We start from the raw sequence: 53,859 nt of genomic DNA on the forward strand, positions 1-53,859 counted from the left end.
CCAGCGCGTGCACGGCCCGGCCGTCGCGCCGCCCTCGGCCGATCAATGGCCAAGGGTGAATGCGGCCGATGATGCGTATCGGCGCGTGCGCGTGACCGGCACCTTTCTCAACGATCGCGAAACCCTCGTCCAGGCCACCACCGAACTCGGCGCCGGCTATTGGGTATTGACGCCGCTGCGCACGGCCGACGGCAGCATCGTGCTGGTCAACCGCGGCTTCGTGCCACCCGAAGCACGGGAACGCGCGATGCGCCGCGCCACCGAGACAGAAGGCGAGTCGACCGTGACCGGGCTGTTGCGGGTCACGGAGCCTGGCGGCAGTTTCCTGCGCCGCAATGATCCGGTCGCGGACCGCTGGTACGCGCGCGATGTCCAGGCGATTGCGACGGCTCGCGGGCTCAGCGAGGTCGCCCCGTACTTCGTGGATGCCGAAGCCGCCCCACAGCGCCCCGACGCGGCCAAGGCCAACGCGCCTCGCGCGTGGCCGGCGGGCGGCCTGACGGTCATCAGCTTTCCGAACAACCATCTGGTGTACGCCTTCACCTGGTTCGCGCTCGCGCTGATGGTCGCCGCGGCCGCCGGCTATGTGGCGCGCGACGAGCGACGTCAACGCCAAGGGCGCATGGACGAAGATAGCGCGCATGACTGAAGTCACCGCGATCGCTCCGGTCCCCCGTTCCGATCTGGCCGGCGTCGCGAGCCAGGGCGACGCGACCGGCCTCAAGAACATGCAGCAGCTGATCCAGCTGCGCTGGATCGCCGTGGTCGGGCAGATCGCGACGATCCTCGTCGTGCATTTCGGCTTCGGGATCCGGCTGCCTCTCGATCAGATGCTCGCCGTGCTGGCATGTCTCGCCGCCTTCAACGCCGCCAGCCAGCTCCGCTGGCGTATCCACCGCGACGTGTCCAATGCCGAGCTGTTCGTCGCGCTGCTGGTGGACGTGGGCATGCTCACCGCGCAGCTCTATCTCAGCGGCGGCGCGACGAACCCGTTCGTGTTCCTCTACCTGCTGCAGGTCATCCTGGCGGCAGTGCTGTTGGAAGCCTGGTCGACGTGGACGATGGTGGGCGTGACCACGGCCTGCTTCGCCGGGCTGGCCCTTTTCTCCGGGCCGCTCGCGATTCCGCTCAACCACGACCACGGCCTGCTCAGCCCCTACATCCTCGGCGTGCTGATCTGCTTCGCGCTCATCGCGGCACTGCTGGTGGTCTTCATCACGCGGATCAGCCGCAACCTGCGCGGGCGCGATGCGCGATTGGCGGCCCTTCGCCAGCGCGCCGCCGAGGAGGAACACCTCGTCCGCATGGGCCTGCTGGCCTCCGGCGCCGCGCACGAACTGGGCACGCCGCTCGCGACGCTGGCGGTGATCCTCGGCGACTGGCAGCACCTGCCTCACTTCACCTCCGACCCGGAGCTGCTCGCCGAGGTCAGCGAAATGGAGGCGCAGGTGCAGCGCTGCAAGAGCATCCTGAGCGGCATCTTGCTGTCGGCCGGCGAAGCGCGCGGCGAAAACTCGGTGGAAACGACCGTCAGCACCTTTCTCGACGACCTGGTCGAAGAGTGGCGCGCCACGCGCCCGGCGATTTCCTTCACCTACGAGAACCGCTTCGGCCACGACTTGCCCATGGTTTCGGATTCGGCGCTGAAGCAGATGATCTGCAACGTGCTCGACAATGCCCTGGAGGCCTCTCCACGGTGGGTGGCCTTCGAGGTGGAACACGACGGCGACGACCTGACGCTGACCGTCACCGACGGCGGCCCCGGCTTCGCCACCGGGATGCTCGCGCAGTTCGGCAAGCCTTACCAGTCGACCAAGAGTCGACCCGGCGCCGGCCTGGGCCTGTTCCTGGTCGTCAACGTGGCGCGCACGCTGGGCGGCAAGGTCGAGGCACGCAACCGGCCGGAAGGCGGCGCCGCCGTGACGCTGACGCTGCCGCTGGCGGCGATCACCCTCGAAGAGGACGAGGTCGACGAAGAGGAAAGCGAAGGACATGGAAGCTGAACGACTGCTGCTCATCGTCGAGGACGACGCGGCTTTCGCGCGGACGCTCGGGCGCTCGTTCGAGCGACGCGGCTATACGGTGATGCTCGCCGCCAACCTGGACGAGGTCTCGGCCATCCTGAAGGAACACTCACCGGGCTATGCGGTCGTGGACCTCAAGCTCAATGGCGATGCTTCAGGGTTGGCCTGCGTGCATAAGCTCAACCAGCACGACCCGGCGATGCTGATCGTGGTCCTCACCGGCTTCGCGAGCATCGCCACCGCGGTCGAGGCCATCAAGCTCGGCGCCTGCCATTACCTGGCCAAGCCGTCGAACACTGACGACATCGAGGCCGCGTTCGGCAAGGCGGAAGGCGATGCCGAGGTCGAGCTGACCAACCGCTCCACGTCGATCAAGACGCTCGAATGGGAACGCATCCACGAAACCCTCGCGGAAACCGGCTTCAACATTTCGGAAACCGCGCGTCGACTGGGGATGCACCGGCGCACGCTGGCGCGCAAGCTCGTCAAGCAGCGCGTCAAGTAGACGGGATCAGGCCGGGCGCGTGACGTCGTGTCCGTCGGCTTGTGCCAGCAGCCGGGCGGTCGCCTGCGCCGCCATTTCCATGCGCTTCACGTCGCGCTCGTCGAGTTCGGCGCGGGGCTCGAAGCAGAATCCGCACAGGACGCCATAGAGGCTGCCGTCCGAAAACCGCACCGGCACCCCGATGTGCGCACCCAACCCGTCGTAGTAGTCGGGCAGGCCGTTGGCGATCCGCACGCTCTTGACGTCGGGCACCAGGCAGGGCATCCGCCCATCGACGATCCGCTGGCAGATGGTCTCCGCGAGCGGATGAAAATCCCCCGGCTGGACGATGGCCTCCAGCGCCTTGGCGGAAATCTGGCGGAACACCCGGTTCTGGTCCACGAATTCGCCAACGAAGATGACCTCGAGATTGAGCTGCTCGCGCACCACGCGCAAGAGACTCCCGATGCAGCGCTCGGTGAAGCTGCCGTCCGCACCGATGCCGGTCTCCGCCGTGATCGCGGCGATCCGGGATGCCCACTGCTCCAAGCCGTCGTGATCACCTTGGGATTGATTGCTCTTCAAAACTAATTTCCTTCGGAAGCGATCGTACGCCAGAGTGTCGGCGCTGTTGCGCAGACTTGTGCCGCGCTTCTGTGGATAACGTTGTGTGTAGCGCGTGGAGGCTCACGCGCGGGGGCTGGCCCCATGCGGGTTCCCGCTGCGTTGCCTGCGAAACGGGCAGCAGGAGCATCCGGGGCTGTTACGCTGGCAGCGATCACCAGGAGGAACACCATGGCCGAGAACCTCACGCCCCCGCAACGCCGCGTTGCACTCATCGCCCACGACGGCAAGAAGACTGCGATGCTGGCCTTGGCTCGCGAGTTCGAGCCGCTGCTGCGTCAGTGCGAGCTTTGCGCGACCGGGACCACCGGCGCGCGGCTGGCCGCCGAAGTCGGCCTCACGGTCGAGCGCCTGCTGAGCGGGCCCCAGGGCGGCGATTTGCAGATCGGTGCACGCCTCGCGACAGGCGGCGTCGACGTGGTCATCTTCCTGCGCGATCCGATGACAGCGCAACCGCATGAACCGGACATCAACGCCCTGGTGCGCGCATGCGACGTTCACGACGTGCCTTGCGCGACGAACGTGGCGAGCGCGAGGCTCGTGCTGCGGCAACTGCAGGCCGAGCGAGCGCCGGACGGACGCTAGACGCGCTAGGCGTACTGCGCCCGCCCCTTCTCCTGGAACAGCGGCGTGACCGTCGCCCGAGCGGCCGGGGCGCGGACCTGCACCGGCGCCTCGCGCAGGCCCTGGCTGACCAGCCCGCGCTGCGCCGCCACGATCACGGCATGCGTGCGGGTCGTGGCGTCGAGCTTTTCGAGAATTCCCTTGACGTGAACCTTGACGGTGCCGACCGCGATGCCGAGTTCCTTCGCGATCGCCTTGTTGCAGGAGCCGGTGGTGAGCAGGTTGAGCACTTCCGTCTCTCGCGTGGTGAGCCGCTCGCGGGTCAGGCTGTCGGCGATCCGTCGCGACACGGAGTGGGCCAGGTAGCGCTGCCCCTGGCTCAGTGCGGTGACGCCATCGATGAGTTCGTCGACCTGACAGCCCTGCAGCAGATAGCCGTGGATGCCGGCGTTGATGGCCGAGCGGATCTCCCACTCGCGATCGATCGGCGTCACCACCATCACCTTCGGGCCGCGATTGCGCCGGGCGCTCTTGGCCGTCTTGGCGTCGGCGAGGAATTCGAGGCCGCTGCGATAGTCGGCAACGACCACATCCGGCATGTCGCATCCCTCGATCGGCGTGTCCGACGTACACGCGGCGTCGGAGAGACCGGCATTGCCGACGGTCACGACGAGGCCGGGGCGGCCGCCGAGGATCGCAGCCAGGCCTGCGGCCATGATGGGATCCTCATGAATCACGAGAACGTGGACGGTGTCGTTGGCAGGCATGCTATCTCCTCGCAAGGCTGGGGTTGGGAGGAAATGATGAGCGCGCCGCCCTCGCACATCAAATTAAGTGATGTGAATCCTTGTGATGCACGAGCAACCCTTAGGAGGTAGCCGGCGAGGCCCCATCAGGCAGTGTCATCGGCGCTCGCACCCTTGAACACTCTGGGCACTGGCGCAATGGCCTGGCCTTTAAATTGCATTCCAGAACTCCCACCCAGCAAGGAGCACACATGTTCTACGGCCTGACCCCACTTGGCATCGTCCACACCCTCATCAGCCTCGTGGCGGTGGTGGCCGGATTCATCGCGCTCGTCCGCTACAAGGAGATCGCGCTTGCCACGCGCACCGGCCGGATCTATGTGATCGCCACCACCCTGACTTGCCTGACGGGCTTCGGCATCTTCCAGCACGGCGGCTTCGGCCCGCCGCACGTGCTGGGCATCGTGACACTCGTGGTCCTGGCGATCGCGATGCTGGCCGAGCGCTCGCAAGCCTTCGGCAAGCTGTCAGCCTATGTGGCCGTGGTCTGCTATTCGCTGACCTTCTTCTTCCACATGATTCCCGGAGTGACCGAAACATCGACGCGCTTGCCGCTGGGCGCGCCGCTGGTGGCCGATCGTGACGCATCGCCGGGGCTGCAGGGGACCATAGGCGCCCTGTTCGTCGTGTTCCTGATCGGCGCCACTGTGCAGGTGCTCCGCTTGCGCGCCAGCCGACAGCGCGGAGCGCTGGACGGACTGCGGATGATGGGGTGAGGCTTCGTCGCCGGGTTCACCGGCCGATGAAATACTTGAAGCCTGCGGCCACGACGATCGCGAGCACCACCAGAAATCCAAGGCGGCCCCAGCGCACCGAGGGCTGCCCCCCCATGTCGGACAGATCGCTGCGCTGCAGACCCGAAAATGAGGTGGAGTCCGGCTTGTCTCGCGCCCAGTCGTGAAAGTTATCTCTGTTGGTGTTCATGTAATACATTTTAACTACACTTACACCCGCACTCACAAGAGCCGCGAACGACTATTTCCACACAAGCGACGCAAACGCTTCGCCGGCCCCGAGCCTGGCGGCGAGCGGATCGGATGTGGACGCCGTCCAATCTCTCTGCTAAGGTTTGTGGATGCTGTACACAAGCCAGGAGCGATCCATGCTGCTCGATGACAGGTGCGCCGTGATCTACGGCGCCGGCGGTGCGATCGGCAGCGCCGCCGCCCGCGCCTTCGCGCGCGAGGGCGCGAGGGTCTTCCTCGCAGGCCGCACGAAATGCAGGCTGGACGCGGTCGCCTCCGACATCGCTGCCGCCGGCGGGCTTGCCGAGAGCACACAACTCGACGCCCTCGATGCCGCCGCGGTCGAACAGCACGCCGATGCCGTGGCGCGAAAGGCGGGTGGCATCGACATCGCCCTGAACGCGATCGGCGTCCCCCATGTGCAGGGCACGCCCTTTGCCGACTTGTCGCTCGAGGACTACGAATTCCCCATCGCGACCTATACGCGCACCAACTTCATCACCGCGAAGGCCGTCGCACGGCACATGGCGAAGCAGGGCTCAGGCGTGATCCTCACCCTGTCCACGCCTGGCGCGCGCCTTCCGGGTCCGGGATACATGGGCAACTGCGTGGCGAGTTCGGCCATCGAGGCCATGTCGCGCCACCTGGCTGGCGAACTCGGCGCGCAGGGCATTCGCGTGGTGTGCATCCGGCCGCATGCGATCCCCGAGGCCGTGGCGGCGGGCTCGCACACCCGACAGGTCTTCAAGCCCATGGCCGATCGTGCGGGCGTCACCATCGACCAGATGCTGGCCGGTGCCGCGAGCGGCACGCTGCTGAAGCGCCTGCCCACGCTGGACGAGGTCGCCAACACAGCCGTATTCCTCGCATCCGGCTACGCGGGCTCGATCACCGGCACCGTCGCCAACCTGAGCTGCGGCTTCCTGGTGGACTGACGATGACACATCGCTGGCTCGCGCTCATGGTCCTTTGCCTCGGCGTGCTGATGATCGTGCTCGACACCACGATCGTGAACGTCGCCCTGCCCTCCATCCGGGAAGACCTCGGTTTCTCTGAAACCTCTCTGGTCTGGGTGGTCAACGCCTACATGCTGACCTTCGGCGGCTTCCTGCTCCTGGGCGGGCGGCTGGGCGACCTGTTCGGCCACCGGCGCCTGTTCCTGCTCGGCATCACGCTCTTCACCCTCGCCTCGCTGGGCTGCGGCCTCTCGAACTCGCAAGCCTTGCTGGTGGCGGCCCGCGCCGCGCAGGGACTCGGCGGTGCGGTGGTCTCCGCAGTCGCGTTGTCGCTGATCATGAATCTCTTCACCGAACCGGCCGAACGCGCGAAGGCGATGGGCATCTACGGCTTCGTCTGCGCGGGCGGGGGCAGCATCGGCGTGCTGCTGGGCGGACTGCTGACGGATGCACTGAGCTGGCACTGGATCTTCCTGGTCAACCTGCCGATCGGGGTCGCGGTCTACGCCCTGTGCCTGGCACTGCTGCCGAACGCCGACGGGCACGCGGCCGGCGAGCGCCTGGACGTCGGCGGCGCCTTGACCGTGACGACGGCGCTGATGCTGGCCGTCTACGCCATCGTCAACGGCAACGAGGCCGGCTGGACCTCGCGCCAGACGACCCTGCTGCTGGGCACGTCGGTCCTGCTGTTCGCCGCCTTCCTGGCCATCGAGGCCCGGGTGAAACATCCGCTGATGCCGCTGCGTCTCTTCAGGCTGCGCAACGTCGCCACGGCCAACATGATCGGCGTGCTGTGGGCCGCCGCGATGTTCGCCTGGTTCTTCATCTCCGCCCTGTACCTGCAACTGGTGCTGGGCCGCAGCCCCATGCAGGTGGGCCTCGCCTTCTTGCCGGCCAACCTCATCATGGCCGCCTTCTCGCTCGGCCTCTCGGCGAAACTGGTGATGCGGTACGGCAACCGGGCGCCGCTCTCGCTCGGGCTCCTGCTTGCCGCGGCGGGGCTGGCCTTGTTCGCCCGCGCGCCAGTCGACGGCAGCTTCATGGTCGACGTCCTGCCCGGCATGACGCTGCTGGGCATCGGCTCGGGGATGGCGCTCAATCCGCTGCTGCTCGTGGCGATGAGCGACGTCGCGCCTGCCGAGTCCGGCCTGGCGTCCGGCGTGGTGAACACCGCCTTCATGATGGGCGGCGCGCTCGGGCTCGCGGTGCTCGCCAGCCTGGCCGCGGCCAGGACCGACGGGCTTCTCTCGATCGGCACACAGCCGACGGCTGCGCTCAACGGCGGCTACCACGTCGCCTTCCTTGCCGGCGCCATCTTTGCAGGGACGGCGGCGCTGCTCGCGGCCGTACTCCTTCGCGCGAACCCGCGTGTCGAGGCCCATCGGAACGATGACGCGATCGGGGCTGCGGGATCCAATTGATTCCGGTGGAAACGTAGGCGTTGGCCTACATAAATTCCGCCCTCGCGCGCCCACCATCAACGCATGAAAAATCCGATCAAACTCGTCATCGACGAGCCGGCGCCCGGGTCTTTTCTCTGGACGCTGCTCGAAACCGACGCCAGCGGCGTGCCTCGGAAGGTCGTGAGAGCGGCCGAGTACGGCGCAGACACCTACGAGGCCGCGCTGGCGGCCGGCACCCGGATGATGGACGCCGAAATCCGCAAGAACATGACCGCCCCGTCCCAACGGGACAGGGTGTCCGGCTAGGCGAGATGCGTCTTCAGCGGCACGGCCGGATCGGCCGCGACCGCAGGGTCCGGGCTGCGACCCGCTTCCAGCAACTTGCGGCTCATCATGTGGTCGACCGGTGCATTCACTGATTCGACGCAGCGGAGTTGTCCGTCCACATAGTGAAGCAGCGAGAACGATGCGTCGTTGGCGCCGGGGCGCCGGACCGTGAGCGCGCCCGGCGTGCCTTCGGCCGGCATCAGTCCTGCCATCTGCAGGCGGAGCGGATTCTGGTCTGACCAGAACCACGGCACGACGTCATGCGGGCGTGGGGCGCCGGTGAGCGTCGCGACCGCGGTGCGTGCCTGGTCGTTCGCGTTCTGCACCGATTCGAGCCGCAGGGGCCGGCCGGCGCGCCGGTCCGGAAAGCGCGTGCAATCGCCCACGGCCAGCACGGCGGCGTCGCTGGTCTGCATGTAGCCGTCGACCACGATACCGTCTACGCATTCCAGCCCGGCGGCCTCGGCCAGGGCCGTCTCGGGCACCGCGCCGATACCGAGCAGCAACAGGTCGATCGGTTGGGCCTGGCCGTCCACTTCGATCGACACCAGTTGCTTGCCGTCGATCTGCATGTTGCCGCTCTGCACGCCGACACGCACATCCATGCCCCCGGCGCGATGGGTCGCCAGCACATGCGCGGAAAGCTCCGGCGACACGGCACGGCTCAGCAGGCGAGGCGCGCTTTCCAGCACCAGGACCTGCTTGCCGAGCGCAAGTGCGGTGGCGGCCACCTCGAGGCCGATGAATCCCCCGCCCAGCACGGTGACGTGCTTCGCCGCCGCGATCTGCGAACGCAGCCGCGTGGCCTGCTCGAGGGCACGCAGCAGCGCCACGTTGTCGAGCCCCGCCAGCGCCGCCAGTTGGCGCGCGCGCGTGCCGGTGGCCAGCACCAACCGCTCCCACTCGATGACCTTGCCCGAGCGCAGCGTGACCGTGCGCGCCGAGCGATCGATGGAGACCGCCGGATCGCCCATGTGCATCGTGATGCCGGCCTCGCCGTACCAGGTCTCCGCACGATGCGACTGCGCCACCTCGTCCGGGCTCTTCAGGAAGGTCTTGGACAGCGGCGGACGGTGATAGGGAACGGCGGACTCCTCGGAGACCAGGTGCACGCGTGCGCCCTGCCCCGCTTCCACGAGGCCGGCGCAGACTTGCGCCGCTGCATGGCCGCCGCCGATGATGACGATGTTCGAGTTCATGATGAAGGTATTTCCGTTGCGTTCGGTGATCCCCACAATGCCAGGATCGAGCCCGACACTGTAGCCTCAGCCATGTCGTCGACCTCATCGGCAGTGGACAACCCTAGAGACAAGCACATGAAGATTCGCATTATCGGCGGCGGCCCCGCCGGCCAGCCTGGGGGCGAGCCATGATCCTTTACCACTGCGTCAGCGCCCGCTCATTCCGTCCGCTCTGGATGCTTGAGGAACTGGGCGCGCCGTATGAGTTGCGCATGCTGCCCTTTCCGCCGCGCGCGCTGCAGCGCTCATACCTGGAGATCAACCCACTCGGAACGATCCCCTATCTCATCGACGGCGAAACGCACATGACCGAGTCCGCCGCGATGTGCCAGTACCTCGCGCAGCGCTGCGACCCCGACAACGCACGCGGCCTCGCCGTTCGTCCCGACGAACCCGCCTTCGGCGCGTGGCTGAACTGGCTGCATCACGGCGAGGCCACGCTCACTTTTCCGCAGACCATCGTGCTGCGCTACGGCCGCTTCGAGCCGGACGAACGCAAGCTGCCGCAAGCGGCGGAGGACTACGGCAAGTGGTTCATCTCGCGCCTGCGCGGCATCGACGCGGTGCTGGCGAAGCACGAGTTCGTCTGCGCCGACCGCTTCACCGGCGCGGACATCTCGGTGAGCTATGCACTGATGCTGGCGGGGGAGATCGATCTGGTCTCGCGCTTTCCGCCCGCAGTCGCGGCCTATTGGGAACGCATGAAACTGCGCGACGGCTTCAGGCGCGCCATGGCCGTGCAACATGAGGCGGCGCTGGCACAAGGCCTGTCGCCGCGTAGTGCCGCCATTGACTGAAACGCCCGCGCGACTGCATAACCGCGAGGATGGATTTCCACCACCCGCTCTTCCAGAGCCTTGCGCTGCCGCTGGTCCTTTCCTTCGTGGCAACGGGCCTGCTGCGGGGTGGACTGGGGCCGGTCCACGGGCGACGCTGGGCTTCGGCGGGGGTGGGGATCGCGATCGTCGCAGGTTCTGTGTGGGTCCTCGGATGGGACATGTGGCCTCGGACACTGACGGAGGAACTGCCCTGGATCTATGCGGCAGGTGCATTGCTGGGGCTTGGCCTGGAAGCCATGCGCGCCGGCAGGCGCACCACCTGGCTTGCGGCCTGTGTTCTCTGGACGCTCGTGCTCGGAGGGTTGAGCGACCAGTCACTTCCAGTGCAGGCCGTGACCTGGGTGGTCGGTGCCGCGGTGATTGCTGCCGTGCTGGGCCAACCCGCGGAGAGCGCGCACGCGTCGGCAAGCCTCGTCGTCGCCGGCCTGGGTCTGGCGGCCGTGGCCCTGATCAGCGGATCGGCTCTGCTGTTCGAACTGAGCCTGTCCATTGCGGCCGCGGTGGCCGGCTGTGCGCTCTGGCTGTGGCCCACGACGCGTATCGCCTTCGGCGCTTGCGGTGCCGTGGTCTCGGTGATCGCCTGGCTCGCGCTGGCGCAAGGCATCGCGTTGCTGTCGCCGGTGGAGCCCCTGGTGCTCCTGCTGCTGGCTTGCGCCTTCCTGTCCGGACCGATCGTGCATTGGGCAGGCCGATGGCACCGGCACTCACCGCCCGTGCCATCGAAGCGCAAGTGGATTGGCGCCCTGGTCGCCGCCACAGTGGCGGCGGTCTGGGTGACCGGCGCGGTGGCCCTGGCGCTGCGCGACGATGCCAAGGCGCCTGCCGGTGGCGCGGACGACCCCTACTACACGCCGCGATGGTAGAAATGGCAAGACACACGGATCGCCTTCCATGATGCCCACCCACTCCTCCATCCCCGGCGTCGACGCCCTCTGGCCGCTGTGCCTGGACATCGTCGCGCACCGCCGGGGGCTCGCTGCACCGCAGCAATGGGATGCCCGCTCGCCCCTGGCATGGGATGCATCGCAGGGCTTTGCGTTGCGCGGCGTGTGGAATGACGAGGCGGTCGAGTTGTTCGATCTGCTCAAGCCGCTGCTGGACCGCCCGCGTGAAGGCGCCCCCTGGCTGATCGGCCAGCTCGGCCAGAGCCTCGACGGCTGCGTCGCCACGCACGGCGGCGACTCCAACTACGTCAACGGCCCCGAGGTGCTTGTTCACCTGCACAGGCTGCGCGCCCTGTGCGACGCGGTGATCGTGGGCGCCGGCACGGCGGCGATCGACAACCCCCAACTCACGACGCGCCATGTGGCAGGCGCGCATCCCGTGCGCGTGCTGCTCGATCCGGACCTTCGGCTTCCGCAGACCTTGCGCGTTTTCTCGGACGGCCACGCCCCGACCTTGCTCGTGTGCGATGCCTCTCGTGCGGCCGAAGCGGCGAAGCGCGTGGATGCAGACCAGGTCTTGGGCGTGCCGGGACTGACGGGCGCCGATGGCGCGCTCCATCTGCATGCGCTGACGGCGGCGCTGGAGGCACGCGGCCTGCACGTGTTGTTTGTCGAGGGCGGCGGCGTCACGGTCTCGCGCTTCATGGCCCAGGGGTGCCTCGACCGGCTGCACCTCAGCGTCGCGCCCGTGATCATCGGTGCCGGACGGCCTGGCCTGCAACTGCCGAGGAGTGTCGCGATGCGCGATTGCATGCGGCCTTCGGGGCGGGTGTTCCGCATGGGCACGGATGTCCTCTGGGACCTCGACCTGCGGACGATGCAAGCCGCCACGGCGCGGAACTAGGTCGCAAGAATCTCCTGGTGCCCGACGCGCAATCGGGTCTGATCGACGACATCGAGTCGTCTCTGCATCCAGTCATCTATCCGGCTGCGGGCCGCCGGATCGTGTTCGAGCGCCGCGGCGGCCATACCCTCCACCATCGCGGCGAGCATCGCCTTGGCTTTCGCGCCTTTGCTGCCTTCGATGCGCCAGTCGCTGGAGGTCTGGACGATGTCATAGCCCCTCGCGTCGAGGCGACTCGCAACGAAGCTCACCGCTTCGCCGCCGAGCGCGGGGCCGAAGCCCTTGTCTCGACGTTGATGCGATGTGAAGAGCTTGTCCACTTCTTCATCGCCGTCGACGGGTGGATCCCACGTGACGCGGCCGTCCACGCTCAATGCGAAGAGCATCGCAGCACCTGCCGAGCGAGCTCGCTCGACCAGCGCCTCGACCCACCGGGCCGACACGAGGTCCAGCAGCGCCGAAGCAGTGACCAGTCTTGTTCCGGCGAAAGGCACGGCGTCGAAGTTCGAGGCGAGGTCGACGCACTCGACCTGCACTTGCGCCTTCCAGTCCGGACCTTCCATCCGGATCAAGCGGATGCCGGCCTGCGCGATGAACCCTTCGGCGTTCGCCCATGCGGCGATCGCTTCGGGGAGCTCCTGCAAGAGCTTGGGGTCGTGATCCACCAGCGTCCATTGCTGCGGTCCCTTCAGTCGCGGCGCGAGTTCTCGCAGATTCGCGCCCGTTCCGCAGGCCAGGTCGAGCACGGCGAGCGTCGGATCATTGCCACGCAGGCGTGAAGCGAGCGCATCCAATGCGAGCGAGCGCGCCGCGATGCCGCGCGCCTCACGATCAAAGGGCTCGCGCATCGAGAGCCAATCGGCGCTGAAACCGGTCATGGCCGCGTCGCGTCCTGGAAGTGGCCCAGTGCGGACGCAAAACGTGCCGCGCTGTCTGCCCACGTGGGCAACAACTCCCTGGCCTTGCGCGCACCCGCCGACAGTTGCGCACGCCAGCCGGCGTCATCCATCACGCGTTGCAAGGCGGCGCGCAATGCAATGCTGTCCCCGGGCGGAACCAACACGCCAGCGTCGGCGGGCACGGTGTCCGGAATGGCGCCCGCGCTGGTGCTGATGACAGGCAGCCCATGCGCCAATGCCTCGGCCAGCGCCATGCCGTAGCCTTCGTGGAAGGAAGGCAGCACGAACGCCTCGCCACGCGCATAGAGCGCCCTCAGGCCGGCCTCGTCCTGCTCGCCGTGGAGCACGACCCGGTCACGCAGACCGTGGCGTTCGATGGCCTCGATGAATGCGGCCGCGCATTCGGTATCCATCGTGAGGCTGCCCGCGCAATGCAGTGTCCAGCGTCGGTCGCCCAATCCGGCAAGGGCTTCGATCAGCAGGCTGTGGCCCTTGCGCGGCGTCACCGTCGCTACGCAAAGAAGTGCCAGGTCATCGGTCCCCGATCCGGCCGCAAGCGGTGCAGGCTCTGTCCCAGGCTCGATCACCACGATGCGGGTCGCCGGAACGTCGAACGAAGCGAGCGCCCGCGCGGTGGAGGGGCTGGTCACGATCACGCCTCGTGCAGTCGCCAACGCCCGCCGCTCGCTCTCGAAGAGCGCACGCTGCGTCTCGGGCCGGAGCCCGGTCTCCATCGACAACGGATGATGAACCAGCGCCACCCACCGAAGGCGCCGGGCATGGGCTTCGACCAACGCAGGCATCGCGCCGAACGCGAGGCCGTCGACCACGGCAAGTTCGCCATCGGGCAGCGCCTCCACGATGCCGCGCGCCAACGCCTCCGACGATGCATCCGGCATTGGCCAGCCATCGCCCGGAGACCGGACATCGACTTGCCACTGCAGTGCACGCAAGCCTTCGATGATGTGTCGGTCGTAGGTGTAGCCGCCCGTTCGGGTGTTCAGGTCACCCGGCACGAGGAAGCTGCACCGCGCCTTCAACCGGCACGCGCCGGCAAGGCGCCCTCGTAGGCGGCCCAGGCCACATGCGATTCGTTGAGCCGCACGCGCATCGACGACAGCCCGCCCGCGTGCGCTCCGAGTTCGCCTTTCGCCATGCGTTCGGCGATGCGATCGAAGATCACCCGCGCCATGAACTCGGTGGTCGTGTTCTTTCCGTTGAACGCCGGATCGTCGTCGAGGTTGCGCAGGTTGAACTCGCCGAGCACGCTGTGCAACACCTCGGTCGCGAGCGCAATGTCGACGACCATGCCGTCGGCATCCAGTTCGGCGCGGCGCAGTTCGAGATCGACCACGTAGGTCGCACCGTGCAATCGCTGGGCAGGGCCGAACGCCTCACCGCGAAAGCTGTGGGCGATCATGAAGTGGTCGCGGACATTGACGCTGTACATGCTTGTCTTTCCGATGGAGCTAAGTCAGGGGTAATCGATGCGCTGGCACAGGGTGTCCGGGCAGCCCGAAGAGAGACGGGCCAGTACATCGGGCAACTCGTCGAAAGGCGCACTGTCGGTGATGAGCAGGTCGAGCACCGGATCACTCAACAGCGACAGGGCCAGCGCGAGCCGGCGCCGATGGCTCCAGCGTGCGCGCTGGGCAGCGGCCACATGGCCGACCTGCGAACTCCTGAGCGTGAGGCGCCGCGCGTGGAAGGCCTCTCCCAACGGGAGCGCCACCTCGCGCCGGCCGTACCAGCTCATCTCGATCACCGTGGCCTCGAACGCCGCGAGGCCCAGGGCGGTGACCAGCCCTTGGGCATTGCCGCTCGCGTGCAGGACCCGATCCGCTTCGGGCTTCGCATCCTGCGGCGTCGCGAAGGCCACGCCCAAGGCGAGCGCGGTGTCGCGACGCGACGGCCGCACATCGATCAGCTCGACCTCGCAACCCGGCAAGCGGCCCGCGAGCCATGCGACGAGAAGACCCACCACGCCGCCGCCCACCACGGCGATGCGATCGCCGATGCGTGGCGCGGCATCCCACAAGGCATTGATGGCGGTTTCCATGTTTGCCGCGAGCACGGCACGCGCCGGCGGAACGCCTTCGGGCAACGGATGCACGGCATCGGCCGGGACAACATAGCGGGTCTGGTGCGGATGCAGGCAGAAGACAGCGCGGCCCTTCAACGCATCGGGCCCCTCCTCCACGACCCCCACGCTGGCGTAGCCGTACTTCACCGGCCCCGGGAAGTCGCCTTCCTGGAACGGCGCCCGCATCCGCTCGAACTCGGTGGCCGGCACCTCGCCGCGGAACACCAGCATCTCGGTGCCGCGGCTGATGCCGCTGTGCAGCGCGCGCACTTGCACCTCGCCCGTCCCGGGCGCACGCAGTTCAGCGCTGCGGATCGCTGCCCGGCCGGGCGCCTCGATCCAGCAAGCCCTTGGTTCACCTGAGACAACGCGAGACGGATATGCTGGCATGCTGCTTTCAGCGCCCGCTGCCCGCGAGCGATCGTGTTCAAGCCGATGGGAGCCGATCTTAAGACGATGCCTTCGCAGTCCTCCAACGACCGTCGCGTATTTCCATTGGCGCACGCGGCGGCGCTGCGGCGCGACGCCTGGCGCGAGGCGCTGGCCTGTCTCGTGCTGCTGATGCTTCTCGCTCGTGGTGCGGGAGTGCTGGCCGGTCTCGGGCCGTGGTTCCTCGTCAAGGCGGTCGGTCTTTTCGTGGCCGCATTCGCCATCGCCCAAAGGGGGCTTCCGGCCCACTCGCCGAATCGGCGTTTCGGCCCGGCCAATCGCGTGACCCTGGTGAGGCTGGCGCTCGTCGCCCTTCTCGCAGCCTGCATCGGCGAAGCCTCCGCCGACGCGGCGACGATCGCGTGGGCGACCATCGTCATCGCCACGGTGGCCGCATTGCTCGACGCGCTGGACGGCGCGCTGGCGCGAGCCCGCGGATTCACCAGCGAATTCGGCGCGCGCTTCGACATGGAGACGGACGCCCTCATGGTGCTGGTCCTGTGCCTGCTCGTGATTCACTTCGACAAGGCCGGCGCGTGGATCCTGGCGGCCGGACTCATGCGCTACATCTTCGTGCTGGCGGCCCGGGCCTGGCCCTGGCTGGCCGGCCGCTTGCCGCCGAGCCAGCGTCGCAAGGCCGTGTGCGTGGCGCAGATCGCGAGCCTGATCGTGTGCCTTGGGCCCATCGTCCCGATCGGATGGAGCGAGGCCATTGCGGCCGGCAGTCTCGCTGCGCTGACAGCATCCTTCGCGGCGGACGTCGCCTGGCTGGCCCGCCGTCGCCACGCTCGTTCGGAGGTCGCGCCATGAATGCTTCTTCGATGCGGACACAGGGCATTGCACTGATGTCGATGATTTCGCTGCTCTCGCTCGTGGCCCTGGCCCCGCCGGCACGGGCCGAAGCGGCGCGCTACGAACTGGACTCGAATCACATCACCGTCGCCTTCATGGTCGACCATCTCGGCTACGCCAAGGTGCTGGGGATGTTTCGGGCGGCGCGCGGCAGCTACAGCTTCGACGAAGCCACGGCCGCCCTGAGCGATGTGCGGATCGAGGTTGACACACAGAGCGTGTTCAGCAACTACGCCAGCCGAGACCGGCACTTGAAGAGCGCCGACTTTCTCAACAGCAGTGAATTCCCACGCATGGTGTTCACCGCGACCAGCGCGAAGCGGACCGGCGATCGCACTTTCGAGATTCCCGGGCAGCTCGAACTGCTGGGTAAACCACTGCCGCTCACGCTCACGGCGACATGGAACAAAAGCGGCCCGTCGCCCATCGACAAGGTCTACACGATGGGCGTGTCGGCGCGAGGCAGCTTCAAGCGCAGCAGCTACGGCATGAACTACGGCGTGAGCAACGAATGGGTCGGCGACGAGATTCCGCTCATCATCGAATTCGAGGCCCAGCGGAAGTGACTGTCGGCGCCCGGCACCCCCGACCCGCCAGCGCAGTGCCATGGCCTGGCTGGGCACGATGGCTGCTGCGCTTCGGCCTGCCGTTCCTGGTGCTCAACGCCATGTTCACGCTGGAGAACATCTGGCCGACGCTGTGGGCGCGTCCGGGGCTGCGTCTGTCCTTCGAGCTGTGCATGGCGACGCTCGCGCTCACCGCCTGGCTGGCTGTGCGAGGCACCGCGGGCGTCCGGGTGCAGCGCACGCTGGCGGTGCTCACGACCTTCTGGGTCGTCACCCGCTACGTGGAGGTGACGGCGTCGGCCGTGTTCGGGCGGCAGATCAACCTGTACTGGGACGGCCGGCACGTATTCGATGTGCTTCGCATGGGCAACGTCGCGGTGTGGCAGATGGCACTCGGCCTGGTCGCCATCGCAACTGTCGTCTGGCTGGTGCACGGCATTGCCCGTCGATGCTGGGCGTCGATCGCGCGCGAACTGGCCTGGAGCCGGCCGCGTCCTGCGATCGGCGTCGTCGGCGTTCTCCTGCTCGCGACCTTTGCGGCGCACGGCATCGATGGGCGCGACACGCGCCGGTTCTTCTCGATGCCGGTGACGCCCATCATCGCCCGCCAGGCCGACCTGCTCGCGGGCCAGTTGTGGTCGGGCAACGTCGCCGCGCGCCTCTCGGCCAGTCCGGCCTTCGATGGCGACCTTCGCGGACTCGGCGGCGCCGACGTGCTGCTGATCTTTGCGGAGTCCTACGGCGTCTCGACGCTCGACGATCCGGCGCAGGCCGCCGCGCTCGCACCGCATCGCGCGCGGCTGGCGGAGGCACTGCGCGCCGGAGGGCGGCAGGTCGTGTCCGCGCGGGTGCGCTCGCCGACCTTCGGCGGGGCCTCGTGGCTCGCGCACGCGGCGCTGCTGAGCGGCGTCGACATGCGCAAGCCGGGAAACTACGAACTGCTGCTCGCCACCCACAGGAGCACGCTCGTGCGGCACTTCAAGGCGCATGGCTACCGCACGGTCAGCTGGATGCCGGGCCTGCAAAAGCCCTGGCCCGAGGGCAGTTTCTATGGCTTCGACCGCTACGTCGATGCGAACAACATGGGCTATCGCGGCCCGTCGGTCGGCCATTGGCGCATCCCGGACCAGGCGTCGGTGGCGTTGCTGCAGGCACAGGAACTGGCGCGCGCGCCCGGCACGCGCGCGCCGCGGCTGATCGTCTTTCCGACCCTCGCCAGCCATGCGCCGTTTCGTCCGCTGGTGCCCTACGAGGCCGACTGGAAGCGCCTGCTCCGCACCGACGCCTACTCACCGGCCGAGGTGGCGCGCGCGGTCGCCGAACCGGTGTCGTGGCTCGAGCCAGTTCCCGCCTATCTGGATTCACTGGCCTACACCTTCGAGTGGCTGCGCGATTACCTCTCAAGCCACGCGCCGCCGGGCATGCTGACGATCGTGATCGGCGACCACCAGCCGATGGCGAGCGTGAGCGGCCGTGACGCCTCGTGGGACGTCCCCATTCACATCATCAGCACCGATGCGCAACTGCTGAAGCGCTTCGAGTCCGCGGGTTTCACACCCGGACTGCTGCCGACGAAGCCTTCGAGCACGGCGATGCATGAGCTCACGCCAGTGCTGCTCGGCGTCTTCGACGGGCTGCCCGCGAGCCGTGCCGGCGCCGCCGAATAGCGGGGAGTAGTTCAACGCGATCTGTGCAGTAGTTCACACTGGCCGCGGCACCATCTCTGATAGCCTGCTCAGTCATGCGCACCCTCTGCCTGCTTGCCAACTTTGCCGTCCTGGCCGTCGCCTTCTACTTCGGATCGCTGTTGGGGCTCGCCATCGCATTGGGCATCTGCGTTGTCCTCGTGACGCTGTTCTTCATCTTCTCGACGGCGAGGAACGAAGCGCGCGAGTCGAAGAAGATGCAAAGGGAGATGGGGCGCAACACCACCTTTCTCGCCGGCCTCTTCCATTCCAGCAAGCGCTAACCTCCCGCGTCTTCGCGTCTATTCGACGGCCGCCTTGGCCACCGCAACCGCCGCCTCGCGCGGCAAGGCCACAGCGTTCTTCACCGCCAGGATTTCCGCCATCACGCTCACCGCGATCTCCGGCGGCGTCTTGCTGCCGATGTAGATGCCGATCGGCCCGCGCAGGCGCGACAGCGATGCTTCCGTCTGGTCGAAGTGATCGATCATCCGTTCGCGCCGTGCCTCGGCGTTGCGCCGGGAGCCGATGGCGCCGACGTAGAAGGCTTCGCTGTCCAGGGCTTCGAGCAATGCGAGATCGTCGAGCTTGGGGTCGTGCGTGAGCGCGACGACGCAGGTCCGGCGATCGGGCTTGAAGGCCGTCACCGCATCGTCCGGCATCTCGGTGGTGATGGTCACGCCCGGCAAGGTCCAGCCGGTACGGTACTCGGAGCGCGGGTCGCAAAGGGTGACCGCGAAGCCGCTGAACTTGGCCATCGTGGCGAGGTACTCGGCCAGCTGCCCGGCGCCGATGAGGAGCATGCGGTATTCGGGGCCGAAGGTGTTGGTCAGTTCCTTGTCGTCGACCGACAGCTCGGCTGGCGAGGCCGCTTCGGCGAGCCGGACGGTGCCATCTGCGAGCGAGACCGTGCGCTGCATCAGGCGTCCCTCTTCAAGCTCCGCGACCAAAGCGGCCAGCGAGGCGGCGTCCGGGTCGTATTCGAGCAGCAGTTCCAGCGTGCCACCACAGGGCAAGCCGAAGCGATGCGCCTCGTCTGCCGTGATGCCGTACTTGACGAGCGACGGCGCGCCCGAAGGCATTGCGCCATCGCCGCCGTGTGCGCGGCTGTAGCGCACGATCAGGTCGTCTTCGATGCAGCCGCCCGACACCGAACCGACGACCGCGCCATCTTCGGCGAGCGCCATGATCGAGCCGATCGGCCGGGGCGACGATCCCCAGGTGCGCACCACGGTACAAAGCAGCGCACGGCGGCCGGCCTGACGCCAGTCGCGCAAGGTGCGAAGCACCATGACGTCGAGGTTTTCCATGTTATTCGGCCGGCTTCTCGCCGGTGTTGTCGTCCCGCTTTTCGCCCGGTTTTTCGTCCTTGCCGGACTTCCCGCCGATGCCGAGCTTGCGCATGAAGCCGGCCATGGCGCCCGTCTTTTCGGCCGGGGCCGCCGTTGCATCCTCGGCAGGTGCTTCGGCGGGCGGCGGGCCGTAGCGGCTCTGCATCTCCGCCTCGAAGCGCTTGAAGAAATCGTCGGCGGTCGACTTGGCGGCGCCGTCGATCAGTCGCTGCCCGAGCTGCGCGATCTTGCCGCCCACCTGGGCCTGCACCGTGTAGTCCAGCTCGCAGCCTTCGCCGCCGTCCGCGACCGGCTTCAGCGACACGCTCGACGCGCCTTTCGCGAAGCCCGCCACGCCGCCCTGTCCTTCGAACGAAAGCTTGTAGCTGTCGGGCGGCGTGATGTCCGCCAGCGAGACCTTGCCGTTGAACTTGGCCGACACGGGGCCGACCTTGACGGCGAGCGCGACGCTGTACTGGTTGTCACCGGTCAGCTCGAACTTGTCGCAACCGGGGATGCACTTCTTGAGCGTTTCAGGATCGTTCAGCGCGTCCCACGCCTGCTGCTGCGTGACGCCGAGCCTGCGATTGCCGAGCATGTCCATGGGAATTCCTTTGATGTTGTTTCGGGCGGTGCAAGGCCTTCATCGGCCCGACCGCATCAACCTGGCCAGACTCGCGGCCAGTTGTTCCAGTGCACTGAGATTGTGAACGGCGAGCATCGCGTCTGCATGGCGGTGCAACATGGCCGCACCGCGAGCAAGGGGTGCGTAGCCTTCGTAGCGCAGCAGCGGGTTGAGCCAGAGCACCCGTCGCGAATGGCGCTTGAGCCAGAGCAGTTCGTTCTCCAGCGTTTCGGGTTCGCCGGTGTCGAGGCCATCGCTGATCACCAGCACCAGCGTGCGACGGCCGGTGAGCCGGCGTGCGTGGCGTCGACGCAGTTCGCCGAGCGATTCACCCAGGCGCGTGCCACCGGCGAAGTCATCGATGGCTTCGCTGGCAGCGGCCAGCATCGCATCGGTATCGGCCAGTCGAAATGCCGGCGTCAGATCGGTGAGGTGGGTGCCGAAGGCGAACACGTCGCGCCGTCCGGAACGCCGCGTCGACGCGTGCAGGAAGGCGAGGAGCAATCGTGCATAGCGCTCCATCGAGCCAGACACATCGACCAGCACGAGCAGCGGTAGCGGCTGCTTGCGGCGCGACCAGCGCGGCAGCCGCATGATCTCGCCACCGGTGCGCGCCGCCTCGTGCAGCACGCCGGGCCAGTGCATGCGCGAATGGGCACCGGCGTCGCCGGTCACGCGCAGGCGCCGCGCGGGCAGCGTCGGTATCGGCAGCGAGATGTCGCGGGCGAGGCGCTCGACCAGTCGGTATTCCGAAGCGCCGAGCGCATTGAAGTCGGCGTGGTGCATGCGGCGCCGGTCGCTCGCCGTCATGGCAGCATCGAAGTCGACCTCGCGATCGGTCTGCGCGGGCTTGACGGCATCGCGTGGCGCGGCGAGCGCCTCGCGCACGCGCGGGCGGCGCTTCGACGGCTCGGCTTTCCCTTCGGCGCTAGGCAGCATTTGCGCCAGCAGCTTGTTGGCGAGCTCCGGATCGCGAAACCATTCGTCAAAGAGTTCGCGAAAGACCATGCGGTCTTCCTCCCGGCTGATCATCACGGACTCCATCGCCGCGGCGAGATCGAGCCGGTTCTCCACGCCGACGAGCGTGGCCGCCTCGGCGGCGAGTGCGATGCGCATGGAGTCGGTCCGCACGCCGGCACGTCGCAGTGCCCGGCCGAAGCCCAGCATGTTGCCCGCGAGCTTGCCCCGCCGCGCGTCGCCGAGTTGCTGGACCCGTGTGCTCAAGGCGCAGCCTCCTCCTCGGGCTTGAGGAGATCCGATGCCAGCTCGTGCGTCAGCGCGGCGACGTCGTCGCGCTGCTTGAACAGGATGCCGGCCGTATCGACCACGATCTCCGGGTCGAGTTCGAGGGTGTCGAGTGCCACAAGCGCCCTGGCCCACTCCACGCTTTCTGCGATGCCCGGCCCGCGCTGGAATGCGCTCGCGAACGGCGCACTGCGCAGGCGTCCGACGAAGGCTGCGACCTGTTCGGACAGCACCTCCCCCGCTTGCGGCACCTGCGCGCGAACGATGGCCAGCTCGCGGTCGCGCTCGGGGTAGTCGAGCCAGTGGTACAGGCAGCGCCGCTTGACGGCGTCGTTGAGCTCGCGCGTGCGGTTGCTGGTGAGCAGCGTGACGGGCGATACCAGCGCCCGCACCGTGCCCAGTTCGGGAATGCTGACCTGGTATTCGCCGAGGTATTCGAGCAGGAAGGCCTCGAAGGGCTCGTCGGCGCGATCGACCTCGTCGATCAGCAACACCGCGCCGGGCGCAGGGGCCTGCAGCGCCTGCAACAGCGGCCGACGGATCAGGTAGCGCGGCTGGTAGACCTCCGACTCGACGTCGCTCGATGCACCGTGCGCTTCGGCCGCCCGCATGTGCAGGAGCTGCGCCGCGTAGTTCCATTCATAGAGCGCTTCGCGCTGCTCGAGCCCGTCGTAGCACTGCAAGCGCAGCAACTCGCGCTGCAAGGCGGTCGAGAGCGCCTTGGCCAGCTCGGTCTTGCCCACACCGGGCTCGCCCTCCAGCAGCAAGGGCCGCTGGAGCTTGAGCGCGAGGTAGACCGCCGTCGCGAGCCGTCGATCGGCGTAGTAGCCGGCGCCCTGGAGACCCTGTACGACCGCGTCGATGGAGGGGAACGGGATGGCTGTGGCAGGATCGTTCATCGCGAGAGGATAGCGGCGAACAAGCCGGCGCCGGGCCGCCCCAAGGCGGCCTGCGGCCCCCTCGGGGGGCAGCGAGGACACGCAGTGCCGAGCGTGGGGGCCATCCTTTTAGCCGAGCGCCTTCTTGACTGCTCGCTGAGTGAGTACGCTGATGAGATTGCCACGGTAGGCGGCTGTCGCATGCAGGTCGCTGTTGAGATCGCTCGAATCGATCTTCACGCCGGCGGCAGCCTCGGGCGTGAAGCTCTTCGTCAACGCATCTTCCAGCCCGGTGTGCCTGAACACGCCATTGCCGGCGCCGGTGACCGCGACGCGCACGCCCCCGTCGTACTGCGCGACGAAGATGCCGACGAGCGGGAAGTTCGACGCCTTCTGGCGCAGCTTCTCGTAGGCCGCCCGCTTCGGGATCGGAAAGCGGATCGCCTTGATCAGTTCGCCGTCCGTCAGTGCGGTGGTGAAGAGGCCGAGGAAGAAATCATCCGCCGCGATTTCCCGCTGCGTGGTGACGATGGTCGCGCCCGAGCCGAGCACCGCGCTGGGGTAGCACGCGGCAGGATCGTTGTTGGCGACGGATCCGCCCATGGTGCCCATGGCACGCACCTGCCGGTCGCCGATGCGCGACGCGAGATCGGCGAGCGCCGGGTAGGCGGCCTTGATGTCGGCGTTGTTCGCGACATCGAGATGCCGCGACATCGCGCCGATCAGGAAGGCATTGCCCTCCTTGGTGATGCCGGTGAGTTCCTTGATGCCACTCAGGTCGGCGAGTTGCTCGGGCGCCGACAGGCGCAGCTTCATCGAGGCCAGAAGCGTCTGGCCGCCGGCCAGCGGCTTCGCGCCCGCTGCGGCCAGCTTGACGGCATCGGCCAGGGTGGTGGGACGTTCGAGGGTGAAGGCGTACATGGTGATTTCCTTCCGTGTTCAGGGAGCCGGACGGCCTTGGGTGCTGGCGGCCAGCGAGGGCTGCTGCGGTTGCTGCGTGGAGCTGACGCTGCCCTTCTGCATCGCTTCCCAGACACGGTGCGGCGACGCCGGCATGTCGAAGTCCTTGACGCCGAGCGGCGCCAGCGCATCGAGCACGGCATTGATGACCGCAGGCGGAGAACCGATGGCGCCCGCCTCGCCGCAACCCTTGGTGCCGAGCGGGTTGTGCGTGCAGGGCGTGCACACGGTGTCGAGCTTGAACATCGGGAAGTCCTCGGCGCGCGGCATGGCGTAGTCCATGAAGCTGCCGGTGAGCAACTGGCCGGTCTCGTTGTCGTAGACGCAGTTCTCCATCAGCGCCTGGCCGATGCCCTGTACCAGGCCGCCGAGCACCTGCCCTTCCACGATCATCGGATTGATGATGGTGCCGAAGTCGTCGACCGCGGTGAAGCGATCGATCTTCGTCTCACCCGTCTGCCTGTCGATCTCGACCTCGCAGATGTAGGTGCCGCCGGGGAAGGTGAAGTTGGTCGGGTCGTAGAAGGCGGTCTCGTTCAGGCCCGGCTCCAGCTTGTCGAGCGGGTAGTTGTGCGGCACGTAGGCCGTCAGCGCCACCTGGCCGAAGGGGATCTTCTTGTCGGTGCCCTTGACGGTGAATTCGCCGTTGGCGAACTCGATGTCGGCGTCGCTCGCTTCCATCAGGTGGGCCGCGATCTTCTTGGCCTTGGCCTCGATCTTGTCGAGGGCCTTCATGATCGCCGCGCCGCCGACCGAGATCGAGCGCGAACCGTAGGTGCCCATGCCGAAGGGCACGCGGCCGGTGTCACCGTGCACCACGTCTACCGCCTCGACCGCAATGCCGAGCCGCGCCGCGACGACCTGCGCGAAGGTGGTCTCGTGGCCTTGCCCATGGCTGTGCGAGCCGGTGAACACGGTGACGCTGCCCGTCGGATGCACGCGGATCTCACCGCACTCGAACAGGCCCGCGCGCGCGCCGAGCGCACCCGCGATGTTCGACGGCGCGATGCCGCAAGCCTCGATGTAGCTCGAGTACCCGATGCCGCGCAGCCTGCCCTTGGCCTCGCTCGCGGACTTGCGCTGCGCGAAGCCGGCCACGTCGGCCAGCGTCTGGGCCTTGTCCATGCAGGCGTGGAAGTCGCCCGTGTCGTACTGCAGCGCCACCGGCGTCTGGTACGGGAAGGTGGTGATGAAGTTGCGCTTGCGGATTTCGTCCTGGCCCAGGTTCATTTCCCAGGCGCAGCGCGACACCAGCCGTTCGAGCAGGTAGGTGGCCTCGGGCCGGCCCGCGCCGCGGTAGGCATCGACCGGCGCGGTGTTGGTGAACCAGGCGTCGACTTCGACAAAGATCTGCGGCGTCGTGTACTGGCCCGCGAGCAGGGTCGCGTAGAGGATGGTCGGCACTGCCGTCGCAAAGGTCGACAGATACGCACCGAGGTTGCAGTCGGTATGCACGCGCATCGCGAGGAACTTGCCCTGCGCATCCATCGCCATCTCGGCGTGGCTCACGTGGTCGCGGCCATGCGCATCGGAGAGGAACGCCTCGGAGCGCTCGGCAGTCCACTTGATGCTGCGGTTGAGCTGCTTCGCGGCCCAGGTCAGGCACACGTCCTCCGCATAGAGATAGATCTTGGAGCCGAAGCCGCCACCCACGTCCGGCGCGATCACGCGCACCTTGTGCTCCGGCAGGCCGAGCACGAAGGCCGTCATCAGGAGCCGTTCGACGTGCGGATTCTGGTTGGAGACGTAGAGGACGTATTCATCGTTCCCACGGCTGTAATTGCCGATGGCGACGCGCGGCTCGATCGCGTTCGGAATCAGCCGGTTGTTCACCAGGTCGAGCTTCGTCACGTGCGCTGCGTTGGCAAAGGCGGCATCCACGCCTGCCTTGTCGCCGATCGTCCACTTGTAGCACTGGTTGTCGGGTGCTTCGTCGTGAATGGTGACGCCACTCTGCTTCTTCGCGGCATCGGCCACGCTGACCAGCGGCGCCAGAACGTCGTAGTCGACCACCACGGCCTCGGCGGCGTTCTTCGCCTGCTCGACCGTCTCGGCCACGACCATCGCGACGTGGTCGCCGACATAGCGCACCTTGTTGATCGCGAGGATCGGGTGCATCGGCTCCTTCATCGGCGTGCCGTCGGGGTTGTTGATGAGCCAGCCGCAAGGCAGCCCGCCCATCTTGCCCTCGATGTCCTTGCCGCTGAAGATGCCGACCACGCCGGGCATCTTCAGCGCATCGGCGATGTCGATGGACTTGATCTTTGCGTGCGCGTGCGGCGAACGCACGAACACGGCATGGCTCTGGTTGGCCATCGTCACGTCGTCGGTGTACTGGCCTGCGCCAGTCAGGAAGCGATAGTCTTCCTTGCGCCGGAGGGCCTCGCCGATGTGCGGGAGGCTTGCAAAGTCGGATGCACCCATGTCGTGCTCCTCAGGCCGAGGCCGTTGCTTTGGCGGGAGCAGCGGCCATCGCCTCGCCGCCCATCTGGACGGCCTTCACGATGTTCTGGTAGCCGGTACAGCGGCAGAGGTTGCCGTCGAGCAGTTCGCGGATCTCGGTCTCGCTCGACTTGGGATGGTGCGTGCACAGGTCGATGGCGCTCATCACCATGCCCGGCGTGCAGAAGCCGCATTGCAGGCCGTGGCATTCCTTGAAGGCCGCCTGCATCGGATGCATCGTGCCGTCGGGCTGGGCGATACCTTCGATGGTGGTGATCTTCGCGCCGGCCACCTGCGCCACCAGCACATTGCACGACTTGATCGCGCGGCCGTTGACGTGGACGGTGCAGGCGCCGCACTGCGCGGTGTCGCAGCCGACATGCGTTCCGGTGAGGTGGAGATGCTCGCGGATCGCGTGCACGAGGAAGGTGTTGGGCGGCGCGTCGACCGTGACCTCGCGGCCGTTGACCGTAAAAAGAACCTGCATGTGGCTGTCTCCGTTGTAGGTGATGGCTGATTTCGGCGTTTTGAATCTTGGACGCGCGACCTGACCATCATCCTAGGCAAAACCCTAGGCGCTTGCGCGCGGCTCCTGAAATTCTCAAAATGAAACAGCCTGCCGTTCGGCGAGACTCCCACCCGGCGCCGCTTCAGGCCCGAACCACACGATGAATGTCCCCTCCGCTTCGACCTTGCCCGAGCGCGCTGTTTCCATCGCCCAGGCGCGGCGCGAATGGATCGACGGCGAGTTGCCGTCCGGCGCTCCAGGGAGGTGGGTCGAGCCCTGGCTCGTGCGCTCATGGCAACGTTGCCTGGCGGCGGGTCATGAACCCAGGGAACGCGTGAGTTTCGATCCGGTATCGGCACAAGGCGCAAGGCGCGTGGCCGAGCGCAGCCAGGCACTCGTCACTGCGGCGCGGCCCGTGCTTGACCRGCTGTCCCGTGCGATCGCCGACACGCGCTACTTTGCCATCCTGACCGACGCGGACGGCATCGTGGTCGACATCGGCACCCTGCCCGGCGGCAGCGAATCGTCGGCCCGGTACGCACACGACATCGCGCGGATCGGCGTGGACTTGTCGGAGCGCGCGGTCGGCACCACGGCCATCGGCGCGGCGCTCGCGGAGCATGAATCCGTGTGGCTGCATCGCGGCGAACACTTCTTCGACGACACCAGCATCTACAGCTGCGCGGGCGCGCCGCTGTTCGGCCCCCAGGGCGATTGCATCGGCATGCTGGACCTGACCGGCGTTCAGGTGGTCGAGCGCCCCGAACTGCGGCACCTGGCTGCGCTGTCGGCGCGCAGCATCGAGAACGCGCTGGTGCAACGCCATCCCTGTGACCTGCTGCTGCGGATCGGCTGGCCGGGATGCGCGACCGGCGCGGACACCGAGGGGCTCCTGTGCATCGACGCCGACGGCAACGTGACCGGCGCCAATGCGGCCGCGCGCCACATGCTGCACCAACCGCTCGGCGCCCATCCGGCGCTGCACTGCAACGATCTCTTCGCGCTGCCGCCGCAGATGCTGTTCGATGCGGCGCGCCGGGGGGACGCCGTTGTCGAAGTGCCCCTCTGGTCGGGACTGCGGGTGCAGGCGCGTCCGCAGCTTGTCGATTCGTCGGTGTCGGTGCCGGCATCCACACCCGGCGCGACCCGGCCGCGCCTGCGGGACGTCGAGACCGCGCTGATCCGCAAGGCGGTCGACGATGCGCGCGGCAACGTGGCGGAAGCGGCCCGCTCGCTGGGCATCAGTCGCGCGACCGTCTACCGCAAGCTGCCTCGCAGCCCGCGATCGCCGTCCTGAGGACCTTGCGGACGCCGCCCGGCGTCGAGAATCTCACGCCCGGCTTCGTGCCGTTCACCACACGGCGCTTTCCTTCCGCGCGGGACTCCCTTACATTTCGTTGCTATTCTTTGTCTGCAATTACTTGCGCGCCGGATCGGCGGCACGACTGGGACGTTTGACCATGAGCGCATCCGAGGCCCGCACCTTTTCCTTGTCGCCGAAGCCGACCCGACGCCAGGTCCTGACGCGCATGACCGGCGTCGCCGCGGCAGCGAGCATGGGATTGCCGGTGTTTGCGCAGGCCAGGACCATCCGCATCGGCGCCACATTCGACAACAGCAGCGTCGAGAAGGCCAACGGCACGGGCCTGTTCCTCGGATCGAGCGCGTATTTCAATGCGCTCAACCGTGCGGGCGGCATCAACGGCACCAAGGTCGAGCTCGTGATGGCGGACGACCAGTTCAAGCCCGACAACGCCAAGGCCAACGCGCAAGCCTTCTACGCCGACAACTCGGTCCTCGCGATGGTGCATCCGCTGGGAACGCGCCAGACCGCGGAAGTGAGCGATGCGGTGCCCGGCATGGCGGTGGTCGGGCCCAACACCGGCACGGTGTCGCTGCGCAAGAAGGCCGCGCCCAACACCTTCTGGGTACGCGCCAACTACGACCAGGAAATCGACAAGCTGATCGCCACCGCGGCCGTGCTCGGCCAGTCGCGCATCGGCATCGTGTACTCGAACGATCCGCTGGGCCAATCCTTGCTCGCCGGGTTCAAGGCTTCGCTTGCCAAGGTCAAGCTCGAGCCGGCCGTGATCGCCAGCACGCCGGGCACCACCAGCATGGAAGTGGAGCCCGCGGCGCAGAAGATCGCCGAAGCCAAGCCGCAGATCGTCATCATCGGCCTGGCCGGCACCGCGCCGGCCTTCGTGCGCGCGTTCCGCGCCGCAGGCGGCAAGAGCAGCGCCTACGGTTTGTCGATCACGGCCGGCTCGCTCGGCGCCATGGGTGATCTCGCGCACGGATTGGGTTTCGCGATCGTCGTGCCTTCGCCCTATGCGACGAAGTTCGAGATCGTCCGGCGCTACCAGGCCGACATGCTGGCCAGCGGCGCCAAGGACTTTTCGCTGCCGAGCCTGGAAGGCTACATGGATGCCTGCGTGCTCGCGGAAGGCCTGCGCCGTGCGGGGCCGACGCCGACACGCGCCGCAGTGATGCAGGGCCTGGAACGCATCGAATCCTTCGATCTGGGCGGCGTGAAGATCAATTTCGGACACAGCAATCGCGAAGGCAACCAGTTTGTCGACGTGGCGGTCATCAGCGCCAACGGAAGGCTGATTAGCTAACCCCCAGGCTCGCGCACTTCGTGTCGCTCTCCACCCCCTGCAGGGGGCAACACCAGCGGCCCGGCTGAGCCGGTTCCGCGGTGTTTCACCAACGGGCCAGGCTTCGCCGGCCTCGGTCGAGCGGAGATGGCGACGGTCGAGCAGAATCTTGGGATGAACCAAAGTTATGCGACTGTGACACCGTCTCGGGCGGAGGTCGACGCTCTGCCTGGGCTCACGGTGATTGAATTCGGCACCGACTGGTGCGGCTTCTGCAAGGCGGCGCAACCGCTGATCTCGGAGGCCTTGGCCGATGCGCCGCCGCTGCGCCATCTCAAGATCGAGGATGGGAGCGGGCGGCCTCTGGGGCGATCGTTTCGGGTCAAGCTGTGGCCTACGCTGGTCTTCATGCGGGACGGCCAGGAGGTCGGGCGTCTCGTGCGACCGGGGAGCGCGTCGCTGATTCGGCAGGAGCTCGAACAGGCACAAGCCGGCTGACGCCGGCTCCAACGCGCCGCGCGTGCGTCAGGCCGCTGCCGGGACCTTGTCCAGGAAGCCTGTCACGAAGCGCAGCTTGCCTGCCTCCAGTTGCACGAAGTCGGTTCCCTCGATGAGATCCTCCGAGCCGCTCGGGCCGAGGGTCCATGAGAAGCGCAGTTGATCACCGTGGCCGTCGGGGCGGCCCTTGAGTGCAAAGCGGAAACCGGGGTAGCGCTGGTGGACGCCGCCTACCAGCGCGCTGATCTGCGTGCGGCCGCTGCCCTGCATGATGGGGTCGACGTAGTGCGCATCGGCGGCCCAGTGGGTTTCCAGCATCTTCAACCGACGGGCTTCATCGGTCTCGTTCCATACGGCGATGTAGTGCTCGGCGACGCGGCCGGCATCGGGCGTGGCGGTGTTCATGGCGAATCCTTTCAGTGTTCACGACCCGCAACAGCGCGGGTTGAATGAATGGTCGCCGCGACCACGCCGCGGGTCGATGACGTGGGAGGTCATGCGCCTCCTCCCCGGCCCTCCGGAACGAAAGGTCCTAGGCCGCCATCGCGCGCCGATGATCGGCCGCGCAGACTTCCATGTGGCGGACGAAGTGCGCGAGGTCCGGCACCACGGCGTCGGCGGACTTGGCCGTGTCGTCCCATTGCCGCAGTCGAACCGCGTCGCTGGCAAAGGGCAAGGCCTCGAAGGCTTGGGCCTGTGCCTCGTCGAACACGCCGCCTTGCAGTGCGAGGCTGCGCTTCGAATCGGCCGACAGCGCTTCGAGATAACCGGTCACGCGGGCGCACAGGAAGCGCTTGGCGTCCACGTGCAGGCGGATCGGTTCCACCGTCGCCGCGCCGAACAGCGGGCGGAGGAAGGGCAGGCAGCGGTACTGGTGGAGATCGTCCAGCCCCTGCTGGGTCGGCGTTCCGCCGAAGTCGTGCAGCAGGTGGCCCAGGTCATGCAGCAGCGATGCCGTGATCAGGGCGCTGTCTGCACCTTCGCTTTCCGCCAGATGCGCGGATTGCAAGGCGTGCTGGAGCTGCGTCACCGGCTCGCCGTCGTACTGGGCGTGGCCCTTGGATTCGAACAGGTGGACGATGTCGGGAATGGTGAGGCTCATGGGTGCATGGAAAACGAGTGCAGGCGCCGATCATCGCCACCTTTTGACCGCCCGACAATCCCGGGCGGGACTCAGGCAGGCGCCCCCACCGGCACCGATGCGCCGCGCGGACCCGAATGAGGCGCGACGTAGCGATCGACCGAAAGCCCGTCCGTACGGATGTCCGGCCGACGCCCCATCACCTGGTCGGCCACCACCTTGCCGGAGCCGCAGGCCATGGTCCAGCCCAGGGTGCCGTGGCCGGTGTTCAGGTACAGGTTGGCGTAAGGGGTGGCGCCCACGATGGGCGTGCTGTCCGGCGTCATCGGACGCAGGCCCGTCCAGAACGTGGCGCGAGGGAGGTCGCCACAGGGGAACAGGTCGGTGATGACGCGCTCGAGCGTCTCGCGCCGGCGCGGATTCAGCCGCAGATCGAAGCCGCCCAGTTCGGCCATGCCGCCCACGCGGATGCGGTCGTCGAAGCGCGTGACCGCGACTTTGTAGGTCTCGTCGAGCACGGTCGATTGCGGCGCCGCCGACGGATCGATCAACGGCACCGTCAGCGAATAACCCTTGACCGGATACACGGGAATGTCCAGACCCAGCGGCGCGATGAAGTCGCGCGAATAGCTGCCGAAGGCGAGCACGTAGCGGTCGGCGGTCAGCACTTCGCGAGACCCGCCGCCCAGGCGAACGCCGGTGATACGGCCGGCCTCCGTGATCAGCCCATCCACGCTTTGCTCGAAGCGGAAGTTGACGCCGAGCCCGCGCGCGATGTCGGCCAGGCCGCGCGTGAAGAGATTGCAATCGCCCGTCTCGTCGTTCGGCAGGCGCAAGCCGCCGGCAAGCAGGTCGCCCGTGTGCGCCAGGGCCGGCTCGACCGATGCGAGTTGGCTGCGGTCGAGCAATTGATAGGGAACGCCGCATTCCTGCAACACGGCGACGTCGCGCTGCACCGCGTCGAGCTGCGCCTGGGTGCGAAACAGCTGCAGCGTGCCCTGCGTGCGGTGCTCGTAGCGAATGCCGGTCTCGGCACGCAATTCGCGCAGGCAGTCCCGGCTGTATTCGGCGACGCGCATCATGCGTTCCTTGTTCACCGCGTAGCGCTCCGGCGAACAGTTCTTCAGCATGGCGGCCATCCAGCGCAACTGGAACAGCGTGCCGTCCGGGCGGATCGACAGGGGCGCGTGCTTCTGGAACATCCACTTCAGTGCCTTCAGCGGAATGCCGGGTGCCGCCCAAGGCGTCGAATAGCCGGGCGAGACCTGCCCGGCGTTGGCGAAGCTGGTTTCCTGCGCGGGGCCGTCCTGACGATCGACAAGCGTCACCTCGGCGCCGGCGCGTGCCAGGTAATAAGCGGTCGTGACACCGATGACACCGCCGCCCAGAACGATCACTTTCATCGAAAAACCCCTTGAGTACAGGAAACAGGTCAAGCATATTCAACCGTTGGCCGTAAACTCCACCGAACTTTGGCAGTCAGGCAGTGGTTTTTTCTGATTTTGGAGCCCAATGGGGCCTGGAGAAGTGAAATGATCGATCTCGATCGCACCGACCGGAAAATCCTCGACTTCCTGCAGCGGCAGGGGCGCATTTCGATGACCGATCTGGCCGAGCAGATCGGCCTGTCCACCTCCCCCTGTTCCGAGCGCGTGCGGCGGATGGAGCGCGACGGCGTGATCACCGGCTACCACGCCCGCATCGATCCACAGGCCATCGGCAAGACGCTGCTGGTGTTCGTCGAGATCACACTGTCGTCCAAGTCGGGCGACGTCTTCGACAAGGTGCGCAAGGAGTTGCTGCACGTGCCGGAGGTGATGGAATGCCATCTGGTGTCCGGCGGTTTCGACTATCTCATCAAGGCCCGCCTGCGCGCCATGAGCGACTACCGCAACCTGCTCGGCGACCTGCTGAAGAAGCTGCCGGTCACGGCGGAGTCGCGCAGCTACATCGTGATGGAAGAGGTCAAGGAGAGTCTCTACCTCCCGATGGACCGATGAACCCCCTCTCGCCTGCACACCCCGTGCAACAGATCGAACTCTCCTACGCCATCGCGCCGCGCCGCAACGGAAGCACCCTGATCCGCAATCCGCTCATGGATCTGCTTCAAGCGGTGCATGAGCACGGCTCGATCTCGGCCGCCGCCCGGGCGCTCGGCTTTTCCTATCGACATGTGTGGGGCGAACTCAAGCGCTGGGAACAGACGCTGGGCCGGGCACTGGTCACAGGCGACCAGGGACGTTCCGCGCAGCTCTCCGAGTTCGGCGACAAGCTGTTGCGAGCCGAGCGCGAGGCGCAGGCCCGCCTGGCACCGCAGATCGAAGCACTGCACGCCGAACTCGAACGCGCCTTTGCACTCGCCTTCGACGACCGCACGCACCGCTGAGCTGGCCGAGGCGCACTACAGCGAGCAGGTCCTGAAACCGAAGAATCCGTCGTCGCGCCCGGGCAACGCAAAGCCGCGGCGCTTGGGCGACCGCAGGCGCGCACGCGTCGCGAACGACGCGCCGCGCAGCACGCGCGCCTTGCCGAAAGCCGCCTGCGGATCGAACTCGGTGCCTTCACTCCACGGGTCGACGGAGAAGCCTTCCCAAGGCTGCAGAGTGCCCGCGCACCACTCGTGGACGTCAGCCCAGCGGAAACCCCGGCGCCCCGCGGTGTGCGCGGCGATCTCCCACTCGACTTCGGTGGCGATCCGGCGACCCGCCCAGCGTGCCCATGCATCCGCCTCCCACCAGCTCACGTGCACGGCGCTCTGGTTGCCAGCGGCGCGCACGGTGCGACCGAAGTGCTGCTGCAGCACGGAGCCGCCGGTGCCGTGGCGTGCCGCGCCGATCTGCTCGACGTGTCGCGGGCCGCGACGCCCTTCGGTCTGTCCCGCGAGCCATTCCAGCCCTTCGGGGCGCCACAGTTCGACCCGGTCGTAACCGCCGTCGTCGACGAACTCGACGTACTGGCTCCAGGTCACGGGCTGCGCGTCGATCTCGAACTCCGGCACATCGACCTGGTGCAGCCCGCGTTCCTGTGCGAATGCAAATCCCGCCTCCGGCAGCCCGAGCTCCCATGGCGTCGACGGCACCAGAAGCGGCTCACGCGTGACGGCGGCTGGCGGCAGCTCGATGCCGAGCGGCAAGCCGAGTGTCTGCGCCATGACGACCAGTTGCTCGCCGCGCAGGTCCTCATGGAACAAGGCAAGCCGGTAGAAGTACAGGCCGGCATCGGTCTCGGCCGCATGCTCGAGCAGTTCGAGCGTGCTCTCCAGCGTCTCAAGCAGGTAAGCCTTGGTCTGCGCAAGGTCGGGCATCTCGGGCGACCACCGTTCCTGCACATCGGTCTGCAAGGGGTTCCACCAGGCGTCGGCGTTCGGCTCGATCGCCGCGAGCCGCGTCGGACGCACAGGGCACGACACGCCGAACGCGCGCTGCGTGTTGCGCGCGATCCACCACTCCGCGAACCAGCCGATGTGGCCGGCCAGCCAGACAGGCGGATCGACGCCTTCGACCCGCGGCACGGCCAGCGCAGCCGAACCGAGCGCCTGCTCGTACAGGGCCAGGAGATGCAGCGTGTGATTGCGCGCGTCGATCAGCGCCAGCGAAAGCAGCTCGCGACCCGCGCGACGCATGTCCGGCGAGTCGATCGAATGCGGAAGGCCGGACGGATACCCGGACCGGGAATATTCAGAAGCCGCGGACATGGCGAATTATCACCACCTGAAGACCGGCAGACCGCTCGCGACATGCAGGGGCATTCCCCCGGGGATGAGGGCCTCGCCCCTCGCTAGAATCGCGGGCGCTCCATGTACCCGATCCGCTGGCACACGACGCCGGCGCGTCGGGTTCATTCGTATAGGGGGCATCCTTCTCAAAAGAACTGGAGAGACAAATGCAAGGCTTGCTGAAGCTTTCACGGGCCATCGACTGGCTCAATGCCCAGGTGGGCAAGTACGCCATCTGGATCATCCTGGCTTCGACTGCCATCAGCGCTCTCAACGCGATCGTCCGCAAGGTGTTCAACACGAGTTCGAACGCCTATCTGGAAGTGCAGTGGTACCTGTTTGCCTGGTCCTTCCTGATCGCCGCAGGGTTCACCCTTCTCAACCGCGAACACGTGCGCATCGACGTGCTCAGCAGCCGCTTGCCCAAGCGCACGCAGATCTGGATCGACATCCTCGGTTTCGCCCTGTTCCTGACGCCGCTGTGCATCGTGGTGCTGTACTACACCGTGCCGATGGTGATCCAGCAGTACCAGTCGGGCGAAATGTCCGGCAATTCGGGCGGCCTGATCCGTTGGCCGGTCTGGCTCGCGCTGCCGGTCGGCTTCACGCTGCTCATGCTGCAAGGCTGGTCGGAACTGATCAAGCGACTGGCCTTCCTGACCGGACAGGGCCCCGACCCGACCATCAAGCTCGGTGAAAAGACCGCCGAGGAAGAACTGGCCGACGAACTGCGCGAGCGCGCCGCCAACGAAGCGGCGGCAGTCCCATCTGTGCAGACACGCTGAGCCCGGAGCAGACCCCCATGGAGTTCATTGCAGCCAATTTCGCACCCGTCATGTTCGGCGGGCTCATCATCTTTCTGCTGCTGGGTTTCCCGGTGGCATTCAGCCTCGGGGCCTGCGGCCTCTTCTTCGGATTCGTCGGCATCGAGCTCGGCGTGTTTCCCTCTTCGGTCATGGCGTGGCTGCCGCAGCGGCTCATCGGCATCATGGCCAACGACACCCTGCTGGCCGTGCCCTTCTTCACGCTGATGGGGCTGATCCTCGAACGCAGCGGCATGGCCGAGGATCTGCTCGACACCATCGGGCAGGTCTTCGGCCCTCTGCGCGGCGGCCTGGCGCTGGCGGTCATCTTCGTGGGGGCGCTGCTCGCGGCCACTACGGGCGTGGTCGCGGCTTCGGTGATCTCGATGGGGCTGATCTCGCTGCCGATCATGCTGCGCTACGGCTATGACCGCCGACTCAGCAGCGGCGTGATCGCCGCTTCGGGAACGCTGGCGCAGATCATCCCGCCCTCGCTGGTGCTCATCATCATGGCCGACCAGCTCGGCAAGAGCGTGGGCGACATGTACAAGGGCGCCTTCATTCCGGGCTTCTTCCTGGTTGGCCTCTATGTGGTGTGGGTGATCTTCCTGGCCGTCTTCAAGCCCGAGCGCGTGCCTGCCCTGCCGCTCGAAGCACGCGTCTACCGCGAGCCCAACGGCAGCGGCGGCTACCCCTCGCTCGTCATCCTGGTGGTCATCTCGACGGTGGTCTCCGTGCTGCTCGCGCGCCACATGACCGACCTGCACAGCTGGTGGCAGGGAGAAGTCGTCACCTCCGTGCCCACCGACGAGAAGGTCGTCGTGGCCATGTGCGGCGGCACCTTCGTCGCATTCGTCATTGCGGTGTTCAACCGCATCACCAAGCTGAACCTGCTGTCGCGGCTGGCCGAGCGCGTCACCTTCGTGCTCATCCCGCCGCTGCTGCTGATCTTCCTCGTGCTCGGCACCATCTTCCTGGGCATCGCGACGCCGACCGAAGGCGGCGCCATGGGCGCGATGGGCGCCCTGGTGATGGGTGCATTGCGCAAGCGCATCGATTTCAAGCTGCTGCAGCAGGCGCTGGCATCCACCACCAAGCTGTCCTGCTTCGTGATGTTCATCCTCATCGGTGCCACCGTGTTCAGCCTGGTGTTCCAGGCGGCAGACGGCCCGATCTGGGTCGAACACCTGCTGGTCAACCTGCCCGGCGGCCAGGTCGGATTCCTGATCCTGGTGAATGCGCTGATCTTCTTCCTTGCCTTCTTCCTGGACTACTTCGAGCTGTCGTTCATCGTGGTGCCGTTGCTGGCGCCGGTGGCGCAGAAGATGGGCATCGACCTGATCTGGTTCGGCGTACTGCTGGCAGTGAACATGCAGACCTCGTTCATGCATCCGCCCTTCGGCTTCGCGCTGTTCTTCCTGCGGTCCGTGGCGCCCGACAAGCCCTACGTCGACCGGGTGACGAAGAAGGTGATCCAGCCGATCACCACGATGCAGATCTACCGCGGTGCCATTCCCTTCGTGCTGATCCAGCTGTGCATGGTGGGCTTGCTGATCGCCTTCCCGGGCCTGGTCACCGGCAGCCTGGACAAGCAGCAACAGTACGACCTCGACAAGATCGGCGACCAGATGCGCCAGGGCCTGCCGGCCGAATCCGGCGGCTCCGACTCAGGCTACGGCTCCGAGCCCGCGCCGAATCTCACGCCGGGCGCGCCCCCAAGCGGCGAGACCGCGCCGCAACCCGCCCCTGGCGCCGCGGCGCCGGGTGTCGACCCGTCGGAGGAAGATCCGACGAAGGCCATCGAGGATTCGCTCAAGCCCAAGCCTTCGCAATAGCCTGCGACGACCCATGAAAAAACCGCGCAGTGCGCGGTTTTTTTGTTTCGGTTGCCGGCGCATCGCGCCGGAACAGAAGGGCTCAGATCTTGACGCCGTTCACGTACTGATTGAACGGGTACTCCGAAACACGGTTCCAGAGAATCTGGTCGCGCTGGAAAGCACGCATGTCCTGGTGGATCTTCTTGAAGTCGGGCGACTTGGCTTCGTGCTCGGCGAACACTTCCATCGACGCCTTGAAACCGGCGTCCATCACCGGCTTCGGGAATGCCTTGAGCTGGGTCTTGTCGGCCACGAGCTTCTTCAGGGCGATCGGGTTGAAGGCGTCGTACTTGGCGAGCATGTCGCGCGCAGCCACCTTCGTTGCGGCCATGAGGATCGCCTTGTTGTCTTCCGACAGCTTGGCGAACGCCTTGTTGTTGATGAAGAATTCGAGGTCGGCACCACCTTCCCACCAGCCCGGGTAGTAGTAGTAAGGCGCGACCTTGTTGAAGCCGAGCTTCTGGTCGTCGTGCGGGCCGACGAACTCGGCCGCATCCAGCGTGCCCTTTTCGAGCGCCTGGTAGATGTCACCGGCCGGCATGTTCTGCGACACCACGCCCAGCCTGGCCATGGCTTCGCCGAAGACGCCGCCGCCCATGCGCATCTTCAGGCCCTTGAGGTCTTCGACCGTCTTGATTTCCTTGCGGTACCAGCCACCCATCTGTGTGCCGGTGTTGCCGGCGCTGGCGGTGCGGAAGTTGTACTGCGCGAAGAAGGCGTCGAGCAGCTTGCGGCCGTTGCCGTAGTCCTTCCAGGAGTCGGTCTGGCGTGCGGTCAGGCCGAAAGGCACAGCGCAGCTGAAGGCGAAGATCGGGTCCTTGCCGGTGAAGTAGTAGGCAGCGGTCTGGGCCATCTCGATGTTGTCGCCCTGCAGCGCGTCGACGACGCCGAAAGCAGGCATCAGTTCGCCAGCGGGATGCACCGTCACTTCGAACTTGCCGCCCGACAGTTCCTTGATGGTTTTGGAGAACATTTCCGCACTACCGAAGATCGTGTCCAGCGAACGGGGAAAGCTCGATGCGAGGCGCCAGCGCACGGCGGCCTGCGCATGAACGGCAGGCGCGATGCCGGCGGCGAGAACGCCGGCAATGCCTGCGTTTTTGATGAGGGAACGACGATCCATTGAAATCAACTCCGGGTGCTTGGGGGAAAACGAGAACGCGGCTTGTGGCCGCGTTGCTGACTAGGTTAGTCGAGCAACATTGTAAAAAGTGCTTACACGACCCCGGGGCGGGTTTTCCCTGCGGAGACGAGGCTGTCGAAGCGCTGCGCGATGGAGCCTTCGATGCCTTCCGCGTCGAGGCCGATGCTGGCCAGCAGCTTGGCCGGATCGCCATGCTCGATGAAACGATCGGGCAAGCCGAGTTGCAGCACGGGCTTCTGGATTCCGGCGGACTGCAGGGCCTCCAGCACTGCGCTGCCGGCACCGCCCATGATGGCGCCCTCCTCGATCGTGACGATCGCATCGTGCGTGCCCGCGACCTTCAACAGCAGTTCGACGTCGAGCGGCTTGGCCCAGCGCATGTTGACCACCGTGGCGTCGAGTGCCTCGGCCGCCTTGAGTGCGGGATAGAGCAAGGTGCCGAAAGCGAGGATCGCGATGCGATGGCCCTCGCGGCGGATCTCGCCCTTGCCGAAGGGCAGTGCATCGAGCGTGAGATGCGGCGTGACACCGGCACCGGCGCCACGCGGATAACGCACCGCGACAGGATGGTTCTGTTCGTAGGCCGTGGTCAGCAGTTGACGGCATTCGGCCTCATCCGCGGGGCAGGCCACGCTCATGTTCGGGACGCAGCGCAGGAACGGGATGTCGTACGCGCCCGCATGCGTCGCACCGTCGGCACCCACAAGGCCGGCGCGGTCGAGGGCGAACACCACCGGCAGGTTCTGGATCGCGACGTCGTGGATGAGTTGGTCGTACGCGCGCTGCAGGAAGGTCGAGTAGATCGCCACCACGGGCTTGAGCCCCTCGCACGCGAGCCCGGCCGCGAAGGTGACGGAATGCTGCTCGGCGATGCCCACGTCGTAGTAGCGACCGGGAAAGCGCTTCTCGAACTCGACGAGCCCCGAGCCCTCGCGCATCGCCGGCGTGATGCCCACGAGGCGGCCATCCTGCGCGGCCATGTCGCACAGCCAGGTGCCGAAGACTTGCGTGAAGGTCTGCTTGGGCGCTGTCGCAGGCTTGACGAGGCCGACGGCCGGATCGAACTTGGTAGGACCGTGATAGGCCACGGGGTCGGCCTCGGCCAGCTTGTAGCCCTGTCCCTTCTTTGTGACCACGTGCAGGAACTGCGGACCTCGCAGGTGCTTGAGGTTCTCGAGCGTCGGCACGAGCGAATCGAGATCGTGCCCGTCGATCGGCCCGACGTAGTTGAAGCCGAACTGCTCGAACAGCGTCGCCGGAACGACCATGCCCTTGGCATGCTGCTCGAAGCGCTTCGCCAGTTCGAAGAGCGGCGGCGCCGCGCGCAGCACGCTCTTGCCGACGTTCTTGGCGGCGGCGTAGAAATTGCCGCTCATCAACTGCGCGAGGTAGCGATTGAGCGCACCGACCGGCGGGCTGATCGACATGTCGTTGTCGTTCAGGATCACCAGCAGCTTGCAGTCGTCGCACACGCCCGCGTTGTTCAAAGCCTCGAAGGCCATGCCGGCGGTCAGGGCGCCGTCGCCGATGATCGCGACCGAATGGCGGTCCTCGCCCTTCTGCCGCGCAGCCAACGCCATGCCGAGCGCGGCCGAGATGCTGGTCGACGAATGGGCGGTGCCGAAAGTGTCGTACTCGCTCTCGGTGCGCTGCGGAAATCCGGAGATGCCGCCAAGTTGCCGCAAGGTGGGCATGCGCTCGCGCCGGCCGGTGAGGATCTTGTGCGGGTAGGTCTGGTGGCCCACGTCCCACACCAGCCGGTCGTGGGGTGTGTTGAACACGTGGTGCAGCGCGACCGTGAGCTCCACCGTGCCGAGGTTCGAACTGAGATGCCCGCCGGTGCGCGACACGTTGTCGAGCACGCAGGTGCGAACCTCGTCGGCCAGTTGCTTGAGTTGTGCGCGATCGAAATGCCGCAGGACGGAGGGATCGTGGATGGTGGGAAGCAGCGGGGCCATGGGGAGGTTTGTTGTTCTCTATCGGTCGCGGTCCACGACCATGTGGGCCAGCGCGCGCAGCGCGCCGGCGTCGGCCAGTGTGCTCCTGTCGAGCGCGGCGAGCGCCTGATCGAGCAGTTCGCGGGCCTGCGTGCGGGCCCCGTCAAGGCCGAGCAGCGACACGTAGGTGGGCTTGTCGCTCGCGGCATCCTTGCCGGCGGTCTTGCCGAGCGTTTCCGAATCGGCGATGACGTCGAGGATGTCGTCGACCACCTGGAAGGCGAGGCCCAAGGCCGCGCCGTATTCGCGCAACGCGGTCAGGACGTGCGGCGCGAGCGCATCGCCGCAGGCCGCGCCCATTTCAACGCTGCCCTGCAGCAGGGCGCCGGTCTTCATGCGGTGCATTTCACGCAGTTGCGCTTCATCGAGTGCAAGTCCCACGCTCGCCAGGTCGATCGCCTGGCCACCGGCCATGCCCTGGCTGCCAGCCGCGCGCGCCAGCAGGCGGCACAGGTTGGCCTGTACGGCCGGTGCGATGTCGTCGCCCTCGGGCGTGAGCAATTCGAAGGCCAGTGCCTGCAGGGCATCGCCGGCCAGCAGTGCATCGGCTTCGCCGAACTTCACATGCACAGTGGGCTTGCCGCGACGCAGCACGTCGTTGTCCATGCACGGCAGGTCGTCGTGCACCAGCGAATAGGCGTGGATCAGTTCGACCGAGCAGGCTGCGCGCAAGGCGGCTTCGGCATGGCCGTTGATGGCCTCGCTCGCAGCGAAGACCAGCAGTGGCCTCAATCGCTTGCCACCGTCGAGGACGGCATAACGCATCGCATCGCCGAGTTCCACCGGCGCGTCGACGCCGACCCATTCGGACAATGCGGCCTCGACGCGGGCCAGCTTCGGCTCGCTCCACGCGGCAAGTCGGGCGGAATCCCAACGCAGGGTGTCGACGACCTTCATTCGCCCGCCCAGACCTTGAGGCTGCCCGCGTCGAGCACCTTGATCTGGTCTTCGACCGCTTGCAGCTTGTCGCGGCAGAACGCGAGCAGGGCTGCGCCCCGCTGGTAGCTGCCGAGCAACTGGTCGAGCGGCAACTGGCCGGATTCGAGTTCGGCCACGAGTTGTTCGAGCTCCTGGAGGCCGGCTTCGTAGGTCGCGGGCAGCGCACCGGTATCGGGTGCGTCCGGCGAGGCCGACGGGGAGGAGGAAGGCACCTTGGGCATGCGCGCTGAAACTTGGGTGAAACCGGGCATTTTAGGTTCACCCCCAGGCTTGCCCACTTCGTGTGGCCGCCAACCCCCTTCCGGGGGCGCTGCCTGCGGACCGGCGGAGCCGGTTCCGCGGCCGCTCTGGTGAAACCCCAATCGATGGTCCGTGAAAATTTCTCCGGGGTACAATTCGCCCTCTTTGGCTGGCTGGTGCCGGCGCAATCTTCGGGTCGTCACCTTCATTCGACGGCAGCCTTCCGTTCTATTTCTCTCCCTGTGGGGAGCTTGGTCAGGTCACCCATGTCTGATTTAAGTCTTCAACTGCAGCAGGCTTCGAGCCAACTCCCAGTTTCCGCGTATTTCGACGAGGCGCTCTATGCCCGCGAGATGCAAACGCTGTTTGCCGCCGGGCCGCGTTACGTCGGCCACCGGCTCTCGGTGCCCGAACCGGGCAACTTCCACACCTTGCCGCAGGAGCATCAGGGTCGCGCGCTGGTCCACACGCCCAAGGGCGTGGAACTGATCTCGAACGTCTGCCGGCATCGCCAGGCCCTGATCCTCAGGGATCGGGGCCAGCTCGACGCCAACACCGGCGGCAACATCGTCTGCCCGCTGCACCGCTGGACCTATGCGGCCGCGGACCCGCGTTCCACAGGGACGTTGATCGGCGCACCGCACTTCGAGCAGGACCCGTGCCTCAACCTCCACAACTACCCGCTGACCGAGTGGAACGGCCTGCTGTTCGAGAAGAACGCCGACGGCAAGGGCCGCGACGTCGCCGCCGACCTCGCAAACCTCGGTCCGCGCGCGGACCTCGACTTCGAGGGCTATGCACTGGACCGCGTCGAGCTGCACGCGTGCAACTACAACTGGAAGACCTTCATCGAGGTGTACCTCGAGGACTACCACGTGGGCCCCTTCCACCCGGGGCTCGGAAGCTTCGTGACCTGCGACGACCTGCGCTGGGAGTTCAACCGGCACTTCTCGGTGCAGACGGTCGGCGTCGCCAACCGCCTCGGCCGCGCGGGCAGCCCGGTCTACCAGCGCTGGCAGGAGCAACTCCTGAAGTACCGCGAGGGCAAGCCGCCGAAGTACGGCGCGATCTGGCTCACCTACTACCCGCACGTGATGGTCGAGTGGTATCCCCATGTGCTGACCGTCTCGACGCTGCACCCCATCGGCCCACAGAAGACGCTCAACATGGTCGAGTTCTTCTACCCGGAGGAGATCGTCGCATTCGAACGCGAGTTCGTCGAGGCCCAGCAGGCGGCCTACATGGAAACCTGCGTCGAGGACGACGAGATCGCCGAGCGCATGGATGCCGGCCGCCGCGCGCTGATGCAGCGCGGGGACGACGAAAGCGGCCCCTACCAGAGCCCGATGGAAGACGGCATGCAGCAGTTCCATGAGTGGTACCGCCGCGAGATGAGCTAGTGCAAGCGCTCTGGATGGTGCTGGGCGCACTGATCTTCGCCACCATGGGCGTGTGCGTGAAGATCGCCTCTTCCTGGTTTTCCAGCGCCGAACTGGTGCTCTACCGCGGCTTGATCGGCATCGTGTTCCTGTGGGTGCTCGCGCGCAGCCGCGGCGTCACGCTCGGCACGCGATACCCGGGCATGCATGCCTGGCGCAGCATGATCGGCGTCGTGTCGCTGGGCGCGTGGTTCTACGCCATCGCGCACATGCCGCTCGCCACCGCGATGACGCTGAACTACATGAGCAGCGTCTGGATCGCGGCGTTCCTGGTCGGCGGCGCACTGCTCGCCTGGGTGCCGGTTCCCGGGCGCGACGGCAGCGTGCCGCGTCCGCCGCTGCAGGGGCCGCTGGTGCTCACGGTGCTCGCGGGCTTCGGCGGCGTTGTGCTGATGCTCAAGCCCACCGTCGGCGACAACCAGGGTTTCGCGGGCCTGATGGGCCTGCTGTCGGGCCTCACCGCGGCCTTTGCCTATATGCAGGTGGTGGCTCTCTCGCGGCTCGGTGAACCCGAGGCGCGCACAGTCTTCTATTTCGCGGTGGGATCGGCGGTGGCAGGCGGCCTGGGGACCTTGCTGGGGGACTCCACGCCGTGGGCCGAGTGGACCTGGGGCCACGCGGCCTGGCTCCTGCCCGTCGGCGTGCTGGCGGCGCTCGGCCAGCTCTGCATGACACGCGCCTATGCCAGCGCCAAGACCGAAAGCGGTACGCTCTTGGTTGCCAATCTCCAGTATTCGGGCATCGTCTTCGCCGCGATGTACAGCGTGCTGCTGTTCGGGGACCGCATCGATGCGGCGGGCTGGTTCGGCATGGCGCTGATCGTCGCGAGCGGCATCGCGGCCACGATACTGCGCCAGCGTTCGCTGCCCAAGGCACCGGCCGAGGAACATTGAAGGACTTCGCATGTACACGACGCTGATTTCCGCCGAAGCGCTGATCGCCCTGCAGGCGAGCGATGCGCCATTGATGGTCTTCGATTGCACCTTCGAGCTCATGAAGCCCGACGCCGGCGCGCAGCAGTACCGAGCCGCGCACATCCCCGGCGCGGTGTACGCCAATCTCGACACGGACCTCAGCGCGAAGCACGGTGCGGCCGGTCCCCACGGCGTGGTCGTGGCGCAGGACGACGGCCCGCCCGCTTCCGGCGGCCGGCATCCGCTCCCGAGCCGCGAGAAGTTCGCGGGCTGGCTGTCGAGCGTCGGCTTCGCAAACAACATGCAGGCGGTGGTGTACGACCGCAATGGCGCCAACTATTGCGGTCGACTCTGGTGGATGCTCAAGTGGATGGGCCACGATGCCGTGGCGGTGCTCGACGGCGGATTGCAGGCCTGGCAGGCGGCGGGCGGCAAGGTCGCCAGCGGCGAGGAGCCCTCGCATTTCCAGTCGAACTTCGTCGCCGGCGAGCCGCTGCTCGTGCTCGCCGACACGAAGCGCGTGCTCGCGCATCTTGATCAGTCTGACCAGACGCTGATCGATGCGCGGGCTGCCGCAAGATATCGCGGCGAGGTGGAACCTCTGGACCCGATCGCCGGTCACATCCCAGGGGCCCTGAACCGGCCCTTTACCGAGAACCTCGGTCCCGACGGGAAGTTCAAGCCGGCCGCGCAATTGCGCGCCGAATTCGAAACACTGCTGGCGGGCCGGAATCCCACCACGGTCGTCCACCATTGCGGCAGCGGCGTGAGCGCGCTGCCCAACCTGCTCGCGATGCAGATCGCGGGACTCGGGCCGACCGCGCTCTATGCCGGCAGCTGGAGCGAGTGGAGCAACACGCCGGGGCTGCCGACCCGGCAAGGCGCACAACCATGATCCTGACGCGCAGGCTGCTTCCGACACTCGCCCTGACCGCTCTCTTCGCAATCTCCGCACTCCCCTTCACCGCCTCGGCCCAGCAGGCGCCGCACGCCCACGTGCATGGCCAGGTCAAGCTCGACGTGGCCATCGAAGGTCCCACCGTCGTGATCGAAATGGAATCGCCGCTCGACAACTTCGTCGGTTTCGAGCGCGCGCCGCGCACCGACGACGAAAAGAAGGCGGTCGACGAAGTCGTTGCGCAACTGCGCGCGGCGGACCATCTGTTCAAGATCGATCCCACTGCCAATTGCAAGCTCGGCCCCGTGACATTGCGCTCGGCGACGCTGGGCCTGGGCAAGCCCGAGGCCAATGCCGCCGAAGGCCATGCCGACCTCGACGGCACCTTCGCGTTCAACTGCACCAATGCCTCGGCGGCGAAGTTCATCGACATCGACCTCTTCAACGCCTTCAAGGGTCCACGCCAGATCGAAGCGCAGATCGCTTCGCCGCAGGGCCAGTTCAAGCGCACGCTGAAACGGCCCGCCACGCGGCTGACCTGGAGCAAGTGATTCGCACGTGACGCTCGTTCTCTCCGCCGAATCGCTGCGCTTCGGCTGGCCCGGCACCACAACGCCCTGCATCGACATCGAACGGCTCGGCATCTCGGCCGGCGAGGCCGTGTTCCTGCACGGGCCGAGCGGCTGCGGCAAGAGCACGCTGCTGTCGCTGCTGGCCGGGGTCCTGGTGGCCGACGCGGGCCGCATCACCCTGCTCGGGCATGACTGGGCCGCACAGTCGGGTGCCGCACGCGACCGGTCGCGCGTCGCGCATGTGGGCTACATCTTCCAGCAGTTCAACCTCCTGCCGTACCTCAGCGTGCTGGACAACGTGCTGCTGCCCTGTCGCTTCTCGGAGCGACGCATGTCGCGAGCCTCGCGCGACGGCACCGCACGCGGGCAGGCCGAATCGCTGCTCGCGCAGATGGGCCTCGACGAGAGCCTGTGGCATCGGCAGGCGATGCAACTGTCGGTCGGGCAGCAGCAACGCGTCGCGGCCGCCCGCGCGCTCATCGGCCATCCCGAAGTGGTGATCGCCGACGAGCCGACCTCCGCCCTCGACGAAGACCGCCGCGAGGCTTTCCTCGATGTGCTGCTTTTGGCCTGCAAGTCGAACCACAGCGCGCTGGTTTTCGTGAGCCACGACCGACGCATCGCCGAGCGCTTTTCGCGCCACGTCCTGCTGCCCGAGATCAATCGCGCCGTTTCGGGGGAGCCTCGCTGATGACGGCGCTGTTCGGCATCGCCTGGCGCAGCGCATGGAACCGGCGCTTCACCCTCGCGCTCACCGTGCTCTCGATCGCGCTGTCCACCTTCCTGCTCCTCGGTGTCGAACGCATCCGCACCGAGCTTCGCGAGAACTTCTCGTCGTCGGTGTCGGGCACCGATCTGATCGTCGGTGCACGCACCGGCTCCACGCAGTTGCTGCTCTATTCCGTGTTTCGCATCGGCGCCGCCACCAACAACATGCAGTGGAAGAGCGTGCAGGCACTCGCCGCACATCCCGGCGTCGATTGGGTCGTGCCGCTGTCGCTCGGCGACTCGCACCGCGGCTTCTCGGTGCTGGCCACGACGCCCGCCTATTTCGAGCACTTCCACTACGGCAACCGCCAGGCGCTCCAGTTGCGCGAGGGCAAGCCCTTCAGCGAGCTGTTCGATGCGGTCGTCGGTGCCGAGGTGGCCGACAAGCTGGGCTACCACGTGGGCCAGAAGATCACGCTGGCCCACGGCAGCGGCGAGCTCAATGTGTCCGAACACGCCGACAAGCCCTTCACGGTGGTGGGCGTGCTCGCGCGCACCGGCACGCCGGTCGATCGCACCGTGCACATCGGGCTTTCGGCGATGGAAGCCATTCACCTCGAATGGGTCGGCGGTGCGCCGATGCCGGGCGTGAATATCCCGGCCGAGCAGGTGCGCAAATTCGACCTCACGCCCAAGAACGTGACGGCCACGCTGGTCGGCCTGAAGAACCGGTCCGCCGTGTTCGCGGTGCAGCGCTGGATCTCTACCTATACCGACGAACCGCTGATGGCCATCCTCCCCGGCGTGGCGCTCGACGAGTTGTGGAGCGTGATCGGCATCGGCGAGAACGCGCTGCTGCTGATGTCGGCGCTGGTCGCGCTCGTCAGCCTCGCGGGGCTGGTATCGGTGGTGATGGCCAGCCTCAACGAGCGCCGCCGCGAGCTGGCCGTGCTGCGCGCGGTCGGCGCGAGCCTGCGTCACGTGCTCGCGCTGCTGGCGCTCGAAGGTGCGCTGGTCACGCTGCTGGGCGTGGCGATCGGCATCGTCTTCGCAGTGATCGGCATCGCTCTGCTCTCGCCCTGGCTTCAGTCGCAGTTCGGACTCGCCCTGCACCTGTCCGAACCTACACTGAACGAATGGACCTTGATTGCGAGTCTCGTGGTGGCCGGCTGGGTGGCCAGCCTGCTGCCGGGCATTCGCGCCTATCGGCTTTCCTTGGCTGATGGGCTTTCACCCAGGATCTGAACATGACCTTGCGACTTCCCGTTTCCTTCCTCCTCGCCGTCGTCATCGCCGGCAGTGCGCTCGCAGCCGAGCCTTCGCCGCAGGCGACCTCGCCGACCAATCCCCTTGGCGTCAAGCCAGCCGACGCCAAGCCCGCGCCGGGCCAGCCCCGCGTCATCTCGTGGGAAGAACTCGTGCCCAGGGACTGGGATCCCATGAAGGAACTCAAGGGCATGGACCTGAGCAAGCTCGACGACAGCGACCCGCGCGCCAACGAGATGCTGATGAAGCTGCAGGAAGCGTCGAACAACGCGCCGACCAACGCCGCGATGAACGGCGTCGAGGTCAAGATCCCCGGCTTCATCGTGCCGCTCGAAGAGAACAAGGGCGAAGTCACCGAGTTCTTGCTGGTGCCCTACTTCGGCGCCTGCATCCACACGCCGCCGCCGCCGGCCAACCAGATCCTGCATGTGCGCCCGAAGCAAGGCGCGAAGTTCCGCGCCATGGACACCGTGTGGGTCACCGGCAAGCTGCAGACCCTGCGGAACGATTCGATGATGGGTGTGAGCGGCTACCACGTCACCGCCGACAGCGTCACCAAATACACCGGCGGCGCGAAGTAGCCCGGGAGGGTTGCTACAGCGGCTTCGTCATGAAGACGCTGTTCGGGTAAACCTTCACTGCTTGCCGATCTCGGTCAGCAGCCGCGTGACGAGGTACAGGCGCGGGACGATCGAGTCGACCTCGATGTATTCGTCCTTCGCGTGGTAGCCGAAGCCGGCCAGGCCGAAACTCTCGACCACTGTGGCCTTGCCCGAGCGGCCGGCAAACCCGGCATCGGTGCCGCCACCGGTCATGGGCGCCAGCCCCAGTTCGCGGTCAATTTCCTTGTAGATGGCCTGCGCCTTCGCGCCGAGGGCGGCACCCTTCTCGCCGGCGAGGAATGCGGGGCGGCCCACCTCGACCTTCAACGTCGTTTCGGTGTCAGGAATCAGCTTTCCGCTGGCGATCTTGCTTTGCAGCGCCGCTTCGAGCTTCTTCTCGGCGCCGGGCTGCGTGATGCGGATGTCGCCGAGCGCCTGCGCCTTCGCAGTGATCTGGTTGAGCGGGCCGTTGGCGCTCGCCACGGTCCAGTTCAATGTCGCGCCGGGCGTGTCCTTGGGGATGTCCTTGGTCTGGAGCATCTGGTAGGCCAGCTCGTAGAGCGCGTTGCGGCCCAGTTCAGGCGCGGCGCCTGCGTGCGCTGCACGACCCGTCACATTGAGCGTGGCCGTCGCGATGCCGGCGGCGCCCAGCAGCAGCGACTCGCCCTTCGCCACCGACTTCGCGGCGGTCGGCTCGAAGGACAGGACGGTGTCGTGCTGTTCTGCCAGCGTGGCGATCAGTTCGCCGGAGCCGACCGAACCCACTTCCTCGTCGGGATTGAACAGCACGGTGAGCGTGTCGTAGTCGCGCCAGCCGGCATCCGCGAGGATCTTCAGCGAAGCGAGCATCACCGCGATGCCGCCCTTGTCGTCCGCGATGCCGGGGCCGTAGATCCGATTGCCGTCAACCTTGTACGGCTGCGTGCCGAGGATGCCCTGCGCATACACCGTGTCCATATGCGCCTGCAGCATGATCTTGCGCTTGCCCGTGCCCTTGAGCGTGCCGATGACGATGTCGGCACCCGCGCCGGCCGTGGCCTTGCGACGCTCGGTCTTGAAGCCCATCCCCTTGAGCTGGCCTTCGACCACGCCGGCCATTTTCTGCAGGCCATCGACGTTGAGGCTGCCCGATTCGATCAGCACCATTTCCTTGAGGCTGTCGATCACCGCGGGCTGCGCTTTTTCAGCAGCCTCGAGCAGCTTGGCATCGGGCGCGGCATGCGCCGACGCTGCCGCGAGCATCAGTCCGCCGGCCAGCGCGATGGAAGAAAGGGCGCCGTTAACACGTTGATTCATCATTTCGAGAGGGGAAGTTGAATGGCGGGGAAAGCATATTTCACGCCGACGCACCCACAAGCAAATGCGTGACATCCACCAACAGCCCCGGGTTTCAACTAGGCACCACGACCGCTTGCAACGTGCCAACATGGCGCGACGGGCAAGTGCAATCCGCACGCCCACTGCGGCAGGAGACCCCCATGTCCAATCACGTCTACAAGCTCCTCGAACTCACCGGTTCGTCGCCGACGAGCAGCGACGATGCGGTACAGCGCGCCATCGCCAAAGCCAGCGAATCGGTGCGCAACATCCAGTGGTTCCAGGTCACGGAAACCCGCGGCCACGTGGCCGACGGCAAGGTCGCCCACTGGCAAGTGACCATCAAAGTCGGCTTCACCCTCGAGGACTAGGCACTACCCGCACCCAGTATCAGGAATACCGCGGAACCGGCTCCGCCGGGCCGCCGGTATTGCCCCCGGTAGGGGATGGGCGGCCACACGCAGTGGGCAAGCCTGGGGGCGAGCTCAGTCCGGTGCTTGAATCACGCGATCGAATTCCTCGTCGGCGATGACGTTGTCTGCGTCGAGTTCGCTCGCGTCGGTCAGGTCGATGCCGGTTTCCTCGGACAACTCGTCGGTCGCTTCGGTGTCCTCTTCGTCGAACTCATCCTCGGCATCCTCGGGCAAGGTGTCTTCGGTTTCGTCGATCTCGGGTTCGTCTGCGGCTTCTCCGGAACGCAGAGGGGGGTCGGCGCTGATCATGATCGGACTCCTGGCTGACTGATGTTTCGCATGATGCACCCCGAGTGTGGGTCCCAGCCGAATCAGCCACTTCGGCGAAGGGGCAACAAGCGTGTCAGAAAGTGCCGCGGATGTCCACTCAGTCCTTGTGGTCGGACGCCTCGTGCGCATGGTCGTGGTCGGCTGCGTCGTGCGCATGATCGTGGCCGGCGTGCGCGAACCGGCTCACCAGGGTGACGAGCAGGATGCCGATCGCCAGCCACACGATCTGAAGGGCCGTCTGTCGCGCCGGCAGCCGCTTCTGCAGTTGCGGGATCAGGTCGGCCAGCGCAACATAGATGAAGCTGCTGGAAGCCAGCACCAGGAAGTACGGCAGCCAGCCGTGCAACTGGTCGACCAGCCACCAGCCCACGAGCCCGCCGAGCGCGGTCATGGTGCCGGCCAGCGACACCTTGACGAGGGCGATGCGCTGGTTGGATGAGCTCTGGCGCAGAACGACCAGGTCACCGATGTGGTGGGGCACTTCGTGCGCGAGCACGGCGATCGCGGCAACCAGCCCCAGGCGCATGTCCGCAATGAAGGCCGAGGCGATCAGGATGCCGTCGCCGAAGCAATGCACGCTGTCGCCGGTGAGCACGGCCCAGCCGCCGCCCTTGCCCGTATCGGCATGGGGATGGGCGTGTGCATGGCCATGGGCATGGGCATGGCCGTGGGCGGAACCGTCCTCCCCTTGATGATGTTCATGGCCGTGGTGCCACAACTCCGCCTTGTCGAGCAGGAAGAAGAAGACCAGCCCGAACAACAGCACGCCGAACAGGATGGCCGGCTCGATGCGGCTTTCGAAGGCTTCGGGCAGAAGGTGCATGAAGGCGGTCGCCAGCAGGGCGCCCGCGGCGAGGCTCAACAGGTGCTGCGGATTCACGCCGCCGGAGCCACTGCGCACGCCCACGCGCAGCAGGAGCGCGGCGATCCAGACACTTCCGATGCCGGCGACCAGGGTCGCGGCGATGATGGCTAACAAGTTCATGACTGCTTGCGCAATGGTGGCAAAACAAAAGCCGTCCATCGGACGGCTTTCGATCGAAAGCAGCTGGCGGATGCGGCCTGGGCCGCACCGTTGGCTTCAACCCGGGCCGGTGCAGTTGCCGGTGGCCAGGACAGCCTTCATCTTATCAACCGTGTCAAGCGTCGTAGGCCCGGGCCGCGAGTGCCGACGCAAGGACCCGGGCCGGATCGACGAGCCTGAGTCCATCCACTGCCGCCGAGCCTTCCAGCCCGAGGGGAATCTCGGTGCATCCCATGACGATCGCCACCGGTCCGTGACGCCGCGCGAGTTGCAGCGCGACTTCGCTGAAGCAGGACTGCGCCAGTGACATGTCGCCCGCCTTCACACCGTCGTAGATGCCGCGCATGAGGATTTGCCGCTCGTCGTCGAGCGGCAGGTGGCAGGCCATGCCGGCGTCCGCCATCGCCTGTTCGTAGAGGCCGATGCGGTAGGTTCCTTCGGTCGCCATCAGCGCCACGTCGCGCACCCCTTGCGCGGCCAGCTGCGCCGAGACTTCACGCGCGACGTGCAACACCTCGATGTGCGGAAAACGCGCCTGCAAGGTGCCGTGCCACGCATGCGCCGTGTTGCACGCAATCGCCACCGCCCGACTGCCCAGCGCGGCGAGCCGCCCCAGGGCCTGCAGCATCGGCTCCAGCGGCTGATGCGCACCGAGCCCGTCGGACTCGAGCGCGCCGCTGCGGTCCGGCACAGGCACCTGCGCCAGCCAGTGCTCCGGAAAGCCCTGGTCCCGCACCGCCTCCCCCCGCGCCCGCATCCGCCGCGCGCAGGCATCGACGAACAGCCGCACGAAATCCGCGCCCGCCGCCGGCCCCATTCCACCGAGGATGCCAACCACTTGCGTCACGCCAATCCTCCCTCACAACGCATCCATCGAAAATTCCAGAAACACCACGGATCCGGCTCCGCCGGTCCGCCGGTGTTGCCCCCTGCAAGGGGGTGGAGAGCGACACGCAGTGCGCGAGCCTGGGGGTGTGCTCATGTCATTGGTTTGTCGCTAGGCGCCTTGATGTTCTCGCGCAGTTGTGGGCTCATCGGCAGGTTCAGCGGCACGCCCTTGGGTGGGATCGGCTGCATGAACCACTTGTTGTACATCTTCTCGAACTCTCCGCTCTTCATGAGGCCGATGAAGGTGTCGTCCACCAGCTTCTTGAAGGCCGGGTCGTCCTTGGCCATCATGCAGCCGTAGGGTTCGACCTGCAGCGCATCCCCTACCACTTCGAAGTCGGCCGGGTTCTTGGCATTGGCGATCAGGCCGAACAGCAGGATGTCGTCCATCGCGAAGGCCACGGCGCGGTCGCTTTCCACCAGCAGGAACGCGTCGGCGTGGTCCTTGCCGAGGACGATGTCCATGTCGAGGTTCTTGTCGGTGTTGTACTTGCGCATGACCAGCGCATTGGTGGTTCCGGTGGTGCTAGCCACGGTTTTCTTAGCGAGGTCGCCGTAGTTCTTGATGCCGGAAGATTTCTTCACCAGCAGGCGGGTGCCGGTGTAGAAGTGGTTGATGGCGAAGGCGACGTCCTTGCCGCGGGCGGTGTTGTTGGTGGTGGAGCCACACTCCAGGTCGACGGTGCCGTTGGTGATGAGGGGAATGCGGTTCTGCGAGGTCACCGCCATCAAGGCGACTTCGAGGTTGGGCTTGTTGAGCTTCTTCTTGACCGCATCGACCACTGCGTTCGACAGCTCGACGGAGAAACCAATCGGCTTGTTGGGGCCGTCGAGGTAGCTGAAGGGCACGGAGGACTCCCGGTAGGCCAAGGTGATCTTTCCGGATTCGGCGATCTTGGCCAGGGTGTCGGCGGCTTGTGCGCCCGTCGCGGCGGCGGAGAGCAGGACGGCTGCCGTCAATGCGGAGAGTTTCATGCGAGCCCTTTCAATGGTTTTGAAGTGAAACGAAGTGTAGGAAGCATTCCCACGGCCGTCACAATTCCTTTTGCACCCAAGCCCATGACCAAAAGTTATGGCTTCGCCAGCCCATGAGCTTTGGCTATGGGGCGCCCTGTTTTTGGCATTTCCTCGTGGGCGATGCCCCGCCTAGAGTCGACGCATTCGAACTTCAAGAGGAGGCCGCGTGATGCGCGTGTGCGTGCTGGGTGCCGGCATCGTGGGCTTGGCCACGGCATGGCAGTTGAACCGCGAGGGTCACGAGGTGTGCGTGATCGATCGCGCCGCGCCGGGTGCCGGTGCGAGCGGCGGCAATGGTGCGCAGTTGAGCTATTCGTACGTGCAGCCGCTGGCGGATCCGTCGATCTGGAGGCAGTTGCCGAAGCTGCTGCTGTCGCCCTCCTCCCCGCTCAAGTTGCGTCCTCAACTCGATCCGTTGCAGTGGCGCTGGGGGATGGCTTTCCTGGCGGCGTGCAATGCGCAGACTTCTCGCGAGACGACGGTTCGACTTCTTGCATTGGCGGCGGAGAGTCGTGCGGCCTTCGAGGAGATGCGTGCGGACATCGCGCCCGATTGCGATTTTTCGGCGACAGGCAAGCTGGTCCTCTATGCCACCGAAGCGTCGCTCGAAGGTGCGCGCCGGCAGCTCGAACTGCAGCGTGACCTGGGCAGCGAGCAGCGGCTGGTCACGCCCGACGAATGCGTCGCGCTCGAACCGGCGTTGGCGAGCTATCGCGGGCAGATGGCCGGGGCGATCCATACGCCGAGCGAATGCGCGGCGGATTGCCTGAAGGTGTGCGTTGAACTCGTGCAGGCATTGCAGACGCGTGGTGTCCGGTTTGTGCTCGATACCGAGATCGAGGGTTTCGACGTGCGCCGTGGGCGCGTTGCAGCGGTGAAGACCTCGGCAGGAGACGTTGAAGCGGAGGCTTTCGTCATGGCACTGGGGACGGCGTCGCACCGCCTGGGGCGCGAACTGGGCGCATACCTTCCGGTGTATCCGCTCAAGGGGTACAGCATCACCGTGGACGTCGATCCGACACCAGGCGCGGCACCCCATGTGAACGTGACGGA

The 53,859-nt window shown here is 66.7% G+C and carries 58 protein-coding genes and 1 pseudogene (2 of these 59 cut by a window edge); 31 read left to right on the forward strand and 28 right to left on the reverse strand.

Annotated elements, in window-relative coordinates; translation table 11 throughout:
- The 3 genes in view from AC1D3B_RS01780 to AC1D3B_RS01790 are tightly spaced (each overlapping or abutting the next) and all read left to right on the forward strand, a layout consistent with a single transcriptional unit that may run on beyond the window.
- On the forward strand, positions 1-649 hold the 3' portion of the coding sequence (locus AC1D3B_RS01780; protein ID WP_478188934.1) for an SURF1 family protein. It extends 137 nt beyond the left edge of the window; the window shows 649 of its 786 coding nt (coding positions 138-786); its start codon lies beyond the left edge, outside the window; it ends in the stop codon at positions 647-649.
- Positions 642-2,003, forward strand: a complete 1,362-nt coding sequence (locus AC1D3B_RS01785; protein WP_478188935.1) for an ATP-binding protein — start codon at positions 642-644, stop codon at positions 2,001-2,003. The genes AC1D3B_RS01780 and AC1D3B_RS01785 overlap by 8 nt, the downstream gene beginning before the upstream one ends.
- Positions 1,993-2,529 (forward strand): response regulator transcription factor, encoded by a 537-nt coding sequence (locus AC1D3B_RS01790; protein WP_478188936.1) that lies wholly within the window; start codon positions 1,993-1,995, stop codon positions 2,527-2,529. Before AC1D3B_RS01785 ends, AC1D3B_RS01790 begins: the two co-directional genes overlap by 11 nt.
- Positions 2,530-2,535: 6 nt before the next feature.
- Here the strand turns inward: AC1D3B_RS01790 and AC1D3B_RS01795 are convergent, their stop codons facing one another.
- On the reverse strand, positions 2,536-3,093 hold the full coding sequence (locus tag AC1D3B_RS01795) for a GAF domain-containing protein (protein WP_478188937.1): 558 nt from the start codon (positions 3,091-3,093) through the stop codon (positions 2,536-2,538).
- A 210-nt stretch (positions 3,094-3,303) separates the two neighbouring features.
- Between AC1D3B_RS01795 and AC1D3B_RS01800 the strand changes: the two genes are divergently transcribed.
- On the forward strand, positions 3,304-3,717 hold the full coding sequence (locus AC1D3B_RS01800) for a methylglyoxal synthase (RefSeq protein WP_478188938.1): 414 nt from the start codon (positions 3,304-3,306) through the stop codon (positions 3,715-3,717).
- Between the two features lie 5 nt (positions 3,718-3,722).
- Here the strand turns inward: AC1D3B_RS01800 and AC1D3B_RS01805 are convergent, their stop codons facing one another.
- Positions 3,723-4,463, reverse strand: coding sequence for a LuxR C-terminal-related transcriptional regulator (locus AC1D3B_RS01805; RefSeq protein ID WP_478188939.1), 741 nt, complete (start codon positions 4,461-4,463; stop codon positions 3,723-3,725).
- A gap of 230 nt (positions 4,464-4,693) precedes the next feature.
- On the opposite strand from AC1D3B_RS01805, the gene AC1D3B_RS01810 reads away from it, so the two are divergent.
- On the forward strand, positions 4,694-5,218 hold the full coding sequence (locus AC1D3B_RS01810; RefSeq protein WP_478188940.1) for a DUF2306 domain-containing protein: 525 nt from the start codon (positions 4,694-4,696) through the stop codon (positions 5,216-5,218).
- 16 nt (positions 5,219-5,234) lie between these two features.
- On the opposite strand, the gene AC1D3B_RS01815 is transcribed toward AC1D3B_RS01810, so the two are convergent.
- On the reverse strand, positions 5,235-5,426 hold the full coding sequence (locus tag AC1D3B_RS01815) for a hypothetical protein (protein ID WP_478188941.1): 192 nt from the start codon (positions 5,424-5,426) through the stop codon (positions 5,235-5,237).
- Between the two features lie 178 nt (positions 5,427-5,604).
- On the opposite strand from AC1D3B_RS01815, the gene AC1D3B_RS01820 reads away from it, so the two are divergent.
- From AC1D3B_RS01820 to AC1D3B_RS01830, 3 genes are all read left to right on the forward strand, one after another.
- Positions 5,605-6,402, forward strand: coding sequence for an SDR family NAD(P)-dependent oxidoreductase (locus AC1D3B_RS01820; RefSeq protein ID WP_478188942.1), 798 nt, complete (start codon positions 5,605-5,607; stop codon positions 6,400-6,402).
- Between the two features lie 2 nt (positions 6,403-6,404).
- Entirely contained in the window at positions 6,405-7,844 is a 1,440-nt protein-coding gene (locus tag AC1D3B_RS01825) for a DHA2 family efflux MFS transporter permease subunit (RefSeq protein ID WP_478188943.1), read from the forward strand.
- A gap of 63 nt (positions 7,845-7,907) precedes the next feature.
- Positions 7,908-8,132: a hypothetical protein gene (locus AC1D3B_RS01830; RefSeq protein WP_478188944.1), complete on the forward strand. Its 225-nt coding sequence runs from the start codon at positions 7,908-7,910 to the stop codon at positions 8,130-8,132.
- Here the strand turns inward: AC1D3B_RS01830 and AC1D3B_RS01835 are convergent.
- A complete protein-coding gene (locus tag AC1D3B_RS01835) occupies positions 8,129-9,352 on the reverse strand; it encodes an NAD(P)/FAD-dependent oxidoreductase (protein ID WP_478188945.1) in 1,224 nt (407 codons plus the stop codon). The genes AC1D3B_RS01830 and AC1D3B_RS01835 overlap by 4 nt on opposite strands.
- A gap of 170 nt (positions 9,353-9,522) precedes the next feature.
- Here AC1D3B_RS01835 and AC1D3B_RS01840 point away from each other — a divergent pair, with 170 nt between their 5' ends.
- The 3 genes from AC1D3B_RS01840 to AC1D3B_RS01850 are packed head-to-tail and all read left to right on the forward strand — an operon-like array spanning position 9,523 to position 12,021.
- Positions 9,523-10,191, forward strand: a complete 669-nt coding sequence (locus AC1D3B_RS01840) for a glutathione S-transferase family protein (RefSeq protein WP_478188946.1) — start codon at positions 9,523-9,525, stop codon at positions 10,189-10,191.
- Positions 10,192-10,220: 29 nt separating this feature from the next.
- On the forward strand, positions 10,221-11,096 hold the full coding sequence (locus AC1D3B_RS01845) for a hypothetical protein (RefSeq protein ID WP_478188947.1): 876 nt from the start codon (positions 10,221-10,223) through the stop codon (positions 11,094-11,096).
- Between the two features lie 28 nt (positions 11,097-11,124).
- The gene (locus AC1D3B_RS01850) at positions 11,125-12,021 is read left to right on the forward strand and encodes a RibD family protein (protein WP_478188948.1); all 897 of its coding nucleotides are present in this window, start codon (positions 11,125-11,127) and stop codon (positions 12,019-12,021) included.
- On the opposite strand, the gene AC1D3B_RS01855 is transcribed toward AC1D3B_RS01850, so the two are convergent.
- Genes AC1D3B_RS01855 through AC1D3B_RS01870 form a run of 4 tightly spaced genes read right to left on the reverse strand, consistent with a single transcriptional unit; the run spans position 12,018 to position 15,393 of the window.
- Positions 12,018-12,899 carry a class I SAM-dependent methyltransferase gene (locus AC1D3B_RS01855; RefSeq protein WP_478188949.1) on the reverse strand — a complete coding sequence of 294 codons (882 nt, stop codon included), beginning with the start codon at positions 12,897-12,899 and terminating at the stop codon, positions 12,018-12,020. The two genes, AC1D3B_RS01850 and AC1D3B_RS01855, sit on opposite strands and share 4 nt — an antisense overlap.
- Complete coding sequence (locus AC1D3B_RS01860; RefSeq protein ID WP_478188950.1) at positions 12,896-13,936, reverse strand: glycosyltransferase family 4 protein; 1,041 nt, start codon at positions 13,934-13,936, stop codon at positions 12,896-12,898. Before AC1D3B_RS01860 ends, AC1D3B_RS01855 begins: the two co-directional genes overlap by 4 nt.
- A 20-nt stretch (positions 13,937-13,956) precedes the next feature.
- Complete coding sequence (locus AC1D3B_RS01865; protein WP_478188951.1) at positions 13,957-14,370, reverse strand: 6-pyruvoyl trahydropterin synthase family protein; 414 nt, start codon at positions 14,368-14,370, stop codon at positions 13,957-13,959.
- 24 nt (positions 14,371-14,394) lie between these two features.
- Positions 14,395-15,393: a zinc-dependent alcohol dehydrogenase gene (locus AC1D3B_RS01870; RefSeq protein ID WP_478188952.1), complete on the reverse strand. Its 999-nt coding sequence runs from the start codon at positions 15,391-15,393 to the stop codon at positions 14,395-14,397.
- Positions 15,394-15,459: 66 nt separating this feature from the next.
- Between AC1D3B_RS01870 and AC1D3B_RS01875 the strand changes: the two genes are divergently transcribed.
- From AC1D3B_RS01875 to AC1D3B_RS01890, 4 genes are all read left to right on the forward strand, one after another.
- Entirely contained in the window at positions 15,460-16,242 is a 783-nt protein-coding gene (locus AC1D3B_RS01875; protein WP_478188953.1) for a CDP-alcohol phosphatidyltransferase family protein, read from the forward strand.
- Positions 16,239-16,850, forward strand: a complete 612-nt coding sequence (locus AC1D3B_RS01880) for a YceI family protein (RefSeq protein WP_478188954.1) — start codon at positions 16,239-16,241, stop codon at positions 16,848-16,850. Before AC1D3B_RS01875 ends, AC1D3B_RS01880 begins: the two co-directional genes overlap by 4 nt.
- Entirely contained in the window at positions 16,847-18,517 is a 1,671-nt protein-coding gene (locus AC1D3B_RS01885; protein WP_478188955.1) for a sulfatase-like hydrolase/transferase, read from the forward strand. Before AC1D3B_RS01880 ends, AC1D3B_RS01885 begins: the two co-directional genes overlap by 4 nt.
- Before the next feature lie 74 nt (positions 18,518-18,591).
- Positions 18,592-18,819, forward strand: coding sequence for a hypothetical protein (locus tag AC1D3B_RS01890; RefSeq protein ID WP_478188956.1), 228 nt, complete (start codon positions 18,592-18,594; stop codon positions 18,817-18,819).
- A gap of 18 nt (positions 18,820-18,837) precedes the next feature.
- Here AC1D3B_RS01890 and AC1D3B_RS01895 read toward each other — a convergent pair whose 3' ends face one another.
- The 7 genes from AC1D3B_RS01895 to AC1D3B_RS01925 all read right to left on the reverse strand — a co-directional run bounded on the left by AC1D3B_RS01895 (position 18,838) and on the right by AC1D3B_RS01925 (position 26,503).
- Positions 18,838-19,845 (reverse strand): XdhC family protein, encoded by a 1,008-nt coding sequence (locus AC1D3B_RS01895; RefSeq protein WP_478188957.1) that lies wholly within the window; start codon positions 19,843-19,845, stop codon positions 18,838-18,840.
- A 1-nt stretch (position 19,846) separates the two neighbouring features.
- Entirely contained in the window at positions 19,847-20,470 is a 624-nt protein-coding gene (locus AC1D3B_RS01900) for a CoxG family protein (protein ID WP_478188958.1), read from the reverse strand.
- A gap of 39 nt (positions 20,471-20,509) precedes the next feature.
- Positions 20,510-21,658 carry a vWA domain-containing protein gene (locus AC1D3B_RS01905; protein WP_478189007.1) on the reverse strand — a complete coding sequence of 383 codons (1,149 nt, stop codon included), beginning with the start codon at positions 21,656-21,658 and terminating at the stop codon, positions 20,510-20,512.
- A 53-nt stretch (positions 21,659-21,711) separates the two neighbouring features.
- Positions 21,712-22,635: an AAA family ATPase gene (locus AC1D3B_RS01910; protein ID WP_478188959.1), complete on the reverse strand. Its 924-nt coding sequence runs from the start codon at positions 22,633-22,635 to the stop codon at positions 21,712-21,714.
- 108 nt (positions 22,636-22,743) lie between these two features.
- Positions 22,744-23,535 carry an FAD binding domain-containing protein gene (locus tag AC1D3B_RS01915; RefSeq protein WP_478188960.1) on the reverse strand — a complete coding sequence of 264 codons (792 nt, stop codon included), beginning with the start codon at positions 23,533-23,535 and terminating at the stop codon, positions 22,744-22,746.
- Between the two features lie 18 nt (positions 23,536-23,553).
- A complete protein-coding gene (locus AC1D3B_RS01920) occupies positions 23,554-25,998 on the reverse strand; it encodes a xanthine dehydrogenase family protein molybdopterin-binding subunit (RefSeq protein WP_478188961.1) in 2,445 nt (814 codons plus the stop codon).
- Between the two features lie 10 nt (positions 25,999-26,008).
- Positions 26,009-26,503 carry a (2Fe-2S)-binding protein gene (locus AC1D3B_RS01925; protein WP_478188962.1) on the reverse strand — a complete coding sequence of 165 codons (495 nt, stop codon included), beginning with the start codon at positions 26,501-26,503 and terminating at the stop codon, positions 26,009-26,011.
- Positions 26,504-26,684: 181 nt separating this feature from the next.
- Between AC1D3B_RS01925 and AC1D3B_RS01930 the strand changes: the two genes are divergently transcribed.
- From AC1D3B_RS01930 to AC1D3B_RS01940, 3 genes are all read left to right on the forward strand, one after another.
- Entirely contained in the window at positions 26,685-27,821 is a 1,137-nt protein-coding gene (locus AC1D3B_RS01930; protein ID WP_478188963.1) for a helix-turn-helix domain-containing protein, read from the forward strand.
- A gap of 163 nt (positions 27,822-27,984) precedes the next feature.
- Complete coding sequence (locus AC1D3B_RS01935; protein ID WP_478188964.1) at positions 27,985-29,145, forward strand: ABC transporter substrate-binding protein; 1,161 nt, start codon at positions 27,985-27,987, stop codon at positions 29,143-29,145.
- Positions 29,146-29,298: 153 nt separating this feature from the next.
- Positions 29,299-29,622, forward strand: a complete 324-nt coding sequence (locus AC1D3B_RS01940; protein ID WP_478188965.1) for a thioredoxin family protein — start codon at positions 29,299-29,301, stop codon at positions 29,620-29,622.
- A 27-nt stretch (positions 29,623-29,649) separates the two neighbouring features.
- Here AC1D3B_RS01940 and AC1D3B_RS01945 read toward each other — a convergent pair whose 3' ends face one another.
- From AC1D3B_RS01945 to AC1D3B_RS01955, 3 genes are all read right to left on the reverse strand, one after another.
- Complete coding sequence (locus AC1D3B_RS01945) at positions 29,650-30,027, reverse strand: nuclear transport factor 2 family protein (protein ID WP_478188966.1); 378 nt, start codon at positions 30,025-30,027, stop codon at positions 29,650-29,652.
- A 127-nt stretch (positions 30,028-30,154) separates the two neighbouring features.
- A complete protein-coding gene (locus tag AC1D3B_RS01950) occupies positions 30,155-30,724 on the reverse strand; it encodes a phosphonate degradation HD-domain oxygenase (RefSeq protein WP_478188967.1) in 570 nt (189 codons plus the stop codon).
- Positions 30,725-30,795: 71 nt separating this feature from the next.
- Entirely contained in the window at positions 30,796-32,106 is a 1,311-nt protein-coding gene (locus tag AC1D3B_RS01955) for a D-amino acid dehydrogenase (RefSeq protein WP_478188968.1), read from the reverse strand.
- Positions 32,107-32,235: 129 nt separating this feature from the next.
- On the opposite strand from AC1D3B_RS01955, the gene AC1D3B_RS01960 reads away from it, so the two are divergent.
- Both AC1D3B_RS01960 and AC1D3B_RS01965 read left to right on the forward strand, forming a co-directional pair.
- The gene (locus AC1D3B_RS01960; protein ID WP_478188969.1) at positions 32,236-32,703 is read left to right on the forward strand and encodes a winged helix-turn-helix transcriptional regulator; all 468 of its coding nucleotides are present in this window, start codon (positions 32,236-32,238) and stop codon (positions 32,701-32,703) included.
- 23 nt (positions 32,704-32,726) lie between these two features.
- A pseudogene (locus AC1D3B_RS01965) lies at positions 32,727-33,083 on the forward strand (winged helix-turn-helix domain-containing protein); the annotation flags it as partial.
- Positions 33,084-33,104: 21 nt separating this feature from the next.
- On the opposite strand, the gene AC1D3B_RS01970 reads toward AC1D3B_RS01965, so the two are convergent.
- On the reverse strand, positions 33,105-34,397 hold the full coding sequence (locus AC1D3B_RS01970; RefSeq protein ID WP_478188970.1) for an SUMF1/EgtB/PvdO family nonheme iron enzyme: 1,293 nt from the start codon (positions 34,395-34,397) through the stop codon (positions 33,105-33,107).
- 188 nt (positions 34,398-34,585) lie between these two features.
- Here AC1D3B_RS01970 and AC1D3B_RS01975 point away from each other — a divergent pair, with 188 nt between their 5' ends.
- The gene (locus AC1D3B_RS01975) at positions 34,586-35,203 is read left to right on the forward strand and encodes a TRAP transporter small permease subunit (protein WP_478188971.1); all 618 of its coding nucleotides are present in this window, start codon (positions 34,586-34,588) and stop codon (positions 35,201-35,203) included.
- Positions 35,204-35,220: 17 nt separating this feature from the next.
- Positions 35,221-37,056, forward strand: a complete 1,836-nt coding sequence (locus AC1D3B_RS01980; protein ID WP_478188972.1) for a TRAP transporter large permease — start codon at positions 35,221-35,223, stop codon at positions 37,054-37,056.
- A gap of 82 nt (positions 37,057-37,138) precedes the next feature.
- On the opposite strand, the gene AC1D3B_RS01985 is transcribed toward AC1D3B_RS01980, so the two are convergent.
- From AC1D3B_RS01985 to xseB, 4 genes are all read right to left on the reverse strand, one after another.
- A complete protein-coding gene (locus tag AC1D3B_RS01985) occupies positions 37,139-38,221 on the reverse strand; it encodes a TRAP transporter substrate-binding protein (RefSeq protein ID WP_478188973.1) in 1,083 nt (360 codons plus the stop codon).
- 92 nt (positions 38,222-38,313) lie between these two features.
- Complete coding sequence (dxs, locus tag AC1D3B_RS01990; protein ID WP_478188974.1) at positions 38,314-40,200, reverse strand: 1-deoxy-D-xylulose-5-phosphate synthase; 1,887 nt, start codon at positions 40,198-40,200, stop codon at positions 38,314-38,316.
- Positions 40,201-40,218: 18 nt separating this feature from the next.
- A complete protein-coding gene (locus AC1D3B_RS01995; RefSeq protein WP_478188975.1) occupies positions 40,219-41,136 on the reverse strand; it encodes a polyprenyl synthetase family protein in 918 nt (305 codons plus the stop codon).
- Positions 41,133-41,399, reverse strand: a complete 267-nt coding sequence (xseB, locus tag AC1D3B_RS02000) for an exodeoxyribonuclease VII small subunit (RefSeq protein WP_478189008.1) — start codon at positions 41,397-41,399, stop codon at positions 41,133-41,135. Before xseB ends, AC1D3B_RS01995 begins: the two co-directional genes overlap by 4 nt.
- 285 nt (positions 41,400-41,684) lie before the next feature.
- On the opposite strand from xseB, the gene AC1D3B_RS02005 reads away from it, so the two are divergent.
- From AC1D3B_RS02005 to AC1D3B_RS02035, 7 genes are read left to right on the forward strand one after another with little or no spacing between them, the layout of a single operon-like run.
- A complete protein-coding gene (locus AC1D3B_RS02005) occupies positions 41,685-42,818 on the forward strand; it encodes an aromatic ring-hydroxylating oxygenase subunit alpha (protein ID WP_478188976.1) in 1,134 nt (377 codons plus the stop codon).
- A gap of 14 nt (positions 42,819-42,832) precedes the next feature.
- Positions 42,833-43,750 carry a DMT family transporter gene (locus AC1D3B_RS02010; protein ID WP_478189009.1) on the forward strand — a complete coding sequence of 306 codons (918 nt, stop codon included), beginning with the start codon at positions 42,833-42,835 and terminating at the stop codon, positions 43,748-43,750.
- A 10-nt stretch (positions 43,751-43,760) separates the two neighbouring features.
- Positions 43,761-44,666: a sulfurtransferase gene (locus tag AC1D3B_RS02015; RefSeq protein WP_478188977.1), complete on the forward strand. Its 906-nt coding sequence runs from the start codon at positions 43,761-43,763 to the stop codon at positions 44,664-44,666.
- Complete coding sequence (locus AC1D3B_RS02020) at positions 44,663-45,220, forward strand: DUF2796 domain-containing protein (RefSeq protein ID WP_478188978.1); 558 nt, start codon at positions 44,663-44,665, stop codon at positions 45,218-45,220. Before AC1D3B_RS02015 ends, AC1D3B_RS02020 begins: the two co-directional genes overlap by 4 nt.
- Before the next feature lie 7 nt (positions 45,221-45,227).
- Positions 45,228-45,932: an ABC transporter ATP-binding protein gene (locus tag AC1D3B_RS02025; RefSeq protein ID WP_478188979.1), complete on the forward strand. Its 705-nt coding sequence runs from the start codon at positions 45,228-45,230 to the stop codon at positions 45,930-45,932.
- Complete coding sequence (locus tag AC1D3B_RS02030; RefSeq protein WP_478188980.1) at positions 45,932-47,194, forward strand: ABC transporter permease; 1,263 nt, start codon at positions 45,932-45,934, stop codon at positions 47,192-47,194. The genes AC1D3B_RS02025 and AC1D3B_RS02030 overlap by 1 nt, the downstream gene beginning before the upstream one ends.
- 2 nt (positions 47,195-47,196) lie before the next feature.
- Positions 47,197-47,796 (forward strand): DUF3299 domain-containing protein, encoded by a 600-nt coding sequence (locus AC1D3B_RS02035; RefSeq protein ID WP_478188981.1) that lies wholly within the window; start codon positions 47,197-47,199, stop codon positions 47,794-47,796.
- 54 nt (positions 47,797-47,850) lie between these two features.
- Here AC1D3B_RS02035 and AC1D3B_RS02040 read toward each other — a convergent pair whose 3' ends face one another.
- Positions 47,851-49,113 carry a glutamate carboxypeptidase gene (locus AC1D3B_RS02040; protein ID WP_478188982.1) on the reverse strand — a complete coding sequence of 421 codons (1,263 nt, stop codon included), beginning with the start codon at positions 49,111-49,113 and terminating at the stop codon, positions 47,851-47,853.
- Between the two features lie 182 nt (positions 49,114-49,295).
- Here AC1D3B_RS02040 and AC1D3B_RS02045 point away from each other — a divergent pair, with 182 nt between their 5' ends.
- Complete coding sequence (locus AC1D3B_RS02045) at positions 49,296-49,505, forward strand: dodecin (protein WP_478188983.1); 210 nt, start codon at positions 49,296-49,298, stop codon at positions 49,503-49,505.
- Between the two features lie 114 nt (positions 49,506-49,619).
- On the opposite strand, the gene AC1D3B_RS02050 is transcribed toward AC1D3B_RS02045, so the two are convergent.
- From AC1D3B_RS02050 to AC1D3B_RS02065, 4 genes are all read right to left on the reverse strand, one after another.
- Positions 49,620-49,856: a hypothetical protein gene (locus AC1D3B_RS02050; protein WP_478188984.1), complete on the reverse strand. Its 237-nt coding sequence runs from the start codon at positions 49,854-49,856 to the stop codon at positions 49,620-49,622.
- Between the two features lie 118 nt (positions 49,857-49,974).
- The gene (locus tag AC1D3B_RS02055) at positions 49,975-50,862 is read right to left on the reverse strand and encodes a ZIP family metal transporter (RefSeq protein ID WP_478188985.1); all 888 of its coding nucleotides are present in this window, start codon (positions 50,860-50,862) and stop codon (positions 49,975-49,977) included.
- A gap of 154 nt (positions 50,863-51,016) precedes the next feature.
- Positions 51,017-51,754, reverse strand: a complete 738-nt coding sequence (locus AC1D3B_RS02060; protein ID WP_478189010.1) for an aspartate/glutamate racemase family protein — start codon at positions 51,752-51,754, stop codon at positions 51,017-51,019.
- A 125-nt stretch (positions 51,755-51,879) separates the two neighbouring features.
- Positions 51,880-52,764 (reverse strand): transporter substrate-binding domain-containing protein, encoded by an 885-nt coding sequence (locus tag AC1D3B_RS02065; protein WP_478188986.1) that lies wholly within the window; start codon positions 52,762-52,764, stop codon positions 51,880-51,882.
- A 211-nt stretch (positions 52,765-52,975) separates the two neighbouring features.
- Between AC1D3B_RS02065 and AC1D3B_RS02070 the strand changes: the two genes are divergently transcribed.
- Positions 52,976-53,859 carry the 5' portion of a D-amino acid dehydrogenase gene (locus AC1D3B_RS02070; RefSeq protein WP_478189011.1) on the forward strand. It continues 328 nt past the right edge of the window, so only the first 884 of its 1,212 coding nucleotides appear in the window; its start codon is at positions 52,976-52,978; the stop codon falls past the right edge of the window.

The sequence above is a fragment of the Variovorax sp. P5_A3 genome (genome assembly GCF_056400665.1).

Excerpts from the sequence above, each read along its gene's own strand:
- AC1D3B_RS01785 (WP_478188935.1), top strand. The coding sequence starts at position 642 with ATGACTGAAGTCACCGCGATCGCTCCGGTCCCCCGTTCCGATCTGGCC.
- AC1D3B_RS01790 (WP_478188936.1), top strand. The coding sequence starts at position 1,993 with ATGGAAGCTGAACGACTGCTGCTCATCGTCGAGGACGACGCGGCTTTC.
- AC1D3B_RS01800 (WP_478188938.1), top strand. The coding sequence starts at position 3,304 with ATGGCCGAGAACCTCACGCCCCCGCAACGCCGCGTTGCACTCATCGCC.
- AC1D3B_RS01805 (WP_478188939.1), bottom strand. The coding sequence starts at position 4,463 with ATGCCTGCCAACGACACCGTCCACGTTCTCGTGATTCATGAGGATCCC.
- AC1D3B_RS01810 (WP_478188940.1), top strand. The coding sequence starts at position 4,694 with ATGTTCTACGGCCTGACCCCACTTGGCATCGTCCACACCCTCATCAGC.
- AC1D3B_RS01815 (WP_478188941.1), bottom strand. The coding sequence starts at position 5,426 with ATGAACACCAACAGAGATAACTTTCACGACTGGGCGCGAGACAAGCCG.
- AC1D3B_RS01820 (WP_478188942.1), top strand. The coding sequence starts at position 5,605 with ATGCTGCTCGATGACAGGTGCGCCGTGATCTACGGCGCCGGCGGTGCG.
- AC1D3B_RS01825 (WP_478188943.1), top strand. The coding sequence starts at position 6,405 with ATGACACATCGCTGGCTCGCGCTCATGGTCCTTTGCCTCGGCGTGCTG.
- AC1D3B_RS01830 (WP_478188944.1), top strand. The coding sequence starts at position 7,908 with ATGAAAAATCCGATCAAACTCGTCATCGACGAGCCGGCGCCCGGGTCT.
- AC1D3B_RS01835 (WP_478188945.1), bottom strand. The coding sequence starts at position 9,352 with ATGAACTCGAACATCGTCATCATCGGCGGCGGCCATGCAGCGGCGCAA.
- AC1D3B_RS01840 (WP_478188946.1), top strand. The coding sequence starts at position 9,523 with ATGATCCTTTACCACTGCGTCAGCGCCCGCTCATTCCGTCCGCTCTGG.
- AC1D3B_RS01845 (WP_478188947.1), top strand. The coding sequence starts at position 10,221 with ATGGATTTCCACCACCCGCTCTTCCAGAGCCTTGCGCTGCCGCTGGTC.
- AC1D3B_RS01850 (WP_478188948.1), top strand. The coding sequence starts at position 11,125 with ATGATGCCCACCCACTCCTCCATCCCCGGCGTCGACGCCCTCTGGCCG.
- AC1D3B_RS01855 (WP_478188949.1), bottom strand. The coding sequence starts at position 12,899 with ATGACCGGTTTCAGCGCCGATTGGCTCTCGATGCGCGAGCCCTTTGAT.
- AC1D3B_RS01865 (WP_478188951.1), bottom strand. The coding sequence starts at position 14,370 with ATGTACAGCGTCAATGTCCGCGACCACTTCATGATCGCCCACAGCTTT.
- AC1D3B_RS01870 (WP_478188952.1), bottom strand. The coding sequence starts at position 15,393 with ATGCCAGCATATCCGTCTCGCGTTGTCTCAGGTGAACCAAGGGCTTGC.
- AC1D3B_RS01875 (WP_478188953.1), top strand. The coding sequence starts at position 15,460 with ATGCCTTCGCAGTCCTCCAACGACCGTCGCGTATTTCCATTGGCGCAC.
- AC1D3B_RS01880 (WP_478188954.1), top strand. The coding sequence starts at position 16,239 with ATGAATGCTTCTTCGATGCGGACACAGGGCATTGCACTGATGTCGATG.
- AC1D3B_RS01890 (WP_478188956.1), top strand. The coding sequence starts at position 18,592 with ATGCGCACCCTCTGCCTGCTTGCCAACTTTGCCGTCCTGGCCGTCGCC.
- AC1D3B_RS01895 (WP_478188957.1), bottom strand. The coding sequence starts at position 19,845 with ATGGAAAACCTCGACGTCATGGTGCTTCGCACCTTGCGCGACTGGCGT.
- AC1D3B_RS01900 (WP_478188958.1), bottom strand. The coding sequence starts at position 20,470 with ATGGACATGCTCGGCAATCGCAGGCTCGGCGTCACGCAGCAGCAGGCG.
- AC1D3B_RS01905 (WP_478189007.1), bottom strand. The coding sequence starts at position 21,658 with ATGCTGGGCTTCGGCCGGGCACTGCGACGTGCCGGCGTGCGGACCGAC.
- AC1D3B_RS01910 (WP_478188959.1), bottom strand. The coding sequence starts at position 22,635 with ATGAACGATCCTGCCACAGCCATCCCGTTCCCCTCCATCGACGCGGTC.
- AC1D3B_RS01915 (WP_478188960.1), bottom strand. The coding sequence starts at position 23,535 with ATGTACGCCTTCACCCTCGAACGTCCCACCACCCTGGCCGATGCCGTC.
- AC1D3B_RS01920 (WP_478188961.1), bottom strand. The coding sequence starts at position 25,998 with ATGGGTGCATCCGACTTTGCAAGCCTCCCGCACATCGGCGAGGCCCTC.
- AC1D3B_RS01925 (WP_478188962.1), bottom strand. The coding sequence starts at position 26,503 with ATGCAGGTTCTTTTTACGGTCAACGGCCGCGAGGTCACGGTCGACGCG.
- AC1D3B_RS01935 (WP_478188964.1), top strand. The coding sequence starts at position 27,985 with ATGAGCGCATCCGAGGCCCGCACCTTTTCCTTGTCGCCGAAGCCGACC.
- AC1D3B_RS01940 (WP_478188965.1), top strand. The coding sequence starts at position 29,299 with ATGAACCAAAGTTATGCGACTGTGACACCGTCTCGGGCGGAGGTCGAC.
- AC1D3B_RS01945 (WP_478188966.1), bottom strand. The coding sequence starts at position 30,027 with ATGAACACCGCCACGCCCGATGCCGGCCGCGTCGCCGAGCACTACATC.
- AC1D3B_RS01950 (WP_478188967.1), bottom strand. The coding sequence starts at position 30,724 with ATGAGCCTCACCATTCCCGACATCGTCCACCTGTTCGAATCCAAGGGC.
- AC1D3B_RS01955 (WP_478188968.1), bottom strand. The coding sequence starts at position 32,106 with ATGAAAGTGATCGTTCTGGGCGGCGGTGTCATCGGTGTCACGACCGCT.
- AC1D3B_RS01960 (WP_478188969.1), top strand. The coding sequence starts at position 32,236 with ATGATCGATCTCGATCGCACCGACCGGAAAATCCTCGACTTCCTGCAG.
- AC1D3B_RS01970 (WP_478188970.1), bottom strand. The coding sequence starts at position 34,397 with ATGTCCGCGGCTTCTGAATATTCCCGGTCCGGGTATCCGTCCGGCCTT.
- AC1D3B_RS01975 (WP_478188971.1), top strand. The coding sequence starts at position 34,586 with ATGCAAGGCTTGCTGAAGCTTTCACGGGCCATCGACTGGCTCAATGCC.
- AC1D3B_RS01980 (WP_478188972.1), top strand. The coding sequence starts at position 35,221 with ATGGAGTTCATTGCAGCCAATTTCGCACCCGTCATGTTCGGCGGGCTC.
- AC1D3B_RS01985 (WP_478188973.1), bottom strand. The coding sequence starts at position 38,221 with ATGGATCGTCGTTCCCTCATCAAAAACGCAGGCATTGCCGGCGTTCTC.
- dxs (WP_478188974.1), bottom strand. The coding sequence starts at position 40,200 with ATGGCCCCGCTGCTTCCCACCATCCACGATCCCTCCGTCCTGCGGCAT.
- AC1D3B_RS01995 (WP_478188975.1), bottom strand. The coding sequence starts at position 41,136 with ATGAAGGTCGTCGACACCCTGCGTTGGGATTCCGCCCGACTTGCCGCG.
- xseB (WP_478189008.1), bottom strand. The coding sequence starts at position 41,399 with ATGCCCAAGGTGCCTTCCTCCTCCCCGTCGGCCTCGCCGGACGCACCC.
- AC1D3B_RS02005 (WP_478188976.1), top strand. The coding sequence starts at position 41,685 with ATGTCTGATTTAAGTCTTCAACTGCAGCAGGCTTCGAGCCAACTCCCA.
- AC1D3B_RS02010 (WP_478189009.1), top strand. The coding sequence starts at position 42,833 with ATGGTGCTGGGCGCACTGATCTTCGCCACCATGGGCGTGTGCGTGAAG.
- AC1D3B_RS02015 (WP_478188977.1), top strand. The coding sequence starts at position 43,761 with ATGTACACGACGCTGATTTCCGCCGAAGCGCTGATCGCCCTGCAGGCG.
- AC1D3B_RS02020 (WP_478188978.1), top strand. The coding sequence starts at position 44,663 with ATGATCCTGACGCGCAGGCTGCTTCCGACACTCGCCCTGACCGCTCTC.
- AC1D3B_RS02030 (WP_478188980.1), top strand. The coding sequence starts at position 45,932 with ATGACGGCGCTGTTCGGCATCGCCTGGCGCAGCGCATGGAACCGGCGC.
- AC1D3B_RS02035 (WP_478188981.1), top strand. The coding sequence starts at position 47,197 with ATGACCTTGCGACTTCCCGTTTCCTTCCTCCTCGCCGTCGTCATCGCC.
- AC1D3B_RS02040 (WP_478188982.1), bottom strand. The coding sequence starts at position 49,113 with ATGAATCAACGTGTTAACGGCGCCCTTTCTTCCATCGCGCTGGCCGGC.
- AC1D3B_RS02045 (WP_478188983.1), top strand. The coding sequence starts at position 49,296 with ATGTCCAATCACGTCTACAAGCTCCTCGAACTCACCGGTTCGTCGCCG.
- AC1D3B_RS02050 (WP_478188984.1), bottom strand. The coding sequence starts at position 49,856 with ATGATCAGCGCCGACCCCCCTCTGCGTTCCGGAGAAGCCGCAGACGAA.
- AC1D3B_RS02055 (WP_478188985.1), bottom strand. The coding sequence starts at position 50,862 with ATGAACTTGTTAGCCATCATCGCCGCGACCCTGGTCGCCGGCATCGGA.
- AC1D3B_RS02065 (WP_478188986.1), bottom strand. The coding sequence starts at position 52,764 with ATGAAACTCTCCGCATTGACGGCAGCCGTCCTGCTCTCCGCCGCCGCG.